The organism is Cupriavidus sp. FW305-26 (genome assembly GCF_058787975.1).
The window spans coordinates 1-56,269 of the sequence record NZ_JBYTAH010000044.1; the positions used below are offsets into that span (position 1 = coordinate 1).

Below are 56,269 nucleotides of genomic sequence, written 5' to 3' on the forward strand. Positions count from 1 at the left end.
GCCCCCACCCCACCCAGCAGGCCGGTGCCCATGCCATCGAGCTCGATGGTGACGGTCATCTCGCGGCCGATCATCGCATCGGGATCGGCCTCGGCAAGATACTGTTCCGCGGCAGGCGAGACCGCGCGCAGGTCTACCTTGTAGGTGAAGAGTTCGCTCAATCCCTCATGACCTGAGAGCTTCACGAACTCCAGCTGGGGCTGCCCCAACAGGTCGGGAATCGCCGCGCTGGAGACGCTGACGGTGCGATTCCGCCCAACGGCCAGGTTTTTCAGATTGTTTAGCGCACTCATGAGGTCATCTCTTTAACGGCCCTCAGAGTCGGGCCGTTGTCGTCCGCATGGATTCCGCATTCGGTCGGTGCCAGACTCCTTGGCCTCGCCAGCTTCAACACTGGTAGCCGGCGAGGCCAACCATGACAGTCAGGCTTCCTTATTGCCCTTGATGTCGTAGCCCGCGGTCACAGCACCACCGCTGCCGCCCTGGGCGTTCTGCACCACATACTCCTGCTTCACCCTGGAGAACGACAGCGCCACCTTCTCGCGCATGCGCACTTCGTCATCCACCGAGCCCTTGGGGCTCACCTTGGTGACGATCACGTCGGTCATGGTGAGCTTCAGGTATTCGAGCGGATTGCCGCCGGCCTTGCGCACCACCAGCACGGCCTCGTTGATGTGCTTGCCGGTCAGGCAGTACTTCATCAGGTTGGGCGAGGCGCGGTCGATGAAGTGCTCGAAGAACAGGTCCGACACGGTCGCCTTGCCGGCGCCGCCGCCGCTGCCCGCGTGCATGGTGGACTGCTGCTCGATGCTCCAGTCCCAGGCCAGCACTTCGACTTCGTTCTTGTGCGACGAATCCTGCGACTCGCCATCGATGCCATTGATCTTCAGGAAAATGTCCTGTGCCATTGCAAAACTCCTTGACGTTAAGACAGGTACTGCAGACAAGAGCCACAGCCAGGGCCGCGCCCCAATCAGGTCAGGGGCGCGATACCTCGGCGTGGAACTACCGGTACGTTTCAACGCCTGAGCGACGCTCAGGCGGCGTCCTTGACCGACGGCAGGCGCGCCACCAGCCGCAGCGAAACGGTCAGGCCCTCGAGCTGGAAGTGCGGACGCAGGAAGAACTTGGCGCTGTAGTAGCCGGGGTTGCCTTCCAGTTCCTCGACGACCACCTCCGCTGCAGCCAGCGGTCGGCGTGCCTTGGTCTCCTGCGACGAGTTGGCCGGGTCGGCATCAACGTAATTCATGATCCATTCGTTGAGCCAGCGCTGCATGTCCTCGCGTTCCTTGAAGGCGCCGATCTTGTCGCGCACGATGCACTTCAGGTAATGGGCAAAGCGCGAGCAGGCGAACAGGTACGGCAGGCGTGCCGAGAGGTTGGCATTGGCGGTCGCATCAGCGTCGTAGTACTCGGCTGGCTTCTGCATCGACTGGGCACCGATAAAAGCTGCGTAGTCGGTGTTCTTGCGGTGCACCAGCGAGATAAAGCCGTTCTTCGACAGTTCGGCTTCACGGCGGTCCGAGATGGCGATTTCGGTCGGGCACTTTATGTCAATGCCGCCATCGTCGGTCGGGAAGGTGTGGCACGGCAGGTTCTCGACCACGCCGCCGCTTTCGACGCCGCGGATCAGCGTGCACCAGCCATAGAGCTTGAACGATCGGTTGATGTTGACCGCCATGGCGTAGGCGGCATTGCTCCACACGTACTTGCGGTGATCCGCACCGTCGGTGTCTTCCTCGAAGTCAAATTCATCGACCGGATTGGTCTTGATGCCGTAGGGAAGGCGCGACAGGAAACGCGGCATGGCGAGGCCGACATAGCGGGCATCTTCCGAGTTGCGCAGGCTGTTCCACGGCGCGTATTCCAGGTTCTGGAATATCTTGGACAGATCGCGCGGATTGGCGAGTTCCTGCCACGAATCCATCTGCAGCACCGACGGCGAGGCGCCTGCAATGAACGGGGCGTGAGCCGCTGCCGAGATCTTGGCAAGCGAGCCAAGGAGTTCGACGTCGGGCGGTGTGTGATCGAAGTAGTAGTCGGCTACCAGGCAGCCGTAGGGTTCACCACCAAGCTGGCCGTACTCTTCTTCATAGATGCGCTTGAAGAACGGGCTTTGGTCCCAGCCGATGCCCTTGTAGCGGCGCAGGGTCCGGCGCAGCTCTTCCTTGGACACATCCATCACGCGGATGCGCAGCTTGTCGTCGGTTTCGGTGTTTGAGACCAGGTGGTGCAGGCCGCGCCAGGCGGACTCCAGCTTCTGGAAGTCCTCATGGTGCAGGATCAGGTTGATCTGCTCGGAGAGCTTCTTGTCGATGGCGCCGATGATGGCTTCGATGCTCTTGTAGGCATCATCGCTCATGGTGAACGAGCTGGCGAGCGCCTGCTCGGCCAGGGTCTTGACGGCGAGGTCGACGGCCTCGCGGGCCTGTTCGGTCTTGGGCGAGAATTCGCGGCTGATCAGCGCGGCGAAGTCGGAATGGTCAGCGCTCGCGAGCGCTTGCTGTTGTGCTGGTTGGGCGGTGGCCATGGAATCCTTGCTTGATGAGGTGGTTCAGGAAGGCAAGTAGCCGATCCATTCAGGACTGCGGCGACTGAGGTTCGTCGTCGCCGGCCCTGGGCTTGGGCGCCTTGGCAAGCGACTGCAGCAGCGCGGGATCCTGCAGCAACTGGTTGATCAGCGATTCGGCGCCGGACTTGCCATCCATGTAGGTCTGCAGGTTGGCGAGCTGGGTGCGGGCTTCGAGCAATTGCCTGAGCGCATCGACCTTGCCGGCTACCGCCGCGGGCGAGAAATCCTCGATGCTCTCGAATGTCATGTCGACCATGAGCTGGCCGTCGCCGGACAGCGTGTTGGGCACCGCAAACGCCACGCGCGGCTTCATGGCCTTCATGCGCTCGTCGAAGTTGTCGATATCGATCTCAAGAAACTTGCGATCGGCAACCGCCGGCAGCGGCTCGGCCGGCCTGCCCGACAGGTCGGCCAGCACGCCCATCACGAAGGGCAGCTCGATACGTTTCTCCGAGCCATAGACTTCGACGTCGTACTCGATCTGCACGCGCGGCGCGCGGTTGCGCGCGATGAATTTCTGCGAACTGTTCACAACAGACATGGATCTCCCCTGCGGGTTACATGGACATGCCGGTCGGCGTCAAGCCGAGCCGGCCTCGGGACACTCCGGCACAACGGCATCGTGGCCAGCGCGGTATTCGGTGTGGTAGGCGAGCCCGGCAGGCGCGCTGTCGGCGACGCGGATCGCGATCACGGCGAGCTCGCGCTTCTCGGACAGGGCCAACAGCCACAGGCGCGCCAGTTGCGGCTGGATGACCTGCTCAATGAAGCCGATCAGCTGCCGGGCGCCGGTCTCGCCGACCGGACAGCGCGCCACGATGAACTCGACCACCGGGTCGTCGTAAGTCAGCACAATGCCGTGCTGATGCTGCATGCGCACCGCCACGCGATCGAGATGCAGGCGCACGATGCGGCCCAGGTTTTCAGCCGCCAGCGGCAGATATGGCACGACTACCAGCCGCCCGAGGAACGCCGCCGGGAACACCTTGCGCAGCTCGGGCATCAGCGCGTCGCGCAGTGCAGCGGGCTCCGGCATCAGCGCCGGGTCTTCACAGAGATTCGCCAGCAGATCGGAGCCGGCATTGCTGGTGAGCAGCAGGATGGTGTTCCTGAAGTCGATATGGCGCCCCTCGCCATCCTCCATGTAGCCCTTGTCGAAGACCTGGTAGAAGACTTCGTGGATATCGGCATGGGCCTTCTCGACCTCGTCGAGCAACACCACGCTGTAGGGCCGGCGGCGCACCGCTTCGGTCAGTACGCCCCCTTCGCCGTAGCCGACATAACCCGGCGGCGCGCCCTTGAGCGTCGAGACGGTATGCGGCTCCTGGAATTCCGAGAGGTTGATGGTGATGAGGTTTTGCTCACCGCCGTACAGGGCGTCGGCCAACGCCAGCGCAGTCTCGGTCTTGCCAACGCCCGACGGGCCTGCCAGCAGGAAGACTCCGACCGGCTTGTTGGGGTCAGTCAGTTGTGCACGGGCGGTCGTGATGCGCTCCCCGAGCTGGATCAGCGCATGGCCTTGCCCGATCACGCGTTCGCCAAGTGTCTGCGGCAGCTGCATCACGGTTGCCACCTCGTCCGCGACCATGCGCCCAACCGGGATACCGGTCCAGTCGGCGACGATTGCGGCGACCACGCGTTCATCCACTTCCGTGTACACAAGCGGCGCATCCGCTTGCGCGGCATGAAGATGGCCCTCGAGCTCATCCAGGGTTCGTCGCGCCGGCGCGGCCACGGTCGATTCATCCGACGCGGACTGCACCAGTGCGTATCGGCGGGCGACCAGGTCGGTCGCCAGACCGCGCACCCGGTCCCAGCGCGCCGAGGCCAAAGCCAGGTCGGCTTCGAACTGCTCGCGCCGAGCCCGTGCGAGCGCAATCCGCGCAGCGTCCGGCCGGCCAAAGCCGGCTTCCCGGGCCAATAGTGCGCACTCGGCGTCGGCCGCGGCGAGTTCGTGGCGCAGATGTTCGACTTCTGCCGGGGGCGCATGCAATGACAGGGCTACGCGCGCACAAGCGGTGTCGAGCAGGCTGATCGCCTTGTCGGGCAACTGCCGCGACGGGATAAAGCGATGCGATAGCCTGACGGCGGCGCGCACCCCCTCGTCGCGGATCAGTACCTGGTGATGCGCCTCGAACGTCCGGACCAGACCCCGCACCATGGCAACCGCCCTGGCTTCGTCCGGTTCCATGACCTGCAGGACCTGGAAGCGGCGGGTGAGCGCCGGGTCCTTCTCGATGTGGCGCTTGTATTCGCTCCAGGTGGTGGCGCCGATCGTGCGCAGTGTCCCACGCGCCAGCGCCGGCTTGAGCAGGTTCGCGGCATCGCCGGTGCCGGCCTGGCCACCGGCGCCAACCAGTGTGTGGACCTCATCGACGAACAGGATCACGGGCGTCGGGGATTTGGCAGCTTCCTCAAGCACGCCCTTCAACCGCGCTTCGAACTCGCCTTTCATGCTGGCGCCCGCCAGCAGCGCACCCACGTCGAGGCTCAGCAGCCTGATGTCCTTCAGGCTGGGCGGCACCTCACCCGCGGCAATGGCCTGTGCCAGCCCCTCGATGACGGCGGTCTTGCCGACACCCGCCTCTCCGGTCAGGAGCGGATTGTTCTGACGGCGGCGCAGCAGGATGTCCGTCATGGTGCGGATCTCATGCTCGCGACCGATCACCGGATCCAGCCGGCCCGCGCGTGCCTCCTCGGTCAGGTCGCGGCAGTACCTGCCCAGGGCGGGCTTGCCGGCACTGGCAGGTGCCGTCGCGCCACTGGCTTCACCCGGTGTGGCCGGCGCCAGGCCACTGCCGTCATAAGCCGCTTCACGGCTCTCAGGCGATTGCGCGATGAGCGCCGGTGCCATTTCCACCAGGTCATCGGGCCGCACCTTCGCGAACTGGCTTGAGATGCCCAGCACCGTACGGCGCAACTCCGGCGTCTTGAGCAGCGCAGCGAGCAGATAAGCGCCGCGCACGTGGTCATCGGAAAAAGCAAGCGTCGCATAGACCCACGCTCGCTCGATCGCCGACTCAAGCTGGAACGAAAAGTCACTGATCGAGGTGGCGCCGGCAGGCAACGCGGCCAGCGCGCGGGTCAGGTCGGCTTCAAGCACGGACAGGTCGGCGCCGGCATGGCGCAGCATCCGCTGCAGGTCGCCATCCGGGGCTTGCAGCAGTTGGTGGAGCCAATGCACAAGCTCCACGTACGGGTTGCCGCGGAGCTTGCAAAAGGCCGTCGCGCTTTCGATCGCCTTGAATAGCGTGAGATTGAGTCGGCCAAATAAGGCCTGACGCGAAATATCCATTCGATTCCTTTGCCGTTCGCCCCTTGGATAAGAGGACTACCATTGCACGGAGATTTTGTTATTTGGCTTTTTTAGGATATGACCAAAACAATACGCTAGCAAATGTCTCGTCCGCGACCAGGCCTCTGGCGCATCGGCACCCAAAATCGATATAACCCATTGATTTTATGTACTTTATTCACTCCATCGCGCGGTTATCACGTTTTCTTCTGGCCGACAATGACCCAACACCGTGTCCCCATGGAATATTACAATTTTTGACAATCCATCCGAGATATACATCATTTTTATCCAATGTCCATAGGATCACCCTTAAATCTCTATGATCACTTTTTAATTCTGATTTTCCGGATATTAAATAGGAAAATTCCATTCCATTTAGAATTTCGTTACGCCAGGATTTGCGATTATCATCAGACGCTTTCGAAAACCAATAACCTCAGGTGGCCGGGCTATGAGCGACTGGCAGAACCGCACTGCGGAAATCCACGCCGTCAACGCCAGACTCGATGGCGACAGCAATGCGCCCTGGCCTTGGGATGCGCTCGGCGGGACGCAGCCAGACGGTGCCGATCCGTTCTCGCTGGTGAAGCCAGCCGGTGGTGCGGGGACAACGGCGGCGGCTGGCCCTGAGCCGGCCGACGTGCTCGATCAGCTCAAACGCGAGGCCGAGGCGGCGCTAAGGGACCCGAACTACGTCAGTGCACATGCCAGCTCCAATGCAGCGTCGACAGCTCCGATCCCGGCGGAGGGCGAACCGAAGCCGCTGCAAACGCTCGCGCGCGAAGCGAACCATGCCGATAGCTTGATGGACATGCTGGACACGGCAGGCCATATTGATTCGCTGATCGGCTCCCGGGAATCCCTGGAAGAGCACGAACTCTTTTCAACCCCGGCTGCGCCGGACGTGCTGTGGCTGTTCGCTGGCGACATTGCGCCCACGCGGCGCCGCGATGTCACGGCCCTGCTTACCCGTCGCGAACACCATCTGGTGTCGATGGACAGCGCCTACCGTCCCGCGCCGGCGCTGCCGCCTGATCCTGGCCATGACGCTTGAAGCGCACACCCCTCGTCAGGCACCCGGCACGGGGCTGTCATCAATCCTTCGCCGAAGCGGCTCGGTCAAAGGCGCGCTGGCCCAGACGGAGGCGCAGGTCCGCGAGGAACCTGGCTCTTTCGCTTTCCGTTGGCAGCTATTCCAGTGGCTCTGCGTGGTCGGTGACTGGTCCAGGGCCCTCAAGCAATTGCAGGTCGCCACGCAGCTTGCGCCCGGCTTCGCGCAAACCGCGCATGTGTACCGCGACCTGATCCGTGCGGAGGTGTTTCGTGGCGAGGTATTCGCCGGCCAGCGCACCCCCGGCTCGCTGCTGCCGGCCCCGGCGTGGGTGGCAAAGCTCCACACGGCTCTGGCGGAAAACAAGGCCGGCGAATGCTCAGCCGCGGACGCCAGCCGGCACCTGGCCCTGTCGCAGGTGCCAGCCTCAGCCGGCGCGCACGACGGCGTGCGCTTTGCCTGGATTACCGACACAGACACACGGCTGGGACCGACCTGCGAGATCGTGACCGCGGGGCGCTACGCCTGGCTGCCCTTTGCGCAGATGCGCAAGATCGAGTTGGGCAAGGCGTCCGGGTTGCTGGATCTGTTATGGCGCCCGGCCACGGTGACACTCGCCGACGGCGTGGTCAGCCGTGGCTTCCTGCCGGTGCGCTACCCAGGCTCCGAACAAGGCAGCGACGGGATTCGGCTGGCTCGCGAAACCAGCTGGAGTGAAGCGGGTGAGACAGGTGTCATCGGTTTCGGCCAGAAGACCTGGATGACAGACACGGGAGATGTCGCCATGCTGGATGTGACAACGCTCACCCTGGACGCGGAGCATGGCTGAACACCGCCCGCCGCGCCGCCCGAATTCGCAACTGCTGCCGACGTTGCTGGACCGGCTGCGCGACGACGCGCCCCAGCGCCAGACGGAAAGCGCGGACGAATACACCGTCACGCGTGCCCAGATGCGCGAGATCATCCAACGCGACCTCACCTATCTGCTCAACACCACCAATCGCGAGGATGAAATCGATCGCAAGCGCTATCCCGCTGCTGCCGCATCGACCATCAACTACGGCGTGTCCCCGGTCGCCGGCAGTTATCTGGCCGAACACAAGTGGAGCGATATCGTCACCATCGTCAGGCGTGCGATCCTGGACTTCGAACCCCGGCTCATCCCCGGCTCGCTGGAAGTGAAGCCGCTACTGAAAGAAGATGCGCCACAACGCTATAACACCCTGGTGTTCGAGATCAAAGGCCTGATCCATATGAACCCGTATCCGATGGCGTTCACTGCCCAAAGCTCGCTCGACCTGGAAACCAGCCGGATGAGTGTCCAATCGATCCACGCCAGCTGACACCATGGATCCGCAACTGCTCGATTACTACAATCGCGAGCTCGTCTATATGCGCGAGCTGGCCGGGGAATTCGCCAAACAGCACCCGAAGGTCGCGAAACGGCTGGGCATGCAGGGCATCGAGGTGGCCGACCCCTACGTCGAGCGCCTGATCGAGGCGTTCTGCTTCCTGTCAGCGCGTACCGAGATCAAGCTGGACGCAGAGTTCCCACGCTTCACCCAGCGGCTGCTGGAGGTGATCTACCCCAACTATGTGGCGCCGACGCCATCGATTGCGGTCGCGCAGTTCCGACCCAGCCAGAACGAGGGCGATTTTGCGCATGGCGTGGAGGTTCCGCGCGGCACGGAGGTCAACGCGGCGGCGGCGCCTGGAGAGAAGACGGCCTGCCAGTTCAGGACCACGCAGCCGTTGACACTGTGGCCGGTTGAGATCACCGAAGCGCGGCTCACTGGCATTCCGCCCGATGTCAGGGGGCCGGAGCGCTATGTGCCCGCCCATGTGACAGTACAGGGTGCACTGCGGTTGCGCCTGCGCTGTACGCGAGGCGCGACCTTCGACCAGCTGCCCGGCCTGGACCACCTGCCGGTCTATCTGCGCGGCGATGACCTGATCGCCTCACAACTGTTCGAACTGTTGCACAGCGCCGGTGTGGCGACGCTGATCGGACACCCCGGGGCCATGAGCGAGCGCCCCTGCGCAGTGGCGCAGGATGCTGTCAGTTACGTGGGAATGGGACCGGGCGAAGGCGCGCTGCCTTTGCAGTGGAACAGCTTCCACGGGCACAACCTGTTGCATGAGTACTTCGCTTGCCCACAGCGCTTCTATTTCTTCGGCCTCAACAAGCTCGCTCAGGGCCTGAGCCGGATCCGCGGCAAGGAAGCCGAGATCGTCGTGCTGCTGTCAAAGCCGCCCCGGGATCTGACCAGCAAGGTCGACCGCGAACAGTTCGCGCTGTTTTGCACACCGGTGGTCAATCTGTTTCCAAAGCGCACCGATCGCATCGAGGTCACGCCGGGCCGCGCCGAGTTTCACCTGGTCGCCGACCGGCAGCATCCGCTTGACTACGAAATCCACACCGTCAGGCAGCTCTGCGCACAAAGGTCCGAGCACAGCGCAGGCATCGACTTCCAGCCGCTCTTTACCACCCTGAATAGTGATGAAGGCAACCACGGCCGCTACTTTTCCCTGCGGCGCGAGCGTCGGCTGATCTCTGAGCAGGCTCGCAAGTACGGCACACGCACGGCATACGTCGGCACCGAGCTGTTCGTGTCGCTGGTGGACCAGAACGAAGCTCCCTACCCGGACGCCTTGCGCTACCTGTCAGTGGAATCGCTGGTTACAAATCGCGATCTGCCCAATCTGGTACCGCGCAATGGCCGGCACGACCTGACCCCGGCAGCTTCCATCCCCGTGGACGGGATCGGCCTGATCCGCGCGCCGTCGGCACCACGGCCGCCCTATGCGGACGGAGAAATGGCCTGGCGCCTGATACGGCTGCTGGGCTTCAACTACTTGTCGCTGACCGACCTGGAGCATCGCTCAGGCGGCCAGGGCCTGCGTGACATGCTGCGGCATTTCGTGGCGAACGACGACCTCGCGCACCAGGGGCAAATCCAGAGCCTGATCGGCGCGAACGTGAAGCCAGTCATGCGCCGGCTGCCAGGCAACGGGCCCTTGATCTACGGCCGCGGCATCCAGTGCCAGCTCACGGTGGACGAAGGCGGCTTCTCCGGCATCAGCCCATACCTGTTCGGCGTGGTGCTGGAGCATTTCCTGGCGCGCCACGTCTCGGTCAATGTCTTCACGCAAACCGAACTGCACTCCATGCAACGCGGCCTGGTGCATCGTTGGCCCGTGCGCATGGGCGGCCGCAGCGCCGTGTAGCCATGTTCAAAGGCAACGACGACAATGTGCCGCCCTCGCCGGCGGCGACGGCCGCGCCCGGAAACTATGCCGGCCAGGCGCCGTGGAAGCTGAGCTTCCTGGGGCTCCTGCGGCATCTGTCCGCCCGGCACCCTGACTTGCCCCCGATCGGGCAGGCAAGCCGGCCACGCGACGAGCCTTTCCGGGCTGGCCAGCAGGCCGCGCTCACCTTCGCGCCCCGGGAGATCGCGCAGGTGCAGCCGCTGGCCGGCCGGCTCAAGGTGCAATTGTTTGGCTTGGGTATGCTGGGGCCGAACGGGGCGCTGCCGATTCACCTGACGGAAGTTGTACGCGAGCGTAGCGAAGCACACCGGGACAACACCACCGCCGACTTCCTGGATCTTTTCCACCATCGCGCCTTCACGCAGTTCTACCGCGCGTGGGCAAGCGCCCAAGCCACCGCGGGCCTCGATCGGCGCGACTGCGAGGTGTTCTCCCGCTATGTCGGCTGGCTGGCGGGCAATGAAGCCGACGAAATCGCGCACAGCACCCTGCCGCCGCACGCCCGGCTCGCTGCGAGTGCGCACCAGGTGCGCGAAGCGCGCGATCCCGACGGCATCGCGGCCACGCTTTCTCACTTCTTTGGTGTGCCCGTCAGGCTTGAAGAGTATGTATTGCACTGGATCGCCGTCGATCCGGCCGAGCGCAGCCGCCTGGGACACCCGGGCGCCCCAGGCGTCATGGGGCAAGGCGCCATGCTTGGCGAAATGGTGCCGGACCGCCAACACAAGTTCCGCCTGGTGATCGGCCCGCTCGGGTTGCAGCAATACTTGAACTTCACGCCGAACGGCAGGGACCTTCCGACGCTCATCGAATGGGTGCGCGCCTTCGTCGGCTTCGAGTTCGTCTGGGAAGCCGAGCTGCAGGTGATCCCGGACTCGGCGCCGCCTGCCATCCTGGGCTCGCAGGAACGCCTGGGCTGGTCCACATGGCTGAGCGAACCGGATCGAAGCCGCGCCATCACCGGCATGGTGTTCGAGCCCGAACACTATGCAACACACTGACCATGAATGCCAAAGCCAAGGCCGTACCGGTGCCAAGACCTGACTTTCCCTTCCCGGAACTGCTGGAACCTGTCGCACCCGACAGGCCATGCGGTGACGACCTGGAGTACGACCCTGAGTTCGTCGTGCTGCTGGCCAAGGCGGCGCCGAAGCCCGACGCGCAGTACGGCAACTTCGTCAGCGAGCCCGAGGCCATCAACTGGGCGGATCTGGAGCGCGACTGCCGGCGCCTGCTGCTGCGCACGCGCGACATCCGCATCCTGGCGCTGCTGCTGCGCTGCCGTACCCGGCTAGGCCAGGCAAGCGGCCTGCGCGACGGACTCGCGGCCATGGCGCGGCTGCTGGCAAAATGGCCCGATGCCATCCATCCGCAGTTATGCGTCGATGGCGAAACCGATCCCGCGATGCGCGCCAATGCGCTCGCCGCGCTGACCGACCCGGAGGGGCTGATGCGGGACGTGCGGGAGTTGACGATCACAGGCAACGCGGCGCTCCGGCTGCAGATCCGGGATGTCGAGCGCTCGCTCGGCGTGCCGCGGCCCGCGGACGCCCTGGCGCCGGAATCGGTGCGGCAGCAAATGCAGGATCTGCGCCAGCAGAACAGCCCCGCCCTCACGGCACTCGACGAGGCCGCAGGCCAGGCAGCGGCCATTGACGGTTGGGCAAAAGCCAACCTCCGGCAGGACAGCCCCGACTTGAGCCCTCTGCTCAAGCTGCTTGGCATGATGACGAGCACTGTCGCGACCGCCCCGGCACCGCCGGTCGCCGCATCCACCGCCGCGCCAGTCGCTTCTCCTTCATGCGGCGATGCTGCCGGCGGTCTTTCCCCTGCCGCAACCGCCGTGCACTCAGGCGCCTGCAAACCGCGGGATCGCGATGCCACCCTGGCCGCCATCCGCACCGCGCGTCAATGGTTCGAGTTCCACGAACCCAGCAGCCCGGTGGCACTGCTGCTCAGGCAAGCCGAGCGGCTGACCGGCAAGCGCTTCGATGAAGTGTTCCAGGCGATCCCTGCGGATCTGGTGGAGCGCTGGGCGCAGGACACATAGCGGCAACCGGCCTGCAAGCTACTCCAGCATCGCCCGATGCCGCCCCAGCGCCTCGCGCACGATGTCCAGCAGCCCGCTCCCTGCCTCGGCATCCACATGCCCCAGCAAGGCCTTGCGCATGCGCGGCTCCCAAAACCGCTTGATATGCCCTGCAATATCAGAGACGGCCTCTTCCCGATCCGGCATGGCCTCGAAGAAGCTGCCGATCTGGTTGGCCATGGTGATGAGGTTGTCGATCTTCATGCCAGGCTCGCTTCGTGCTGCAGGCGTTGGGGATGGGCATAGACCACGTGCGCGCCGGCGCGCACGAAGCCGGCCAGGGTGATGCTGGCTTGTTCGGCAAGCCGCACGGCCAGCGCCGTCGGTGCGGACACTGCGGCGAGCACGCCGGCGCCGATGGCGGCGGTCTTCAGCACCATTTCATAGCTGGCGCGGCTGGTCACCAGCACCGCGCCGCTGGAGATGTCCTCGCCGCTGCTGGCGAGCGCGCCCGCCAGCTTGTCCAGCGCGTTGTGGCGGCCCACGTCTTCACGCACCAGTGATACATGGCCATCGGCACGCAGCCATGCGGCAGCGTGCGTCGCACCCGTGTGTTGCTGCAGATCCTGCCGCAGTTGCAGTTGCACGAACGCGGCCTGGATCACGTCGGTATGGAAGCTGGCATCGCTGCGCACCGGTGCCGGCAGGCGCATCACCTGTTCCAGCGATTCGGTGCCGCACAGCCCGCAGCCGGTGCGCCCGGCCAGCGAGCGGCGGCGGTCCTTGAGCCGCATGAAGGCTTCCGATGCGATCTCCAGCTGCACGGCGATGCCGTGCTCGCGCGTGTCGATCTCGATGTCATAGACGTCGCTGGCACGGGTAACGATGCCTTCGCTCAGGCTGAAGCCGAGTGCGAAGTCCTCCAGGTCGGCCGGCGTCGCCAGCATCACCGCGTGCGAGATGCCGTTGTACACCAGCGCGACCGGCACTTCCTCGGCCACTTCATCGGGGCTCAGCATCAGCTCGCCGCGGCGCCAGCGGCTGACGGCGAAGGTGCTGTGAGTGGGCGGCTCGGCGTCTCTGGCCGCGGCCGGATGCACCTCCGGTGACTGCATGCAGCGCATCATGGTACGGCCCTCCGCTCAGCGTACGGCCTGCGCCGGGTCGGCGCTGGCGGCTTCCAGCAGTTGCAGCTGCTGGGCGTTGAACTCCTGGTACTCCCGCTGCCACGCCGACGGCTGCGCCACCGGCAGCACCTGCACCGCGGTCACCTTGTACTCCGGGCAGTTGGTGGCCCAGTCGGAGTTGTCGGTGGTGATCACGTTGGCGCCGGATTCCGGGAAGTGGAAGGTGGTGTAGACCACGCCCGGCTGCATGCGCTCGCTGACGATCGCGCGCAGCACCGTGTCGCCGGCACGGCTCTGCACCCCGACCCAGTCGCCGTCCTTGATGCCGCGCTCCTCGGCATCGTGCGGATGGATCTCGAGCCGGTCCTCGGCATGCCAGTAGACGTTGTCGGTACGGCGCGTCTGCGCGCCGACGTTGTATTGCGACAGGATGCGGCCGGTGGTCAGGATCAGCGGGAAGGCGCGCGTGATCTTCTCGGTGGTGGGCACGTACTTGGTGATGATGAACTTGCCCTTGCCGCGCACGAAGGTGTCGATATGCATGGTCGGCGTGCCTTCCGGCGCGTCGGCGTTGCACGGCCACTGGATGCTGCCGAGCTGGTCCAGGCGCTTGTAGCTGACACCGGCGAAGGTCGGCGTCAGGCGCGCGATCTCGTCCATGATCTCCGACGGATGCCTGTAGTCCATCGGGTAGCCCAGCGCATTGGCCAGCAGGATGGTGGCTTCCCAGTCGGCATAGCGCGCCTTGGGCGGCATCACCTTGCGCACGCGCGAGATGCGGCGCTCGGCGTTGGTGAAGGTGCCGTCCTTTTCCAGGAAGGACGAGCCCGGCAGGAACACGTGCGCGTACTTGGCGGTCTCGTTCAGGAAGATGTCCTGCACCACGATGCATTCCATCGATGACAGCGCCTCGGACACGTGCTGCGTGTTCGGGTCGGACTGGACAATGTCCTCGCCCTGGCAGTAGAGGCCCTTGAAGCTGCCGGCCAGCGCGGCTTCAAACATATTGGGGATGCGCAGGCCCGGCTCGGGGCTGATCTCGACATTCCACGCGGCTTCGAACAGACCGCGCGTGGTCGAGTCCGACACGTGGCGATAGCCCGGCAGCTCATGCGGGAACGAACCGATGTCGCACGAGCCCTGCACATTGTTCTGGCCGCGCAGCGGGTTCACACCCACGCCTTCGCGGCCGATATTACCGGTGGCCATGGCGAGGTTGGCAATGCCCATCACGGTGGTGGAGCCTTGCGCATGCTCGGTCACGCCCAGGCCGTAGTAGATCGCAGCGTTGCCGCCGGTGGCATACAGGCGTGCGGCACCGCGCAGCTGTTCCGCCGGAATGCCGGTCACGCTTTCCATCGCCTCCGGCGAGTTCTCCGGCAGCGAGACGAAATCGCGCCATTGCTGGAAGGCGCGGTCCTCGCAGCGCTCGGCGATGAAAGCTTCGTTGAGCAGGCCTTCGGTGACGATCACGTGGGCCAGCGAGGTCACCAGCGCCACGTTGGTGCCCGGGCGCAGTTGCAGGTGATAGTCGGCACGGATATGCGGGGAGTCGACCAGGTCGATGCGGCGCGGATCGACCACGATCAGCCTGGCGCCGGCGCGCAGGCGCTTCTTCATGCGCGACGCAAAGACCGGGTGGCCGTCGGTCGGGTTGGCACCGATCACCATGATCACGTCGGCCTTCTCCACCGACTTGAAGGTCTGCGTGCCGGCCGATTCGCCCAGGGTCTGCTTCAGGCCGTAGCCGGTCGGCGAATGGCACACGCGCGCGCAGGTGTCGACGTTGTTGTTGCCGAAGGCTGCGCGCACCAGCTTCTGCACCAGGTAGCCCTCTTCATTGGTGCAGCGCGACGACACGATGCCGCCGATGGAGTCCCTGCCGTGCTCGGCCTGGATACGCTTGAACTGCGACGCGGCATAGTCGATCGCCTCTTCCCACGACACCTCGCGCCACGGATCGGTGATCTTGGCGCGGATCATCGGCTTGAGGATGCGGTCCTTGTGCGTGGCGTAGCCCCAGGCAAAGCGGCCCTTGACGCAGGCGTGGCCTTCATTGGCCTTGCCGTCCTTGTACGGCACCATGCGCACCACTTCATTGCCCTTCATCTCGGCCTTGAACGAACAGCCCACGCCGCAATAGGCACAGGTGGTCACGGTGCTGTGCGAGGGCTGGCCGAACTTGATCACCGAGGTCTCGGTCAGCGTCGCGGTCGGGCACGCCTGCACGCAGGCGCCGCACGAGACGCAGTCCGATTCCATGAACGACTGGCTGGTTCCGGGCGAAACGCGGGAATCGAAGCCGCGGCCGCTGATGGTCAGGGCGAAGGTGCCCTGCGTTTCCTCGCAGGCGCGCACGCAGCGGTTGCAGACGATGCACTTGGAGGGGTCGTAGGTGAAGTAAGGATTGGATTCGTCCTTCTTCATCTGCGTGTGCGTCGCGATCGGCGCAGCTTCCGGGCCGCCGTCGTTGTAGCGCACTTCACGCAGGCCGACCACGCCGGCCATGTCCTGCAGCTCGCAGTTGCCGTTGGTCGGGCAGGTCAGGCAATCGAGCGGGTGGTCGGAGATATACAGCTCCATCACGCCGCGGCGCAGGTCGGCCAGCTTGTCGCTCTGTGTCTTGACCTTCATGCCGGCTTCGACCGGCGTGGTGCACGATGCCGGATAGCCGCGGCGCCCTTCGATCTCGACCAGGCACAGCCGGCACGAGCCGAAGGCTTCGAGGCTGTCGGTGGCGCACAGCTTGGGGACGGCGATCTGCGCTTCCATCGCGGCGCGCATCACCGAGGTGCCGGCGGGCACGGTGACGCTGACGCCATCGACCTCCAGGGTGACCAGTTCGGTGGATGGGCTGGCGGGCGTGCCGAAATCGATCTCGTTGCGGGCGTTCATGGCGGTTTGTCTCCCGTGTCTCTGCTGGACCTGGCTCAGGCGGCCTTGGCTGGGTTGGAGGCGAGGCCGAAGTCCTCGGGGAATTCATTCAGCGCGGACAGCACCGGGTACGGGGTCATGCCGCCCATCGCGCACAGCGAGCCGTTGAGCATGGTGTCGCACAGGTCGCGCACCAGGGCGACGTGCTTGACCGGCTGCTCGCCGGCGATGATGCGGTCCATCACTTCGACGCCGCGGGTCGAGCCGATCCGGCACGGGGTGCACTTGCCGCACGATTCGATCGCGCAGAACTCCATCGCGTAGCGGGCCTGCTTTGCCATGTCGACGGTTTCATCGAACACCACGATGCCGCCGTGGCCGACCACGCCGCCGAACGCGGCATAGGCTTCATAGTCCAGCGGCACGTCGAAGCGCGACTCGGGCAGGTACGCGCCCAGCGGCCCGCCCACCTGCACCGCGCGGATGGCGCGGCCGCTGCGCGTGCCGCCGCCGTAGTCGACCAGCAGCTCGCGCAGCGTCACGCCGAACGCCTTTTCCACCAGTCCGCCCTGCTTGATGTTGCCGGCAAGCTGGAACGGCAGCGTGCCGCGCGAACGGCCCATGCCGTAGTCGCGGTAGTACTGCGCGCCGCGCGCCAGGATCACCGGCACGGTGGCCAGCGAGATCACGTTGTTGATCACCGTGGGCTTGCCGAACAGCCCCTGCAGCGCCGGCAGCGGCGGCTTGGCGCGCACCACGCCGCGCCGTCCTTCCAGGCTTTCCAGCAGCGCGGTTTCCTCGCCGCAGACATAGGCGCCGGCGCCCTTGCGCACTTCGAGGTGGAAGCGCTTGCCGCTGCCGCGGATGTCGTCGCCGAGCCAGCCGGCGGCGTTGGCGATGCCGATCGCGCTTTCCAGCACGGCAATCGCGTGCGGGTATTCGGAACGGCAGTAGATGTAGCCCTGCTCCGCACCCACCGCAAGCGCGGCAATGGTCATGCCTTCGATCAGCATGAACGGGTCGTCTTCCATCACCATGCGATCGGAGAACGTGCCCGAGTCGCCCTCGTCGGCATTGCAGACGATGTACTTGACTGCGGACTGCGCGCCCAGCACGGTCTTCCACTTGATGCCGGTCGGGAACGCCGCGCCGCCGCGGCCGCGCAGGCCGGAGTCGGTGACCTCCTGCACGATCTCGGCGGGCTGCATCGCCAGCGCGCGCTCCAGGCCGGCAAAGCCCTCATGCGCGCGGTAGTCGTCCAGCGACAGCGGATCGGTGATGCCGACGCGGGCGAAGGTCAGGCGCTCCTGCTGCTTCAGGAAGGGGATCTCTTCGGTGACGCCCTGCGACAGCGCGTGCTCGCCGCCTTGCAGCAAGCCGGCGTCGAACAGCCCCGGCACGTCTGCGGCGCTGACCGGGCCATAGGCCACGCGGCCGGCTCCGGTCTGCACCTCGACCAGCGGCTCCAGCCAGAACATGCCGCGCGAGCCATTGCGCACAATGCGCACGTGCTCGTTGCGCGCCGCGGCTTCACGCGCGATGGCGCGGGCCACGTCGTCGGCGCCCAGTGCCAGCGCGGTGGAATCGCGCGGCACGAAGATGGTGGTGATCGTGATCATGCCTGTGCCTCCGCGGCTTCCGTGGTCTTTTCCGCGGACGACTCGCGCAGCGAGTGCACCAGCGCGTCGAAGCGCCTGGCATCGACATAGCCGTGCAGCTGCTCGCCGACCATCACGGCGGGGCCGCAGGCGCACTGGCCCAGGCAATAAACCGGCTCCAGCGTCACCTGCCCGTCCGCGGTGGTTTCATGGAAGCCACAGCCAAGTGCGCGCTGCGCATGCTCGGCCAGCGCTTCGGCGCCGACCGACTGGCAGGCTTCGGCGCGGCAGACCTGCACCACGTGGCGCCCGGCCGGCTGCTGGCGGAAATGGTGGTAGAAGGTGATCACGCCGTGCACCTCGGCGCGCGACAGGTTCAGCGCGCGGGCAATGACGGGCACGGCGGCGTCGGGGATATAGCCCTGTGTGTCCTGGATCTCATGCAGGATCGGCAGCAAGGCGCCCGGCATGTCCTGGCGCGCGGCCACGATGGCGGCGATGCGCGTGGCGTCGGCGGATGCCGGTGCGTGGGGGGAAATATCTGGCATAGCGTCTCCTGTGAGGCGTTGCGCAGATCGGCAGCGCGGCCTCTTATATGCTATTTTTTTCCTATTTACGGGCTGTGACGTCGCCGTTTTTTCCCGTTTGAAGGACTATATGAGAGTGACAGCGGCCCTTCAATAAGCTATTTTCTACATATGATTCGCATCTCGATCCACCCGCACCTGCAGATCCGGGACGACGCCAGCCCCGGTGGCGAGGCCCTGGACGTGTCCCGCCTGGTGGCCCTGCTCGGCCATATCGAGGAATCCGGCAGCATCAGCCACTCGGCGCAGGCGGTATCGCTGTCCTACCGCTACGCCTGGGGCATCCTGCGCGATGCCGAGGCGCTGTTCGGCGGCCCGCTGATCGACAAGACCCGCGGGCGCGGCAGCGCGCTGACGCCGCTGGCGCAGCAGTTGGTGTGGGCCAGCAAGCGGATCGGCGCGCGGCTGTCGCCGACGCTGGACAGCCTGGCGTCCGAGCTGGAGATCGAGTTGAAGAAGCTGATGGACCAGCCCGAAGCCACGGCGCGGCTGCATGCCAGCCACGGCTTCGCGGTGGCGGCGCTGCGCGACTTCCTCGACGAGCAGCAGGTGCGGCACGACCTGAAGTACTGCGGCAGCGTCGAGGCCGTGGCGGCGCTGGCCGAAGGCGCCTGCGATATCGCCGGCTTCCATGTGCCGGTGGGCGAGTTCGAGCACGGCATGTGGCGGCATTTCACCACCTGGCTCAAGCCGGACACCCACTGCCTGGTGCACCTGGCGGTGCGCAGCCAGGGACTGTTCGTGCGGCCGGACAACCCGCTTGGCATCCACACGCTGGAAGACCTGACCCGGCGCGAGGTGCGCTTCGTCAACCGCCAGGTGGGCTCGGGCACGCGCCTGCTGCTGGACCTGATGCTGGCCGCGCGCGGCATCGACACGGCCCGCATCGAGGGCTACAGCAACGGTGAATTCACCCACGCCGCGGTGGCCGCGTATATCGGCAGCGGCATGGCCGACGTGGGCTTTGGCGTGGAAACCGCGGCGCGGCGTTTCGGGCTGGCGTTCGTGCCGGTGATCAAGGAGCGCTACTTCTTTGCGATCGAGCGCGCCAAGCTGCGCAGCGCGGCACTGGCCGGCGCGGTGGACGCGCTTACCAGCGAAGCCTTCCGCCAGCGCGTCAATGCACTGCCCGGCTACGACGGCACGCTGACCGGCACCGTGCTGACGCTGGAAGAAGCGTTCCCGGATTACGCTGAGGCGCGCTAGCGCTCCAGCAACGAGAGGCGGTCAGGATGACCGGCCCATTGCTCATGGCCGGGGATCGGCCCTTTGGCCTTGAGCAACGGCAGCCAGTCAGCGCGCCGCGACAGTTCGGCATTGAGGGCAATGAAATGGCGCTGGTCCTCGGGCAGGTCATGCTCCGAGTAGATCGCGCCGACCGGGCACAGCGGCACGCACATCGAGCAATCGATGCACTGGTCGGGGTCGATGGCGAGGAAGTTGGGCCCTTCGTGGAAGCACGACATCGGGCAGACTTCGACGCAATCGGTATGGCGGCACTGGATGCAGGCATCCGTCACGACAAAGGTCATGGGGCAGTTGCGGTACGGCGGGTGATGACCGCGTGATGGTAACGCCCCGCCCGCGGGCGCGGGACGCGCCGCATTGTGCGACTCCTTCAAATCCGCTGAAGAGCCGCGCCCGGCCTGGCCCGGGCGCAGGCGCGTCAAGCGGTCTCGCGCATCAGTTCTTCCTTGCGCGCCGCCATGGCCTGTGCCACGTCGCGCAGGTTGACCTTTTCCTTGATCGCGTTCTTGAACAGCTCGCCCTCCTCTTCCTCGATATGGTGGGCAACGTATTCTGACAGCACCGTGTAGTTGGCCTCGAGCTTGTCGCCGGCCGGATCCTCCTCGATCGCAGCGATCAGGTCCTTCGCCACCTGGTGCTCGACCTCGGCCTCGTCCAGCAGGTCGTCGATCTCGTCGCTGACGCCGCGCAGCGCCGGATAGAAGATCTCCTCCTCGATGGTGGCGTGCACCGTGAGCTGGTGGCACACGTCCAGCGCGATCGCCTGCTTCTCGTCGCGATCTTCAGTGTCCTTGAACGCCTTGAACTGCTTCTTGACAGCGCGATGGTCGTCCATCAATGCGCCGAGGGCCTGGGCCTGGTCTGCGGGAATCTTCGACTTGTCCACGGCTTTCTCCTGGTGGGATTTGCCGGCGCTCCGGCTTTGCGCTGGGGAGAACGCAGATTCCGTGCCCGCCCCAGCGCAGGCAGCGCACCTGCCAGTCGTTGCAATTCCTGCGCGAAGCCTTGTAATTGTGCCCGCAGCGCCGCGTCGGTCGGACCAGGCTTGCCGCGGCTTCATTTGCCTGCATACCGTGCCTTGGGAGCCCCCTCACCTTTGCCCTGTGCAGGGCAAGCGCGGCATGAAATTTGCGGCGTGGCGCAGTAAGCCGAAACAGGAGTATCCCTGTCCGAAATGCAACCGATACCGGACGGCGCGTCCGCGCCGTTCATCACCACCATGCCGACCTCATTCCTCTACTCCAATTGTGCCGATGGCCAGCCGGCCATGATGGACGAATTACAAGCCGCGCGCGAGGCCGGCTATGGCGTAGATGCGCGCCATGCCTTCTGGGAAGAAGAGCCCGCGTCAGTGCCCGCGCTGCAGCGCCCGCGCCTGCGCGCGCTGCAGCACCAGGTGCAGCCGGCCGACTCGGTCGTGTCACTGCGGCTGTGCAGCCTGGGCTGGAGCGTGCCCGAGGTGCTGGCCACCATCCGGCGCTTCCGCCTGCTGGGGGTGGCGTTGTATTGCGTGCAGCTGTCCCGTGACGACCTGGCCAACACCACGCCGCCGGAGGCGGTCGAGGTGCTGCGTGCGGTCGCCGCGCTGGAAGGCGCCGCCCGCAGCGTGCGCGTGCGCGAGAGCCTGGCCGCGGCCAAGGCCATGGGACGTCAGGTGGGCCGCCCGCCCAAGCACACGCCTGAACAGCGCCATGCGATCCTGAACGCGCTGGCCGCGGGCAATTCAGTGAGCGAGACCGCGCGGCGCTTCAGCACTTCACGCCAGACCGTGCTGCGCATCCGCGCCGCCGAGCCAGGCGCCCAGCCCCATGCGGCATCCGCGGCCATGGCCGACGCTGAAGAATCGGCGACCGAAGCTGCCACCGGATGAGACCGACAGCAGCACAGCGCGCCGTGCCCCCATGCCCGAGCACAGGAAGCTGCCCGTCAGCCGCGATGAACTGAACCAATGCCGGCGTTGCCCGTTGTGGCGCAATGCCACCCAGGGCGTGCCCGGCGCCGGCGCCACCCATGCGCGCATCATGCTGGTTGGCGAGCAACCGGGGGCGCAGGAAGACCTGCAGGGCTCCCCCTTCGTCGGCCCGGCCGGGCACCTCCTGGACGAAGCACTGGCCAGCGCGGGGCTGGACCGCGACAAGCTCTTCATGACCAATGCGGTCAAGCACTTCAAGTTCGAATGGCGCGGCAAGCGCCGGCTGCACAAGTCGCCGGCACAGCAGGAGATCGAGGCCTGCAACCTGTGGCTGGAGCGCGAACTGGAGAAGGTCGGGCCCAGGGTCGTGGTCGCGCTTGGCGCCACCGCGGCTCGTGCGGTGCTGGGCCGCAAGAGCGTGTCCCTGGCTGGAATGATGGAGACGCCAGTCGAGCACGAGGGACGGCTTGTCATCGCCACCTACCACCCGTCTTTCGCCTTGCGCCAGCGCACCGACGACGCGCGAGCCGCCACCTTCGACCGCATCGTGCGCAGCCTGCGCGCCGCCGCGCGGCTGGCGCGCGGCGGCGCGGAAGGCTGAAGCATCAGGCCACTCCCTGAAGGGAGAAGATTCCATCGGCCGGCAGGATACCGTCACGACAAAGTACCGAAGTCTTGCAAGTTCTCGATACCGAAATGTTATCGAGTCGCGAGAAAAATGGTAATGGATTAATCGCTGGGCGCTTCTTAAAGTTGCACGGACAGAAGGCGATCGCCCTCTCGTTCTCCCAACTTCATTGCACCAAGGAATCAGCATGGATCCCACTCCTCAGGAAATGGAAGCCACCCGCATCGCGCGCTGGGGCAAGGTCAAACCTTACGGTGAGACCTTCATCGAAAGCCGCCTGCCCGGCATGAAGAAGAACATCTACAAGATCATGAACCGCGGCGTGCTCGAGAACAAAGGCGTCGAGCCGGCGATTCCGGGTAACCACCGCTTCGGCGTGACCTTTATCGAAATCCCGGTCGGGCAAGGCGCCAGCCTGCACGCGCACAAGACCGAGGAAGTGTTCTGCCCGTTGAATGGCCAGATGGAAGTCATCTGGGGCGAGAAGGGCCAGTACTCGCTGATGCTGAACCAGTGGGATGTGATCTCCTGCCCGATCGGCGTGATGAGAGGGTTCCGCAACCCTAACGACCACGCCCTGGTCGTGTACTCGGTGGTCGGCGGCACCGACGAGGAGTGCGGCCGCATTGCCTGGCACCCGGACGTAGTGAAGGCCGCCGAGGCCACCGGTCTCGTCTACGGCAAGGACGGCTACATCACGGAAACGGAAGCGGACAAGGCGGAACACCGCGCCGCAGACTGAAGACGGCCGCCGGGTCGCTCAGGGTGCTTGCGCCCGGTAGCCTTCGGCGCTGGCCCGGGCTGCCGCAGATTCCGACCTTGGCCGAGTCCGGCTTTGCGGGCTATCGTTCCGAGACCATACAGGCGCTGTTTGCTCCGGCAGGCGCACCCGAGCCGCCACCTGTACGTCCGTCGCATCCTGGCGAGCAGCGAAGTGCGGCAACAGTCGCGCGATCTCGGCTTCGAGGCCGTGGCTGTGCCAGCCCACAGAACTCGCTGCCCGGGTCGCGGAAAATGTCCCGCTCCGGGCCGAAGTCGCGAACAAGGCACGTATCCAGAGCGACTGAGACCGGGCGCCAATGTCCGTCTCCTCGCCAGGCAACATCCACTCTTTCAATCATCAGGAGCCGACCATCATGACATCTGCCTCCGCAGAAAGCGCGCTCGCGCCATCCGCATCGAACGCGCAATCGATTCCAGCCACCCCCGAGGCACTGCTGAAGGCCGTGCTCAAAGCGAATTCCGGGACACACGACCCGCGCACCAGGATCATTCTTGATGCGCTTATCCGGCATGCGCACGCCTTCGCGTCAGAGGTCCAACTGACCTATGAGGAACTCCACCATGGCCTGGACTTCATGGTCCGCATCGGCCAGGCCACCGGACCGAAAAAACACGAGGGCATCTTGCTGGCGGATATTCTCGGGCTTGCCACGCTGGTGCTTCTGATGGATGCCAAGGCCGTGCTTGCAGCCGGCGGCACCGAGCCCGCGCTGATCGGCCCGTTCTGGCGTGCGAACCAGCCGGTTCGCGCCAACGGCGCGCACATCGCAACCCCGGACACCACGGGCGATCCGCTGTTCGTGCAGGGACGCGTCGTGTCGATCGACGGCACGCCGATCGCCGGCGCGCGCGTCGAGACATGGCAGGCGGCGCCAAGCGGCCTGTACGAGAACCAGGACGAACACCAGGAGGACATGAACCTGCGTGGCGCGTTCGAGACCGATGCCGACGGGCGCTTCTGGTTCGAGAGCGTGCGGCCCTCAGGCTATGGCGTCCCGATCGACGGCCCCTGCGGCGACCTCCTGGCCCTGCAGAACCGCGACCACATGCGCCCGGCCCATCTTCACTTCATCGCCATCGCACCAGGGCACAAGGTACTGACCACGCAGATCTTCGATGCCCTGGATCCCTTTGCCTTCAGCGACGCGGCGTTTGGCGCCGTCGGCTCGCTGCTGCGCGATTTTGAGCCGGTCGATGGCGGCGGCTTCCGTCTCGATGTCGAACTGAAACTCGAACCGGGGGAGACGCGCCTGCCCAAGCCGCCCTTGCCCTGAACCTCTTTCGACTCACGGAGATGTTGAACCTGCCCGCCCGGCGCCCTGCAACTTGGCGCCGAAGCCGCGGACCCTGACGTGCTCGCTCCGTAGTTCATTCAGGTCACGCGACCGCCAGCATTGGATGTCCACGCAATCGTGGCAGTGCTGGCGGTCGCCAGTCCGGCGCCATGCGCGGACGCGGCGATCCGGCCGGGCTTGTTCTTCCGGCGTCATGACCAAACGGCATCGCTCGATGCCGCTTGGCAAGAACCCCTGCCGACTCAGGGCACCAGCACGAAACGCTGGCGCGCGCCCCTGGCCTGCGCGGCCCACACTTGCCCGACATCCTCCAGCGGCGCGGAGACGATATCGATTTCCATGCGCCCTGCCGCGGTATGCCGGCATAGCTCGGCATAGGCCTGCGCCTGGACCGCGACGGGCGCGTGGTAGTAGGCAAAGCCCATGATGTCGAAACACGCCTTGCGCGCCGCGGCGCCGGCAAAGGCAATGGTGGGCGCCACCGTGGTGCCGATATGGACCAGCCGCCCGCCGTGGCCAAGCGCCAGCAGCGCGGCCTCTGCCGGCGCGCCGCACAGGTAATCCAGCACGATGTCGACGTTGCCGTCGGCCGCGTTGCGATAGGCATCCAGCAAGTCGCCGGGCTGGTCGAGCGGCACCACCGCATCCGCGCCAAGCCGGCGTGCGCGCTGCAGCGCCTGCACATTGCGCCCTGCCGCGATCACGCGGCCGGCACCCAGCAGCTTTGCCGCGGCCACCGCCAGCAATCCCGAGATACCGGTCGCGCCGAGCACGAGCACGGTCTCGCCCGGCTGCATGCGCGCCCGCCACGACAGCGGCAGCCATGCCGCCAGGCCGGCGTTGCCGAGCGCGGCGGCGCGCTCGTCATCGATGCCGTCCGGCACCGGGAAGGTCAGCGCCGGATCCACCAGCGCGCGCTGCGCCATCGAGCCGAACGGCGCGACCGGTGCGTTGACGTTGAAGTAGACCCGTTGTCCATCCGCAAGCCGCCCCACGCCCTCGCGCCCGACGACAAAGCTGCCCGCCGCCGGCTTGATGTAATGCCGGCCCTCGGCAATGGCCATATCCAGCCGTGACAGCGCCGCGGCGCCTACGTCAACTACCACCTGCCCGCCCGCCGGGGTGGGATCGTCAAACTCCTGGTACACCGGCGCCCTGCCGGCGAGCGAAACCGCTCCTTTCATGTGCTTCTCCTTGTCCTTGATGTCCTTCTGGTCCGGGTCGATCTGCGACTTGGCATCGCCTGGTCAGCAGATTACAATGCAATCGATTGCACAACAAACGCGAAGCTGGCCGGCATCGAGGCCGATTCTAGGAATGGCCGCAGCCCGGCGTCCAATCCACTTTTTGGCGGCATCCCGATAACCAGAAGGTATGGCAAGCAGCCTGCCGCACATGGCACGACAGCGATGAGCAAACCCACCATCAAGCAGATCGCCGAGGCATTGGACGTCCATCCTTCGACCGTGTCGCGCGTGCTCAACCCCGAGACCCGCCACCGCATCGGCGACGAACTGGTGGCGCGCGTGCTCAAGGCGGCACAGGACCTGCACTACTCGCCCAACCGCATCGCGGCGGCACTGCGCACGCGGCGCTCAGGCACCATCGGCGTGGTGGTGCCTGACATCGGCAGCCCGGTGTTCCCGCCGATCGTACTGGGCATCGAGAACGCCCTGTCCCGGCATCGCTATATTCCGATCGTGGCCAATGCCGGCGGCGACAAGGCGCGCCAGACCTTTATCGTCGACCAGCTGCTGGCGCGCCAGGTGGACGGCCTGATCCTGGCCACCGCCGAGCGCAACGACCCCGTGGTGGCGCACTGCCTGGCGCAGGGCGTGCCCATTGTGATGGTCAACCGCAGCGACGATGCGGGGCGCGTGTCGAGCGTGGTCGGCGACAGCCGCCAGGCGATGGCGCTGGCAGTCGGCCACCTGCATGCGCTGGGCCACCGCCGCATCGGGCATGTTGCCGGGCCATCCAGCCTGTCGACCGGGCATGAACGCGAGGCGGGCTTCCTGCAGGCAGTGGCTGACCTGGGCCTGTCCGCGTCCCAATGCCCGGTGGAGCGTGCGCCGGCTTATACGGAAGACGCCGGCCAGGCCGCGTGCGCGCAGCTGCTGTCGCGGCGGCAGCGCATCACCGCGGTCGTGGCCGCCAATGATTTCCTTGCGCTCGGCTGCTATGCGGCCGTGCGCGCGGCGGGCGGCAGCTGTCCGTCGGACCTGTCCGTGGTCGGTCACAACGACATGCTGCTGATGCACGCGGTGTCGCCGGCACTGACCACCATCCGCGTGCCGTTCTACGAGATGGGCACGCGCGCGGCGGCGCTGATGCTGGGCGCGCTCGACGGCAGCATCGCCACCACGGCGCGGACCCTGCTGACTCCCGAGCTGGTGGTGCGGGCATCAACCCGGCCCCTGTAAGGCGGCCGCCATATGGCTCCGCTTCTTTGTGCCTTATCGTGCAATCGATTGCACGATAAGGCACCTACCCTGAGGCATGACGATGGATCTCCGACAGCTTCGCTATTTCAAGGTGCTGGCCACGCTGCAGCACTTCGGCCGCGCCTCGGCTGCGCTGCACATCGCGCAGCCCGCGCTGAGCCGGCAGATCCGGCTGCTCGAGGAAGAGCTGGGCGTGCGGCTGCTGGAACGCCATGTGCGCGGCGCCACGCCCACGCCGGAAGGCCTGGTGTTGCTGGACCGCGCGTCCTTCCTGCTGCGCTATGCCGACCAGGTCAAGGTCGACATCGCCGACCTGGCGGCCTCGCCGCGCGGGCTGGTGGCGCTGGGACTGACCCCGGCGCTGGCGCCGCTGCTGTTCATCCCGCTGGCCGAGGCGCTGCGCCAGCGCTATCCGGAAATCCGGCTGCGACTGGTCGAGAACTTTGCGCCCGCGCTACAGGATGCGTTGCTGCAAGGCACGCTCGACGTCGGGCTGCTGAGCGGGCCGGTGTCGAGCCCCGGGGTCTCGGTAGTGCCGCTGGTTGCCGAAAGCCTGTGCGCGATCGGCCCCTGGGGCGCTGCGTCGCTGGGGGATGGGCCTGTGGACATTGAACAGCTGCAGGGCCTGCCTCTGATCCTGACTGGGGTGTCCAAGTCAGGCGTGCGCCTGGCGCTGGAAGCGCTGGCGGCGCGCCAGCGGGTGGAGCTGCAAGTCACGATGGAGGTCGAATCAATCGAGGTGGCCAGGCGCCTGGTGGTGCGCGGGTTCGGCTGGACCGTGCACTTTGCCGCGGCGATACGCGACGAGCTGCAGGCGCAGCGTCTGCAGGCCTTGCCGATTCGTGGGCTGGAGTTGCATCGGATGATCGGCTATGCGGCCGCGCGGCCGCCGTCGCGGGCGACGCTGGCTGTGATGGAAACGCTCAGGGATGTTGCCAGGGAATTGGCGGTTGATGGGAACTGGCCTAATAGTCGGTTGTTGGGGGAGGTTTTGGATAGTTAGCGGACGCGCTTGGCGGGCGCGGCTGTTGGGCAGTCCACCTCGTCATGCAGCCGCGCTACGGCGCTTGTATTTTGGGGGAACCCGTGGCCACCACGCCATTGTGGTCGGTCATATCGCCCGTTTGGGTGGGCGGCGCGTTGACTCGAAAACGCACGCCTTCCAGTAGCTTGTCCCAAAGGACAATGGCTTCCTCGTCGCTCAGCGATGCCTTGTCCGCAGCGACGACCTCTGTTCGCATATTCGCGTGGATCCAAGCTGGGTGCAGCGTAGAACGTTCCCTACTAAAGTATTGGGCACCACTCCCGAGATTAGCTTCCGCCGGGACCTCCATCGCATAGCGCCCAAAGCAAACCTGCTTGGTCTTGGCAAAGAGGGTCTGCAAGCGCGGTGACATCGCTACGGATTCCAACTTTCCGTTCTCCGGCGCGGCATACGATTGGCCGCCCACCATCAGCAGGGCAGTCATGCTGATGATGGCCAAGGCGCGGTGGATCATTGCTCCTCCCATCTTGTAGTGTTTGTGCGATCTGTCATGTCACCGACCGTGATGATGCGGCGGGGGCTCATGTGCTGGCCTCGCCCATCCACGTCCAGACAACCAGCGCTTCGTCGGATGGTGAAAGCCCGAAGCGGATCATCGGCATCCCTTTTTGCCGCAGGATGCCGGACTTGCTGGCCACCCAATCCGCCTGAGGGTGTCCGGGCGGAAGCGAGGCGCGCCAGATGCCGGACAGCGGGGTGGTTTCGCCCGACCGAACCGTGACCGGATCGCCGGTCTGCGTCGGCGGTGCGTTCACGCGGAAACGCACACCATCCAGCAGCCTGTCCCAGAGGGCTACAGCTTCTTCGTCCGTCAGCGATGCCTGATCCGCAGCGCCGATGCGATTGGCCGCCACCTTGGTGTACATCTTGGCGCCGATCACTGCCGGATGCAGCGTCGTTCGCTCCCTGCCAACAGCTTCCCACTCGAAGTCATGTGTGCCATCCGCACGGCGGACCAGCGATTCTTCCCCTTGCCAGACGCCGACCGTGCGCTTGCCCTCGCGCAGGGTCGTCAATTTCGGGTAGCGGCTACCCAGGTACTTCCTTTGCTCGGCAATCGAAGTCAGCAGACCAGGTTCGCCGTCCACGCTGGCCAGCTTGTTGGAGTCCACGGAAAAGCTCACATCGGGCAGGCTGGGCAGCCGAATGCCTGCGCCAAAGATTTCCTGATAGCTGCCGGACGCGTCCGCGACGAAGCCGTGGTCGATGCAGACGCCGGGGGCCGTGGGGATTTCTGCGTTGTCGCGTGCACGCAGCGCTCGAATCAGTTCGGGGTTCTTTCGTCCGCCCGACCACTCATACAGATGCGGCCCTGCCGTGACAAAGGTGTAGGTCCCTTCGGCCCCATATTGCTTGGCGACATCGCTTGGGAACCAGCGAACTTGTACACTGTGTTCCGTTGGCCCCCGCCCGAAGTAAGTGATTTCAGCCGTCTTGTCTTTTGCGAGTTGCGCCGCGCGATATGTTTCCGCCATTTCCATCAGCCTGCCTGCCGCGCCGACATGGGTCACAATTTCGCCGGGGAAATCCTGGAAGCCCCACAGTAGTTTGGCTTCCGCCGGGACTTCCATCACATAGCGGCCAAAGCACACTGGTTTGGTCTTGGCGAAGAGAGTCTGCAAGCGCGGCGACAGTGCAACGGGTTCCGACATCTTGTTCTCCGGATACGCAAACGATTGGCAACCCGCGAGCAGCAGGCCAGCCAAGATCGTGGTGAAGCCGCAGCGGGTCATATGCCCCACCATGGCGCAGTGTTGGCAATCTTGATGATCGAATACAGCGCGCTCGCCAGCACCTGGTCATTCTGATAGCTGCCCTGATGCTCGTAGCCGGTTTGCCGGAATAGCGTACCGCGCACGGCTTCGGCGGACGCCTTGGCAGGCACCGTCTGGTCCCCGGCATCTGTCGGCGGCTCCAGGCGCAGGGTGAGCGTCTGATTGCCTCTGGTGCGCACCACGATGCGGCCCTCGGCATCCTCGCTCTCGATGGTCCACGTGAGTGGGTCGCCATGCGGTGCCAGATCGGCAGTGTCCGCCCGCCAGGTCACGCTGCCGTAGCATTTCTGCGAACTGTCCTCGCCGTAGCTCGCATAGGTCGTGGGGTGATACAGGTCCTTGATCTTCTTGTGGAATTTCTGCGCTTCGGCGATTTTCCACTTAGCGGCCGTATCTGCATCCATATCGACGTAAGGCTTGTTAGCCGGATTGATCCAATCCGGATTCAGCAGCCGCCACCAGCACTTCGGATTGCGCGTGTAGATGTCGTAGACCGGATCGCCCACCGCCATCGGCGGCGCCGGCTTGTCCACGCCCAGCTTCTGATGCAAGTCCAGATCGCTCAGATACGCCTTCAGCGGTGCATCCGATGCAATCGGCAGCGCCATGGCCTGTCGGTAGTCGCCGGTCTGCAGACGCAACCATCCTCGCGGATAGGAGGCGGTCGGCAGCAGCTCCAGCGGCCCCGAGGCATTGGCAAATACCGCCGTCACTTCCTTGCCTGTTCTGCCCATGACATTGCGGGCAATGTTCCCAACCAGATTGTCCTGCACGTCGGACCCTGTGCGCACGCGCTTGTAGGCCGCCCCGGCGCCGAGCGCAGGCTGGACGCTATGGTAGACGCCGAGAATCTTGTCCTGCGCGTTGCCGTAGTCCGGATGCAGCAGGGCGCGGGCCACCAGGCCACCCATCGAGTGCGTGACGACGATCACCTTTTCGCACTGCCGCCCGTTGGCCTTGTACATCCCGATGATTTCGTCGATGCGCCTGGCCAGCTTCTTTGCGGACGTGCCATTGCTTTCCAGCCAGTTGTAGCCCATCGCGTAGACCGGATACCAGCAGTTCGCCACGCGCAGGACATCGGCCTCGGTCAGCGCATCGCCGGCGCCGCCCCAATAGGCGGGGTTGACGCCCAGCACTTCCACCTTCTTGCCCTTCTTCCAGGCCGGCGAGAGCTCCCCGGCCACCAGCATGTCGTTCAGGTGAGCCTCCATCAGCTTGATCACCTCGCCGTAGGTCTCGAACATGACTTCGCTCCAGCCGCGCCAGCGGGCCTTCTGCGCGGCGGTGGCCTCGTGCTTGCCACGCTTGGCCTTCCACTGCTCGGCGGCAGGCGGCAACGGCGCGCTCATCAGCAAGCCGATATCGGGCAGCCCATCGGGGACGTTGGCGTGCCGCTTGTCGGAATTGACCGTTTCCTCGCCGGTCATGTCGAACTTTCCGGCGTCCTCGGTGATCTCGTAACGGTCCACTTCGGTTTCATCGGGATCGAAGTTCATTTGCCGCCGACCCGGAGAGTCGTTGCGGCGGGCAAGCGTGTCCCCAGTGTCATCCGGCCGCCAGGCAATGTTGTCGTCGCGCTTGAGATCTTCCTGCCGCTTCCGGCTCATGCGAAGGTGGCTCCCCATGATGCCCGGCAGGAAGATGACCGGAATCACCTTGTCAGGCGGCACCGGCAGACTGGCGCGGCGCGTGTCGGTCGAAGGTGTGAGTGCAACGACGGCTCCGGCGTGTCCGCCGATCTCTTCGCCGGTTTTCAGATGGATGCGATCAGTGGCCACTTGCGGACTCCAGAATCTGAATCATGATGTTTTCAGCGCCCTGGCTTTGCTGGAACTTGGTCAGCCCATCGGGGCCGGTGAGGCCCTCGATCACGTTGCCGTCGGATTGCGTCAGCCGGAATTTCCGGTTCCTGGCGGGCGAGCCGTCGGGCAGATGCAAGTACACCTCCTGATCGAAATCGCTCTGTGGTAGCGCCAGGGCGCTGGGGTTCATGCCATCCGGGCCATCGACACTGAAATCGGTCGCGTGAATCTGCCTTACCCCGCCCATGCCCTCGACGATCTGCGAGGGAGTCACGCGCATATAGGTCTGCCCGACCTTGAACAGAATGCCCTGGTCGGCCTCGAAAACGATGTCGCCAAGCGCGCGGAAATGAATGTTGCGTTTGGCGGTGCCCTTGATGTCGCCATCCTGCGCTTCGAGCGCAATGTGGTCCGTGGCGGCCACCAGCCGTATGCCGAGGCTGTGCGCGAACAGCGCAATCCGTCGCGCCGCGCTGGCAAAGATGCCGCCGCTGCTGACGATGGATGCATGCTTGCCAGTCGTGACAGCCAGATGCTCGCCGCTGTGCAATTGGGTGGATTTGGCGGTCGTCGCGGCCAATCCTGCTGCCGACGCAAGGACGAGATGAGGCGCGGTCAACTCGCCATTGACCTCGCCCGAACCGCGGATTTCTTCATCTTGGGCCTTGAGCGCCTTGGCGACGTCCTGCTGTTCCTCATCCTGCGCGTGATGGTGCTGCGCGAGCTGGCCCATGGTGTCGTGGGCATGCTGGGCCTGCTGCAGCCGGTCAACCGTCTCGCCCATGTCCTTATGGTGCGCCCTGGCATCGGGTCGGGGCTCGGTGCTGATCAGCAGGCCATCGCCGCCGCGCACGGCACCGTGCCCATCGGTGCGCAATTCGAAGCCGTTGCCCCGATGATCCTGGCGACCCCGGTTGTCCTCGATGCGGCTCAGGTAGCCCAGGCTCAGTTGCGAGCGCTGGTAGTCCGAGGACAGCTGGGACTGGATTTGCCCCTTGGTATCGTCGAACACCAGATGACCGCTGCTGGAGCCGTCATGCTCACGGCTGCGAATGCCGGTCAGCGCATGCTGATGCGGTAGCTGCCACGGCGGCATGTTGAGGCTGTTCGGCACCGCGCCCATCACGATGGGCTTGTCCGGATCACCGCCGTCCAGGAACATCACCAGCACTTCGCTGCCGATGCGCGGGATGCTGACCTGGCCGTACTGCGAACCCGCCCATGGCGTCGCCACGCGTACCCAGCAGGACATCCTGTTGAAGCGGTCCCACGGAAACTGCACGCGCACGCGCCCGAAGCGGTCGGGCCATACGGTATGGCCTTCGGGGCCAACTACCGTCGCGCTTTGCGGGCCAGTGACCACTGGCCACGGGATGCTCAGTGCCGGACGGAAGACCTCATGGGTGGGGTGACACTCGAATTCCACCCGGCAGTGCCACCGCTGGCCTTCACCAGAGGCTTCGGCCACGTCTTCCAGCCTGAGGCTGGTGTTGAGCACCACGTATTCGCGGTTGGCGGCGTGCTGGGGGTGTCCCTTGACGTGCATGGTGCAGCCGGGCACCACGGCACGCAGGTTGCCGGCGCCAAAGCAGCGCAGGCCGCGCGAACGGATCTCCTCCATGCGGATGCGGGCGATCATGTCGCCTTCGTCCCACGGGCGGTTGTCCGTGGCGGGCTGGGCGTGCTCGCTGGGGAAGTCGTACACCTCCTGATGCAGCGCGCCAGTGTTCAGGCCCGTGTCCCGCGGGTCCGAACTGCTGGCGCTCAGGTTGCCGCGTGGCTGGGTGAAGCTGTAGGCATTGGTCGTGTACTTGCCTGCGACCACGGCATCGACAACCGAGAAGGCATCGAGGTGTTCCTGATCGACCCGGGCGCCAGGCGGATGGATTTCCAGCGCCTGGTACGCCTCGCTCGGCATGCTGAAATAGCCACCGACGTGATCGACCAGAACCAGGCGGTGCTTGCCGTCAGAATGTTCGAAGAACCACGATATGCCCCAGTGCTGCATGAGGCGGGCGATGAAGGTGTAGTCGCTCTCGTCGCACTGGGTGCGGTACACCCGCCTGGGGTATTTCGCCACGTCGAGCCTGCGCTCAACCGGAAAGGAGTACGCAGACAGGACCTCTTCGATGATCTCGATGTCGGTGCGGTTCTCGAAGACGCGGCTGTTCCGGTTCTGCGAGGCGATCCACAGCCAGGGGCGCAGCGTCAGTCCGTAGACGAAGTGCCGCCCTTCGGCGCGCAGGTAGCGGGCACGATCGACAATGCCGCTGATCTCGCGAGTGCCTGCGCCAATGCGTCCCGCCAACCCCGTACCCATGCCGTCGAGTTCGATATGCACGGTCAGCTCGCGCCCGCTCATCTCGCGCAAGTCGAAGTTGCCTTCCGGGCCGTGGAAGTTGTAGGCCTTGTCCGGCGTCTTCAGTTCGATGTCGTATTCGAACAGGCCGCAGACGCCTTCCTTGCCCTCCAGGCGCACGAAGGTGAAGGGGGATTGCCCGAGAATATCCGGCAATGCGGGGCCGGAGACCGTGACGGTGCGGGCGGGAAAAGGCAGGTTGTCGCGAATACCCATGCGAGCGGCCTCCTGAGAGAGGATTACCGCATGGCACCCGTATTACGCGCGAAGCACCTTCTGCGGAGCGCAGGCGATGTTATCCGCAAAACGTGCGTTACACGTGTCAAAGATTGCAACGTTTATCGAAAAGCCAGCAAATTAGGACGATTCCTAGCCATCATGCAGCGCATTCCGCTGCCGCCTTCAGACCTGTCTGCCTCGGCACGACACCCGACCGCATGGCGCCAAGGCAGACAGTCCGCTAAAAGACGTGCTTGACCCCCACCATCGTCCCGAACTGCGACCCACCCGCCCTGGGATTGGACCCCGCCGCCCCGGCACTGACTGACTGGGCAAGCTGCCCACCGTTATCGATGAATCCAGCCGTGGCATAGACCGAAGTCCGCTTGGAAAAGGCATAGGCACCGCGCAGCGCATACAGCATGGCCTTGTTGGCGCTGTCATGGAACTTGAGGTAATAGACCTGCCCGGCCAGCGTGAAGGCCGGCGTGATGTCGTAGGCCATGCCGCCATACCAGAGCTCGCTGCGCGGCGTCGCGCTGCCTTCGTTGTCGCGGCGGATCACGCCCACGCCCAGCTTGGCGCGCGACAGCAGTACATAGCCGCTCAGCGACAGGCGGTCGTCGGTCAGCGACTTGTTGCCAAGCCCGCCGAATGCGCCGGGCCCGCCGCGCAGCGAGTCATAGGCAGCGGTGACGCCCCAGCCCTTGTGCTCATACCGGATCAGCGCCGACCATTCCCGGCAGGCAGACTTGCTGGCAGGGTTCTCGCCCGCGCAATTGGTGCCGGCCGGGCTGGGGCCGGCGTTGATCGCATCGCGCCCGAAGCTGTAGGTGGCACCGACGGTCAGCCCGCCGAAGGTGCCCTTGTAAGCCACCGCATTGTCGGCACGCGTATTCGGCAGGTAGCTGTCGAGCGACGCCGCGCCGTACACGTTGGGGCCGAGGATGTCCGAGTCCAGGTTGGCCCAGAACAGCATGGTGTACTGCCGCCCCAGCGACAGCTGGCCCCACTTGCCACTCAGCCCCACCAGCGCCTGCCGCCCGAACAGCCGTCCGCCCTGGTTGGCACCGCCGGTATCGGGGGCGAAGCCGGACTCCAGCACGAACACGCTCTTGAGCCCGCCGCCCAGGTCCTCGGTGCCGCGCAGGCCCCAGCGCGACGGCACGGTGCCGGTGAGGGTCGGCATGCGCACCAGGCTGTCGCCGCCCGCGCCGACCTTGTTCACGTATTCCACGCCGGTATCGATCACGCCGTACATCGTCACGGACTGCGCCGCGGCCAGCGTCGGGCTAAGCGCAAGCAGCGCGGCCCCCATGGTTCCGATCTTCATTTGCTGTCTCCTCCGTGGGTCTTTCTTGTCGTTGTGGTGGTACGCGGCCGCCGCCCTATGCAGCCGTGGTGTTGTAGCGCTGATGGATGTTGTTGAGGCTCCGGTAGGCACCGGCAAACTCCCGCAGCTCCAGCGACAAGGCCAGGTAGCGGCGCCGGTATGGCTCGGCGAAATGTGCGGTCAAGGTATCGAACAAGGCGCTGACGGTACGGTCGAGCACGTCCTGCGAGCGCCCCCGCGCGACGGCCAGCGTCACGTGCACGAAGGCATCGTCGCTGCTGCCGTCGGCCATGCGGTAGGACTCCAGGCATAGCGCGCGCGCACGGATGCCGCCCACCGGAAACGCGCCGTCCTGCGCGATCAGGACCGCGCTCAGTCCGGCCAGCAAGGCATCGATGCGCACGACCGGCGCGAGGTTGTGGGTGTATTCGACGATCAGGTGCGGCATGGCGTATTCCCTCCTGTGCGCTTGCGGCGCCGATGGCTAGCGCGCCTTGCGCGCGGCAAAGCCGCCGTCGGCATGGACCACCTTGCCGTCGACCATCGTCAGCACCGAGCGGATGCGGTGGATGTCTTCAACGGGGACGGTCAGGTAGGGCTTGTCGAGCACCGCCAGGTCGGCCAGCTTGCCGGCCTCCAGCGTGCCGCGCGAGGCCTCGTCGAATGAAATCCACGCGGCATTGGCGGTGTACAGCCGCAGCGCCTCCAGCCGCGACAGCCGGAAGTCCTCCTTGCGCCTGACTTCCTTGCCGATCGAATAGCCGCCGACGTGGAACTCCAACGCGCGCCAGACGCCGGGGATGCCGATGCGCGTGGCATCCGTGCCGCCCGCCACCTTCAGCCCGTGCCGCAGGGCCAGGCGCACGGGCGGCGCGGCCTCGGCCACATGGTGGTCGTTGGCGTGGCCGATGGCGCCGGCCTCGAAGTACGGCCCCATCTGCACCGTGTAGGAAAGCCCAAGCGCCTTCATGCGCCGGAACGTCTCCGGCTTGCCGGTATTCAGGTGGGCCATGGCCCAGCGCAGCTTGCCCAGGTCATGGCGCTTGCCCACTTCCTCGAAGACATCGAGGATCGCGCTGGCGGCATCGTCGGTATAGGCATGGATCTCGACCGGATAGCCGCGGCTGGCGGCGAACGTTGCCACCTTGAGCAGTTCCTCGCGGTCCTTCGCCGACGGCTGGAAGCCAGGTCCCATCTTCACGCCGTCGTCCATGCCGAACACCAGCATCTCGCCCGGGCCGAGGAAGCGCAGCTTGCCGTCGCCCAGGCGCGGCGGCAGGTAAGCCAGCGTATTGCGGAACCATTCGGCCTCGTTGCCAGCGACCATGGTCGGGATGCGGTAGCCGACCCGCAGCGACAGGCTGTCCTCGCGCCACAACGCGTACAGCGGATCGTAGGCGGGGCCCGGTCCCGCGGTGGGATCGATCAGCGCGGTGACTCCCAGGCTGTTGAGGCGGCTGAAAAAGGACTGCAGGCTGGCCTTGGCGTCGACCTGGCTCTGCGCCAGGATGCGGCCGAACAGCGCCGACAGCGGCCGGATCGCGCCGAAGATCCGGCCGGTGGGGCGCCCTTCGCTGTCGCGCTCCACGCGGATGCCCGGCGGCAGCGCATCCGGCTGGTCGAGCTTGAGCGCTTCGATCGCCCTGGCGTTGACCAGTGCATAGTCGTACAGGTACTGCACATAGGCCGGATTGTCAGGCAGCAGCGCGGTCAGCTCGGCAGGGGTCGGCGCGCGCTTCTCGGTGAACTGGTCGGGGTGCCAGGAACCTGTCACGGCCACCCATTTGCCGGGGCCACGCGACAGCGCGGTCTTGCGCAGCAGCTCCAGCCCCGCGGCCAGGCTGGTAGTCTCGCCTTCATACCAGTAAGTCTCGAAGGCATAGCTCTGGCCGCCGCGAATGGCGTGGATATGGGTGTCGATCAGGCCGGGGATGACCGTGCGCCCGCCCAGGTCGATCACCTCCGTGCGCGGGCCGGCCAGGCGCCGGATGTCCCGGCTGGTCCCCACCGCGGCAATGCGGTCGCCGCGGATGGCCAGGGCCTGCGCCACTGTGTCCGTGGCGTTCATGGTGAGTACCGTGCCATTGACCAGGATCCGGTCGGCATACGCGCCGGCTTGCGCCTGCGCTCCCGAAGCCGCCACCAGGCAGCCGACGGCCATGGCATGCGCCAGGGCCCGTGCAATGCAACGCATATCGATGTTCCCTTCGTGCAGGAGAGGTGGCGCCCGGCCCCCCGGGCGCCGTGGCGGCGTTACTGGCCCGGCTGTGCGCCCGAGCGCTTGACGATGGGCTCGAGCTTGGCGATGTCGGCGGCGATCAGCTTGTCGAAGGCAGCCGGCGTCGAGGGCTTGGCCTCGGCGCCTTGCGCAATCAGCTTCTCCTTGGTCGCCGGCGCGCTGAGCGCTTGCTGCATCGCCGTGTTCAGGCGGGCGACGACATCCTTGGGCGTGCCCGCGGGCGCCAGCACGCCGAACCAGGCATCGAAGACATAGCCCGGCACGCCCGCTTCGGCGATGGTGGGCACGTCCGGCAGCGACGGCACCCGCGCCGCCGTGGCCACGCCCAGGATGCGCAGCTTGCCGTCCTTGACGAACTGCAGCGCAGTGATGGACGGCGCGAAGAACATGTCGACGCGCCCGCTCATCACATCGGTGATCGCCGCCGGCGCGCCCTTGTACGGGATATGCCGGGTCTGCACGCCCGCGGTCACGTTGAACAGCTCGCCGCTCAGGTGCGAAGAGCTGCCGCTGCCCGCCGAGCTGTAGGTGACGGAATCGGGCCTGGCGCGCGCAGCCGCCAGCAGGTCCTTGAGCGTGCGGTAGGGGCTGGAGGCGCTGACCACCAGCAGGTAGGGCATGGTCGCCACCGTGGAGATGCCCTTCAGGTCGCGGGTGGTGTCGTACGGCAGCTTGGGATAGAGCGTGGGATTGACCGCATGCCCGGCGGAGGTCAGCAGCAGCGTGTAGCCGTCCGCGGGCGCCTTGGCCACCACCGCGGTGCCGATGGTCCCACCCGCGCCGGGGCGGTTGTCCACCACGATCTGCATGTTCGAGCTGGTGCCGATCTCGGCGCTGACGATGCGTGCGAGCAGGTCGGTGGCGCTGCCGACAGCAAACGGCACGATCATGCGGATCGGCTTGTCGGGATACGCTTCGGCTTGCGCCGCGCCGTGCAGCAGCGGCAGGCAGAGCGCCGTCGCAAGCGCCGCGCGCAGGATGTTCTGGAATTTCATTGGGGTACTCCTGGAATCGTGGGGGATGGCCTGACGTGCGCCGTGCTCAGAAGACGTGGCGCATGCCCAGCGCAACGGTCTGCGGATCGGCGCCGGCGGAAATGCCCAGCTCATTGATCGCAAAGTCGTAGGTGGCATTCTTCTTGTTGAAGATGCGGCTGTAGAAGCCAAACACCGAGGTGCGCTTGGACAGCGGGTACTCATAGCCCAGGGTGGCCTGGACCGCGCCGGTATCCGCTCCGCTGCGGAAGAAGCCGACAGTCTCGGTGGCGTTGCCACGGCCGTTGCCGGCCACGCCGACGCCGGCGCGCAGGCTGCCCGTCCATAGCTTCTGCACCACAGACGCGTAGTAGGCATCGCGCTTCAGGTCGCCGGTGGCGGTGCGGTAGTGCAGCCGCTCATAGATGGCCGAGACCTTGGTGGTCGGGAACTGGTACGACAGCCCGATCTTCATACCTTCGTCGTCGCGTCCCGCGGTCTGGTAGTTGTTGTGGCGCTCATAGGCCAACACGACATTGAGCGGGCCGTTGTCATAGGCCCCCGCGAACGACCACAGGCTCGGGTTGCGCGGCACCGTAATGCGCTCTTCGTTGATACCCCAGGTCACGCCGCCGCTGAAGCCGTTCCACTTCGGGCTGCGGTAATGGACACTGTTCTTCTGGCGGCGATCGAAGGAGCTGGTGTCCTGGACATTGTCGGAGGTCGGGGTCGAGCCATTGCCGATCAGCGCCATGTAGCCAGCCGTGGTCGGATAGAACGGATCGTAGGACGAGGTGGCTTCCAGGTAGGGCGTGGTCCAGTTGCCCATGAAAAAGCTGCCAGCTGAGCCGGCCAATCCAATGCGGGTGTTGCGGCTGGCCAGTTGTCCGCTGCCCGTATCCAATGAGATATTGCTCTCGATCTGCCAGATCGCCTTGAGGCTGCCATACAGCGATTCCTCGCCGCGCATGCCGAAGACCGAGCGGTTGTTGGTCAGCCGGCCGGTGCCGCCCAGCTTGGTGCCGTCGGAAGCCGTCGACGCATCGGAATACTCCATCGATGTATTCAGCCGGCCATAGAGCGTGACATTGCTCTGTGCGAAGGCGCCGGTGCAGCAGGCCGCAAGCGCCGCAAAGGCGGCACCCGCAAGGGGGTTCTTCATATTGTCTCCAGTGTCTTGCGCCTGTCCGAACCGATACGGGGATGCCTGCCCCGCCCTGTGCACGAAACCGCGGGCAACAACGACCCCTGCCCCATTTACGGCATCAGCATCTGGTGGATTCTTGGTGGCGCTCTTTTAGTGCGGCGGATTTACGCGACCATTCAGCGTGAGGTGATTCTAGAAATGGCGAATCACAGCGTCCATTCGCATTTTCTTTTCGTCACCATACCGATTTGTTATTGGAATACCGGGCCCGCGCCACGCCTTGCCAGTGCCGCAAAAGCCGACGCTGTCGGGCTTGAGCATAGGTACTTGGGGACGTGCCTGGTAGCCGGTGTGGCTGTACCACTGCGTTCCAGGCATAGGACGCTGGACGCCGGAAGCCGTGCGCTATGCCGCGCACTCCCGGGCGCGGCCGCAGGCAGCCATGACCGCTCGTCGCGCTCAATAGCTTGTGGATGTGTCGCATGGCACCCGCCGCATCAGAACGTATAGCCGAGCGCCAGGTAGAGAAAGCGCGTGTTGTGTCCGCCAACGGCTTTCAGCGTGCGGCTCTCATCCACATACACGGCGCCGCCATTGACCAGCACATGCCGGCTCGCCTGCCATGCAACATCCACAGAGAGCTGGCTGCTGCTGTACTGGCCGGAGCGGCCCGCGGTGCCGGGAACCGGGATGCCCGCCGAGGTGTAGACCGCGTCGTGCGTGGTTGCCCGCCAGATGAAGTCACAGGCGAAGGTCAGCTTGATGCCGGCCGCGGGAACCAGCGTCAGCGACGGCTGGATATCCAGCACGTTGGAGGCGCCGATCAGGCCGGCTTGATTGAAGTAGGCCAGCTTGGGAAACAAGCCGTTGTAGGTGCCGATGGTGCCGTCGTGCGGATTGCGGTCACCGCTGCCCATGGTCGCCTTGATGCCTGCGCGCGGGTGCCAGGCCGAAGCTGCAAAGGTGTAACCGGTATCGGTCGAGAAGCCCCATGCGCGGATCTGCTGCGATGCCAGGCTGCCGAACTGGAACAGCGCCTCCCAGTCCCAGTCCCAGCGGCCGTGGCGGCCGGACAGGCGGCCCCCGAGCGAATGCCGCCGCTCCGCGCCGCTGCCATCGCTGAACAGCGCGCGGTCATTCTCGAAACCGAGGTAGTAGAGATCGGCGGAGGTTGCCGGCAGGAAAGCCGCCGGCATCGTCGCATAGACACCCCAGAAGCCCTGTGCCTGGTTGGGCCGGTCGTCGAAGCTGCCGTCCTTGAGCAGCACGGGACGCGTGGCGAAGGCATCCACCCGCGCGCTGCCCAGGCTTGAGCCAAGCCTCAGTCCGTCGAATGCGCGCCGCACATTGGGGGCATCGCGGATCGAAACCAGGCGCTGCGCGCCGAACGCCATTTCCTGCCGGCCCACGCGCACCAGCAGCGGGTCCTGCGCGGGCGCCGGGAGCGGCACGCGCAGGTCGACGAATGCCTGCTGCACATCGAGCTGGTCGACATAGGGCGGCGTGGTGACGTCCTTGCCCATGGCCAGCTGGTTGCCCAGCTGCACGAACGCGCGCAGGGATTCACCGGCATGCAGGTCGGCATGCAGCAGCGCGCGGTGCATCAGGTAGCCATCGCCACGCGGACCCGGCACGCCGAAATTGCTGGCCGAGTAGTCCTCGAAGCGCTCGCGGATCTCTCCGCCGAGGCTGACGAACCAGCCAGGACTGCCGAACGGCACATACTTGGCCGGATCCCAGAAATCCGCGCGCATGGCCGGATCCCGCAGGTAGCGATAGTCCTCGTCATAGCGCAACAGCTTGAACGGGGGCGGCACGCCCGGCGGGGACGGCAGCGGCTGCGCGCTGGCGCCGCCGACGGCGGCGAGCAGCAGGAGTGCGACGGACAGGGCTGCCCAGGGACGGCGCGCGCGACATGCACCAGTGGGGCTGCAAGGGGAACATGTCTTCCATCGGGCCATCGGGCACCTGGCTGCGGGAAATGGCCGGCATACGAAGTACGCGATGGCACGGAGCGCGCGGGGACGCACCGAAAGCTGGCGGCCGGATACGGACCAATATGGACGATCCCGCAGGCAGATTCAAACCCGATCCCGCCCCATGCGCGCCCAAAAACAAAAAAGGGCCGGATGGCCCTTTCTTGCTGCAAGCATGATCCGCGGATCAGCCAGCGAAATTCTTGCCGGCGAAGTCCCAGTTCACGACATTCCAGAATGCCTCGACGTACTTCGGGCGGGCATTGCGGTAGTCGATGTAGTAGGCGTGTTCCCACACGTCGCAGGTCAGCAGCGCCTTGGCGTCGGTGGTCAGCGGGGTGGCGGCGTTGGAGGTCGAGACCAGGTCCAGCGAGCCGTCGGCCTTCTTGACCAGCCAGGCCCAGCCCGAACCGAAGGTGCCCACGGCGGTCTTGGTGAACTCTTCCTTGAACTTGTCGAACGAGCCCCACTTGGCGTTGATGGCATCAGCCAGCGCGCCGGTCGGCTGGCCGCCGCCGTTGGGCTTCATCGAATCCCAGTAGAAGGTGTGGTTCCACACCTGGGCAGCGTTGTTGAAGATACCGCCCGACGACTTCTTGACGATCTCTTCCAGGGTCGAGTTCTCGAACTCGGTGCCCTTGATGAGGTTGTTCAGGTTGGTGACGTAGGTCTGGTGGTGCTTGTCATGATGGAACTCCAGCGTCTCCTTGGAGATATGCGGAGCCAGGGCATCATGCGCGTACGGGAGCGGGGGGAGCTTGTGTTCCATTGTTCTGTCTCTGTGGGTTGGGGTTGTGGGTCCGGAATTGGCGATTGTAGGGGACTTGCAAGACCCGCGCAAACCGCGGGACAAAGCCCCCTGCTCCGATGTTAGTTTGTCCTGGCAGGGGTTTCCGGGGGGATTTCCGCCCGGCTTGCCTGAGCGTTTCGCGCCCGCCGCGGCATCGCGAATGGGAGGCGTTCCCGGGCCGCGCAGGGGCTCAGAAATCCGGCAGCTTGGCCTGCACGCCGGCAATCGCCAGGTCGGCCACTCCCTCGGCCAGGTGCGCTTCGACCACGCTGCCCGCGCGGATCTCGGCGGGCGAGCGCAGCGCGCGTCCGCGCTGGTCCAGCAGCACCGCATAGCCGCGTTCCAGCGTACGCTGCGGCGCCAGCAACTCAAGCGCGCCGGCGCTGCGCGCCAGGCGCTGGCCGGCGCGCTCGTGCTGGCGCACGGCGGCGGCCTGCAGGCGTTGCCACAGGCGGGCCACGTCGGCATGGGCGGCGCTGGCATCGGGACGGCACGCGCTCCAGCGCATCGCCAGCAATTGCTGGCGGTGGCGCTGCGACACCACCGTGTCGCGCAATGCCGAGCGCAAGTGTCGCGCCAGATTGTCGACGCGCGCGCGCCGCTCCTGCAGCTGCGCCTGCGGGCTGCGCACTCGCCGCGCCAGCCAGTCCAGGTGCTGCGCGCGCAGGTCCAGCCCGCGCCGCATGCACTGCGTGAGCGCGTCGCGCGCACGCATCGCCTGTGCCAGCAGGTGCGCGCGATCCGGGCTGACCAGCTCGGCCGCGCCGGTCGGCGTGGGCGCACGCACATCGGCGACAAAGTCGGCGATGGTGAAGTCGGTTTCGTGGCCCACTCCGGAGATGACCGGCAGCGCGCAGCGCGCAATCGCCTGCGCCACCACCTCTTCGTTGAACGACCACAGGTCTTCGATGCTGCCCCCGCCGCGGCACAGGATCAGCACGTCGCACTCGCGCCGCGCGCTGGCCGCATCGAGCATGTCGGCGATCTTCTGCGCCGCCCCCGCGCCCTGCACCGGTACCGGATAGACCAGCACCGGCACATGCGGCGCGCGCCGGCGCAAGGTGGTCAGCACATCGCGCAACGCCGCCGCCTGCAGCGAGGTGACCACGCCGATGGTGCGCGGATGCGCCGGCACCGGGCGCTTGCGCTCCGGCGCGAACAGCCCCGCCTGCGCCAGCTTTTCCTTCAGGCGCAGGAAGGCTTCGTACAGGTTGCCCAGCCCGGCCCGGCGCATTGCCTCCACGCCCAACTGCACCTCGCCGCGCGCCTCATACATGGTGACCACGGCGCGCACCTCCACCGCTTCGCCCTCGCGCGGCTGGAAGTCGACATGCTGGTTGCGCCCGCGGAACATCACGCAGCGGATCTGCGCGCGTGCATCCTTGAGCGAGAAATACCAGTGCCCGCTGGCGGCGCGCGTGAAATTGGAAATCTCGCCGCGCACCCAGGCCAGCGGAAAACTGCGTTCAAGCAGCCTGGCGATTGTGTGGTTCAGCTCACCGACAGGGATGACATCGCGGCCGCCGCGCGGCGCGGTGGAGGAAGGGTCACGCGAAAAATTCGGCAAGTCTGGCATGGCGCACTGGTGGCAAGCGGCGTGAATGGGACATGTCCACAGCATAACCTCTATGTCAAGGGGGTAGCGCTGATGCAGGCGGCCTCCCCCGAAAGGCGCATGGGTTCGTGCAACCCTTTGATTCTTATGAGCTTTACGCGTAAAACAAAAATTAGGCAATATAACCAATTCTCTTTTGCATCAATCACTTACAAAGTGCCCGGCAGGCTTGTTCACAAAGTTATCCACAGCTTCTCTGGATAAAACGGGCCGTAAACCACACTTTTCCAGCACAAGTGGCCCCAACCCCGCTTGCAGTCCCATGGAAAGCGACCAACCCGGCGCGTGGCGTACCGCAGCGTTGCCGGCCGTCCGCGGCGCAGCGTCCATGCTGCATTTGCACAATTTCTGAGCAGGTCCCTGGGAGGCTATAAAAATCAATGGGTTAACCGGCTTCTCCCGGATTTGTCCACAGGCCGTCCACAGTGCTCTCCCTGCGGAATGTGGAAAAATCCGGTTTTTGTCCTGCCTGCCGCCACATCGACCGCGCGCGGTACTGATACACCCGTTTGCCCGTTTTTTAAGCAACCCATGGTGCCACCTTATAAATCAACGACTTAGATGACATCTCAGGCAGCTTTCCACAAGCGCTCCACAATCCTGTCCCGGCGCTGTGTGGAAAGCCGCACCGCAAGGTGCGCCAGCACACCGACGCGCCTCGTCAGGTTGTGGAGAGCGGTGCCTGGCTGCGTGCACCATGCGCCGCAGGGCTTGCGGCGGGCATTTGCACAAAATTTAGGCAGGAACATCTTTGCCCTTATGGATCAATGTGTTAGCACGCTTGTCAGGCGGCTTTCCACAATCGATCCACAACACTGTCCCGCTTTGCTGTGGAAATGGACCGGCACGAGCGATGCGTGGCCGAGACAGCGCCGGGTGCCGTCTTGCCGTGCGACAGGGCGCAGGTTAGAGTGGCGCCTGATTTTTCAGAGCAATGCCGGAGCGCGCGCCGCCAGCGGCCAGACGCGCATCAAGGCATGCCGTCCAGGTGGTTTGGGGTTTTGTTATTCGGTTGTCGATCCCGGGGGTCCAATTGTTTTCCATCATTCAAGCGGCCGGCTGGCCGATCTGGCCGCTGTTGCTCGCCTCGGTCATCGCGCTGGCGCTGATCGTCGAACGTTTTCTTACCCTCAAGCGCAGCAGGGTCCTGCCCGCCAGGCTCTATGAAGAGGCGCTGGCGGCCGCGCAGCAGCGCCGCGCCACGCCGGAAGTGGTCAACACGCTTGAGCAGAACTCGCCGCTGGGCCGGGTGCTGGCCGCCGGGCTGCGCCACGTGGTGCTGCAGCCGCACACCTCGCGCGATGCCGCCAAGGACGTGGTGGAGGAAGCCGGCCGCGTGGTCGCGCATGAGCTCGAGCGCTACCTGAACGCACTCGGCACGATCGCCTCGGTGGCGCCGCTGATGGGCCTGCTGGGCACGGTGATCGGCATGATCGAGATCTTCGGCAGCCAGGGCGGCACCGGCGCCAGCCCTGAACAGCTGGCGCACGGCATCTCGGTGGCGCTGTACAACACCGCCTTCGGCCTGATCGTGGCAATCCCGGCGCTGATCTTCTGGCGCTACTTCCGCCGGCGCGTGGATGACTACGTGGCCGAGCTGGAATTCCGCGCCACGTCGTTCCTCGACGCGATCCTGCCGCAGCGCCGCGCCTGATCGCCGAACGGAACGAACGCCATGCACTTCCGTTCCCGCCAGCGGCGCGAAGAGCCGGAGATCAACCTGATCCCGCTGATCGACGTGCTGCTCGTGATCCTGATCTTCCTGATGATCACGACCACCTACTCGCGCTTTACCGAGCTGCAGATCCAGCTGCCCACCGCCGACGCCGAGCGCGCCCAGCAGCGGCCGCAGGAGATCGTGGTGTCGGTGTCATCGCGCGGGGTCTACTCCGTCAACAGGCAGGTGATGGAGCAGAAGGACGTCACCAGCCTGGCCGACCAGTTGCGCGCCGCCTCGGGCACCAACTCCGGTGGCCAGCCGCCGGTGGTGATCGTCAATGCCGACGCACAGGCCAGCCACCAGGCCGTGATCAACGTGATGGAGGCCGCGCGGCTGGCCGGGCTGTCGCGCCTGACCTTCGCCACGCAGAGCGCGCAGCCGCGCTGACCCCGGGCGCCGTGGCGCATGCGGCCGGCGGGCTTGCCGCATGCGCTGTGCAATGCCCATAATGGTTGAGCCGCCTGCGCCCCCAGGGAGCGAAGCCGCGGGCGCACTACAATCCCATCCCAACCACCGACTCCACCGCCCGCCGCGCCCATGCCCGTTCCCCGACATGCCCTTGCCGACTTCGTGACCGCCCAGTGGCAACGCCGCGGCTGGTTCGCGTGGGCGATGCTGCCGTTCTCGCTGCTGTTCGGGCTGATCGCGCGGGTGCGCCGCCATGGCTACCAGCGCGGCTGGTTCAAGTCGACGCGGCTGCCGATGCCGGTGGTGGTGGTCGGCAACGTGACCGTGGGCGGCACCGGCAAGACGCCGGCGGTGATCGCGCTGGCACAAGCGCTGACCGAGGCGGGACTGCGCCCCGGCGTGGTGTCGCGCGGCTACGGCGTGGAACTCAAGCACCCGCGCCGCGTGAAGCCGACATCAAAGGCGTCCGACGTAGGCGATGAGCCGCTCCTGATTGCGCGCGCCACCGACGTGCCGGTCTGGGTCTTCCCCGACCGCGCGCTGTGCGCGCAGACCATGCTGGTATCGCACCCGGGCGTCAATGTGCTGCTGCTCGACGATGGCCTGCAGCACTACAAGCTGCAGCGCGACTTCGAGATCGTGATGTTCGACTCGCGCATGGGCGGCAACGGCCTGCTGCTGCCGGCCGGCCCGCTGCGCGAGCCGCTTTCGCGCCCGCGCGACGCGACCCTGATCAACGACCCCAACTTCCGCGCCACGCCCGACCGCCCCGGCATGTACGGCATGCGGCTGGAGCTGGACGATGCCTGGCAGCTGGCCGACCCCACCATGGCGCGGCCGGTCAGCGCCTTTGCCGGCCGGCGCGTGCTGGCCGCGGCCGGCATCGGCAACCCCGAGCGCTTCTTCGCCAGCCTGCGCGGCGCGGGCCTGACACCGAAGACGCTGCCGCTGCCGGACCACTATGACTTTGTCGCCGACCCGTTCGTCGACCATCCCGACGCGCTCGACGCCGACGTGATCCTGATCACCGAGAAGGATGCCGTAAAATGCGAGCGCTTCGACGACCCCCGCATCTGGGTCGTCCCCACCAGGCCCGTGATCGATGCCGGCCTGATCGAAAAAATCCGCCGCGCCGTGCTGGCGCAAATCAAACCCGCGCCGACCGCGCCGGCAACCACGCCCGGCGCCGCAGGGCGCAACGAGGAACACCGAGATGGACAACCGGCTGCTTGAAATCCTGGTCTGCCCGCTGTGCAAGGGCAAGCTGGAATACGACCGCGCCGCGCAGGAGCTGATCTGCCATGCCGACAAGCTGGCGTACCCGATCCGCGACGGCATCCCCGTGATGCTGGCCGACGAGGCCCGCCAGTCGGTGCCGGGCCGCGCGGTCAACCCGGACGGCCCTGCCTCCGGCAACTGAGTGCGCGCCATGACCGTCCCGGCGTTCACTGTTGTCATTCCCGCGCGGCTCGCTTCGACGCGCCTGCCTGACAAGCCCCTGGCCGATATCGGCGGGCGTCCGATGATCGTGCGCGTGGCCGAACGCGCGCATGCGTCGTCGGCGCAGCGCACCGTGGTCGCCACCGATGCGCCTGCGGTGGCGCAGGCCTGCGCCGCGCACGGCATCGAAGCCGTGCTGACCCGCGCCGACCACCCTTCCGGCACCGACCGCCTGTCTGAAGTGGCCGCCCAGCTGGGGCTGGCCGACGACGCCATCGTGGTCAATGTGCAGGGCGACGAGCCGCTGATCGAACCGTCGCTGATCGACGAGGTGGCGCTGCACCTGGCGCACCACGCCGACTGCGCCATCGCCACCGCGGCGCATCCGCTGCAGGACATCGCCGAAGTCTTCAATCCCAATGTGGTCAAGGTGGTATGCGACGCCGCCGGCCGCGCACTGTACTTCTCGCGCGCACCGATCCCGTGGGCGCGCGATGCCTGGTCGGGCGTGCCGGCCGTGCCCGCGGCGCTGGCACAAGTGCCGCTGCCCGGCATGCCGGTGCTGCGCCATATCGGGCTGTACGCCTATCGGGCGGGCTTCCTGCGCCGCTTCCCGACGCTGGCGGCGGCGCCGCTGGAGCAGACCGAGGCGCTGGAGCAACTGCGCGCCATGTGGCATGGCGAGCGCATTGCGGTGCTGCAGACCAGCGCCGCGCCGGCCCCCGGGGTCGACACCCCGGCCGACCTGGAACGGGTGCGCGCGCTGTGGGCGCAGTCGATGGCCCAGGAAGGGCCCTGACCAAACCGCCGGAAAGTGACCCGCGCGGGCGCCTGCCCGCTCAGGTTCATACAGCTGCAACCTGAACCAGGGGGCGGATTTCGGGCCGATTTGGCGCCGCCTCATGGCATAATGCTTGCCGATACAGAGCCGCCCGGCCGGCATGCGCAAGCGTGCCTCCGGCCAAGGCTCGGTGGGGAGATAAAGATAGAGCCCGTCCGGTGTGCCGCGCCGCCATCCCCCTGGCAGCCGCCGCCGGCCGTATGCGTGGGTACGCCTGAGCAGTGCCCGCGCTGAACGCAGTCAGAACGCATCAGGACCGCAGTAAGTCCTGCGTCAAGTTACGGCGTTACCCTCCTTCTGATCTCCCGCCATACAGATTAAAAACTCTGAGGACCCGTAAATGCGTTTGATCCTGTTGGGTGCGCCCGGCGCCGGCAAAGGCACGCAAGCCAAGTTCATCTGCGAGAAGTTCGGCATTCCGCAAATCTCCACGGGCGACATGCTGCGCGCCGCGGTAAAGGCCGGCACCCCGCTGGGCGTAGAAGCCAAGAAGGTCATGGACGCGGGCGGACTGGTGTCGGACGACATCATCATCGGCCTGGTGAAAGACCGCCTCAAGGAAGACGACTGCAAGAACGGCTACCTGTTCGACGGCTTCCCGCGCACCATTCCGCAGGCCGAGGCGATGAAGGAAGCGGGCGTGGCAATCGACTACGTGCTGGAAATCGACGTGCCGTTCGACGCCATCATCGAGCGCATGAGCGGCCGCCGCGTGCACGTGGCCTCGGGCCGCACCTACCACGTCAAGTACAACCCGCCCAAGACCGAGGGCGTGGACGACGAGACCGGCGAGGCGCTGATCCAGCGTGACGATGACAAGGAAGAGACGGTCAAGAAGCGTCTTGATGTCTATTCGCAGCAGACGCGTCCGCTGGTGGATTACTACTCGGAGTGGGCTGCCAAGGGAGATGCCTCGGCCAAGGTGGCGCCGCCTCAGTATCGGAAGATCCTGGGGGTGGGTAATGTCGATGAGATTACTGCGCGGGTGTTTGAGGCGTTGAAGTAATCGTTTCGACTGCTCAGTTTTATGCGTCATGAAAGCGGCCTTTGGGCCGCTTTTGTTTTGGCGATTAAATGGGGTCGCGCCTGGCAGGGATGGTTTCTGGCTTGGCGCCTAGCAAACCCACCCCTTGCACATCCCCCACCACCCCGTAAAATACCGCCAACGAATTGACGTTTACGTAAACGGCAACAAATACCCAATCCAAGGAGACAAGCCCAAATGCAAATCCAAGGCAACGTATTCATCGTCACCGGCGGCGCCTCGGGCCTGGGTGCAGGCACCGCCCGCATGCTGGCCGAAGCCGGCGCCAGGGTCGTGATCGCCGACCTGAACGAGTCCGCCGGCCAGGCACTGGCAACTGAACTGGGCGGCCAGTTCGTCCGCTGTGACGTCACCTCCGAAGCCGACGGCCAGGCCGTGGTAGCGGCCGCCCAGGCACTGGGCCGGCTCTCCGGCATCGTCAACTGCGCCGGCATCGCCACCGCCAACAAGACCGTCGGCAAGAACGGCCCGCATCCGCTGGAAGCCTTCGACAAGACCATCCGCATCAACCTGGTCGGCACCTTCAACATGATCCGCCTGGCCGCCGCGGCCATGGTGCAAAACACCCCCGACAGCGAAGGCGAGCGCGGCGTGATCATCAATACTGCCTCGGTGGCGGCCTTTGACGGCCAGATCGGACAGGCCGCCTATGCCGCATCCAAGGGCGGCGTGGTGGCGATGACGCTGGCGATCGCGCGCGACCTGTCGCGCGACGGCGTGCGCTGCATGACCATCGCCCCCGGCATCTTCGAAACGCCGATGCTGCTGGGCATGCCGCAGGAAGTGCAGGATGCGCTCGGCAGGATGGTGCCGTTCCCGCCGCGCCTGGGCCGCCCGGCTGAATACGCCAAGCTGGCCCGCTCGATCATCGAGAACACCATGCTCAATGGCGAAGTAATCCGCCTGGACGGCGCGATCCGGATGCAGCCCAAGTAAAGCCCCGGCGCTGCCCGCTCAGCCGGGCAGCAGCATTACCAGCATCAGACCGGGCGCCGCCGCCGGCACCAGCGTCAGCTGCTCGAACTGCAGCGCGCCCTGCTGCGGATGGTGAAAGCCGCGGCGGCCGCCCTCGCGGTCTTCCACGTCCTGCGACAACCAGGCATCGCGGAATGCCGCGCTCTCAGCCATCAGCCCCTCGATCAACGTACGCGTCGGCGCCTCGTCCGCATGGCGGATGCTGTGCGCGCGGAATTCCGCCACCAGCCGTGCCGCGCGGTGCGGCCAGTCTTCCACCAGCGCCATCAGCCCCGGCGACACGAACATCGCGCGCAGCAGGTTGCGCTCGGCGCTGGCGGCATCGAGCCAGCCGATAAACAGGTCCGCGGCGGCGTCGTTCCAGGCCAGCGCGGTCCATTGCCGGTCGAGCAGGTAGGCCGGCCCGCCGATGGCATGCACGCTGGCCAGCACCACCGGCGGCACGGTTTCGTCCGCGGCCTGCTGCGGGTCGCGGCGGCCCGCCAGTTCGAACAGGTAGGCGCGCTCGGCGCGCGACAGCCGCAGCGCGGCAGCCAGGCTGGCCAGCGCGCGTGCCGACAGCGATACCGGCCGCCCCTGCTCCAGCCACGTCACCCAGGTCGCGCTCAAGCCCGCCAGTTGAGCGACTTCCTCGCGGCGCAGGCCGGGGGTGCGGCGGCGCCGGCCCGGTGCGAGCCCGACATCGGCCGGCGCCAGCCGTTCACGGTGCGCACGCAGGAAAGCGCCCAGCACGGATTCGCGCGACGATGGCGATGCAGACGGGACAACAGCGGGATCGGCAGACAAGGGCATGACAGGCTGGTGCCGCTTATACCAGGATAAATCGGTAACTTGTACCGGGAAAACTGCCCGCCTACAGTATGCCGAACCCGCCTCGCGGGCAAGTCCCCTCCCCCAACAAAGAAGGCCGCCCGCCGACCTGGGCGTGGCCCAAGGAGCCCAGCACCATGCAACAGCAGGAACTCGTCGCCGCCCAGTTCGGCGCCACCGCCAGCGCCTACCTCACCAGCGCCGTCCACGCCAGCGGCGCGGACCTGCAGCAACTGAAAGACGAACTGGCCGCGCTGATCCCCGCAGCCAACCGCCCGCGCAGCCGCGTGCTGGACCTGGGCTGCGGCGCGGGCCATGCCAGCTTCGCCGCGGCAGCGATTGCGGGCGAAGTGACGGCTTACGATCTGTCGGCGGACATGCTGGCCGTGGTCGAGGCCGCGGCGCGCGAGCGCGGGCTGGCCAATATCCGCACGCGCCAGGGCGCTGCCGAGCAGCTGCCGTTCGACGATGCCAGCTTCTGCGCGGTGGTCTCGCGCATGAGCGCGCACCACTGGCGCGACGTCCCGTCGGCACTGGCCGAGATCCGGCGGGTGCTCAAGCCCGGCGGCAAAGTGGTGCTGATCGATATTGCCGGTGCGCCGGATCCGCTGCGCGATACCTGGCTGCAATCGGTGGAACTGCTGCGCGATCCCTCGCACGTGCGCGATTACACGCCGGCGGGGTGGCAGTCGATGTTCGAGGCGGCAGGCTTTGGCGCCGATGGCATCGCCGTATCGGACATCTGGCGCATCGGCATCGAGTTCGACAGCTGGGTCAGGCGCATGCGCACCGCGCCGGTGGCCGTGGAGGCCATCCGCCACCTGTGGCAGATGGCGCCTGCGGAAGTGCGCGCGCACTATCGCGTACAGGCCGACGGCAGCTTTGAACTGGAAGCGGTGATGGTCACCGCGCGTTGACAGAGTGTGACCGGGTCAGGCCGCGGCGCTCATTGCGGGCGCCTCGGCGCGCACGGTCAGGCGGCGCACCAGGTCCCACACCGCCGCCGCGGCCGGCGACAGTGAACGGTCCTCGCGCCGGACCATGACGATGCTGCGCTCCTCGCACGGCACCAGCGGGCGCCACACCAGCGGCGACGCCGCCGGCAGCGGCAGCGAGAACGACGGCAGCACCGATGCGCCGATGCCGGCCTCGACCATGCCGAACACGCTCGCCGAGTGGCCCAGCTCCTGCACCACCAGCGGCACCACGCCATGCCGGCCGAACACGCGGTCGATCAGCGGCCGGCTGCCGGAGGCAAAGTCCAGCAGCACCAGTTGCATCCCATGCAGCGCCGCCCATGGCACCGAAGGCGACTGCGCCAGCGGATGGTCGCGCCGGCAGACAAAGCAGAACGGGTCGGTCGCCACCGGCTCCACCACCAGCCCGTCGCGCACCAGCGGATCGATCAGCACGCCAAAGTCCACGGCGCCGGCGCGCACCTGCTCCAGGCCGTCGGCCTGCACGTTGTCACGCACGGTCAGGCGGATCTCGGGGTACTGGGCGGCGCAGGCGGCCACGTACAGCGGCATCAGCCGGGCCGAGATCGTCGGCGCACCAGCTATCACTACGCGACCGCGATAGCGTTCACCAAGCTGGCGCGTCTCTTCCAGCGTGTCGTCGAGCTGCCCGAGCAGCCGCTCCAGCGCTGGCGCCAGCGCGTGGCCGGCCTCGGTCAGCACCACCTCGCGCGTGGTGCGGTCCAGCAGGCGCACGCCAAGTGCCTCTTCCAGCTCAGCCACGCCGCGGCTGACCGCAGGCTGGGTCAGGCCGACCACATCGGCGGCCCGGCTGAAGCCGCCGGTATTGGCCACGGCCAGGAAGACGCGCAACTGGCGCAGTGTGTAATTCATGCAACGGCCGGATAAATAGATTCTATAAATGAATTTGCATTCTAGACTTGGCTGGCGTCCAATACTAGGCAAAACCCTAACATCGCAGGATCCACCCGCAGTCATGTCTCGCATTGTCCGCAAGCTCAAGAAACTTTATGACCTGATCGACGGCTTCGTTCTCGTCATGTTGACGGCCATCGCCATTGCGCTGGCCGCCCCTGAAATCGGCGCCGGCGACGGCCCGCTGCACCTGGGCGTGGTGACCAGCCTGGGCGTGGCGCTGGTGTTCTTCCTGCACGGCGCGGCGCTCTCGCGCGACAAGCTGGTGTCGGGTGCCAAGCACTGGCGCCTGCATGTGTTCGTGCAGACCTTCACCTACGTGGTGTTCCCGGTGGTGGGCGTGCTGCTGATGCTGTCGCTGCGCAATACGCTGCCGCCGGACCTGCTGCTGGGCGTGTTCTTCCTGTGCGCGCTGCCGTCGACGGTATCGTCGTCGGTGGCCATGACCTCGATGGCGCGCGGCAATGTGTCCGGAGCGATCTTCAACGCCACCATCTCGGGCCTGATCGGCATGCTGGTCACGCCGCTGCTGATGGGGCTGGTGATCAGCGCCAGCGGCGCCTCGATGCCGCTGGGCAAGGCGCTCACCGGCGTGGCGCTGCAACTGCTGCTGCCGTTCGCGCTGGGGCAGATGCTGCGTCCGCTGATCGGCAGCTGGCTGGCGAAAAAGAAGCACATCACCAACAAGATCGACCGCGGCGTGATCGTGCTGATCGTCTATTCCTCATTCTGCGATGCCACCGCCCAGGGCCTGTGGCACCAGTACCAGTGGCAGACCATCGGCGCAGTGATGCTGATCGCCGCGGTGCTGCTGTTCGTGGTGCTGGGCTTTACCACGCTGACCGCGCGCCGCCTTGGCTTCTCTGTCGAGGACGAGATCACGGCGGTGTTCTGCGGCTCCAAGAAGAGCCTGGCCAACGGCATCCCGATGGCCAAGATCCTGTTTGCCGGCCATCCGGCGCTGGGCCTGCTGGTGCTGCCGCTGATGGTCTATCACCAGCTGCAGCTGATCGTGTGCTCGGTGATCGCGTCGCGCTATGCCGACCGCGATGCCTTGCAGGAGGACCAGGCCGCGGCGCGGGCCTGAGGCACGCAGCCATGAAAAAACCGGGGCATGCCCCGGTTTTTTTGTGCCCGCCAGACTCACACTGACGGATTCTTCGACAGCGGCGGATTGCGCGCGAAGTACGACCGGATCCCCTTCAGGATGGCATTGGCCAGCTGCTCCTGGTGCGCGTTATCGTTGAGCTTGCGCTCTTCTTCCGGATTGCTGATAAAGGCCGTCTCGATCAGGATCGACGGGATATCCGGCGCCTTCAGCACCGCAAACCCGGCCTGCTCGACGCTGCCCTTGTGCAGCTTGTTGATGCCGCCGATCTCGCCCAGCACGGCCTTGCCGACCTGCAGGCTGTCATTGATCTGCGCGGTGGTGGACAGGTCCAGCAGCACGCGCGCCACCTGCGCATCCTTGTTGCCCATGTTGGCGCCGCCGATCAGGTCGGAAGCGTTTTCCTTGTTGGCCAGCCAGCGAGCCGCGGTACTGGAGGCGCCGCGCTCGGACAGCGCGAACACTGACGCGCCGCGTGCCTCGGGCGACAGGAAGGCATCGGCGTGGATCGATACGAACAGGTCGGCCTGCACCCGGCGCGCCTTCTGCACGCGCACGTTCAGCGGCACGAAGAAGTCGGCGTCGCGCGTCATCATCGCGCGCATATTGGGCTGGGCATCGATCTTGGCGCGCAGGCGGTGCGCGATCTGCAGCACCACGTCTTTCTCGCGCGAGCCGGCGGCGCCGATCGCGCCCGGGTCTTCGCCGCCGTGGCCGGGATCGATCGCCACGGTCAGCAGGCGGCGCATCTTGAAGGGCCGTTCGGCGGTGGGATTGTCGCGTGCGACCGGCGGCACCACCGGGGCATTGGGGCTCGGCACCGGCGGTGCCGACGGCCTGGGCCGGGCCGAGGCCACCGGCGGCGGCAGCGGCGCGGTGGTGGGCGGCACCTCGCCCTTCTCGTCGAAGCGGCGCACCAGCGCGCCAATCGCGTCTTCCTCGGCACCGGCCGGCGCGCCGGCGATGCCATCGTTGCCCGGCGCCGGGTCCGAGGTGGCGAAGCGGCGCTGCTTTTCCTCGGTGTCGCGCACCAGCTTCCACAGCGGATCGGGCGGATTGACCGGGTACAGGTCGAACACCAGGCGGTTGCGGTAGCTGCCGATCGGCGCCAGCGTGAACACCTGCGGCGCCACGTTTTCCTTCAGGTCGAACACCATGCGGACCACGCGCGGGCGGTTCTGGCCGACGCGCACGGTCTGGATATAGGGGTCGTTCGGGGTGATCTTGGCCACCAGCTCGCGCAGCGTGGGCGACAGGTCCAGGCCGTCGATGTCCACCACCAGCCGGTCGGGGTCGCGGATCATCTGGTGCACGGCGGCCAGCGGGGAATCGGATTCGATGGTGACGCGGGTGTAGTCCTCGGCCGGCCATACGCGCACCGCGACGATGCCGGCGCCAAACGCGATCTGCGGGCCGGCCAGGGTCAGCACGGCCGTGCCCGCGCCCAGCTTCAGTGCCTGCGCCATCCATTTGCGGCGCGCCTGCAGCAGGCCGTCGGGTCCATCGGGGCGGTCGGTGGCAAGTCGCTTGATCAGCATGCGTTCAGCAGGGTAAGTCCAGTGTGAGTATAGGCGCGCATCGTCGCGATCCGCCGCTCGCCGGCATCATCCGCCCCGGCCATGTCCGATTGGAGCAACATATGGAGATCCGGTTCCCCGAGCAGGCGGCCGGCCTTTTCCGGCCACTCGACCAGGTTGAAGGCCGGTTCGGCGAAGCAGTCGCGAAAACCCGCGTCGATCCACTCTTCGGGATCGGCAAAGCGGTACAGGTCGAAGTGGTAGACAGTCAGCGGCGAGCCGTCGGCGCGGGCCACCTCGTAGGGCTCGCACAGCGTGTAGGTGGGGCTGCGGACCTTGCCCGCATGGCCGAGCGCGCGCAGGATCGTGCGCGTCAGCGTGGTCTTGCCGGCGCCCAGGTCGCCGGACAGCTGCACATGCACCGTGCGCGGCGGCATGGCCTGCACGGCGGCGGCCAGCGCGGCGCCCAGGCGCGCGGTGGCGGCTTCGTCGGGCAGCGTCAGGGTGCGTTCTTCGAGCA

Annotated in this window: 50 protein-coding genes and 1 pseudogene (1 of these 51 cut by a window edge); 22 read left to right on the plus strand and 29 right to left on the minus strand. The window is 66.1% G+C overall.

Annotated features, from left to right (window positions below; all coding sequences use genetic code 11):
* The 5 genes and pseudogenes from AC3WQZ_RS22190 to tssH all read right to left on the minus strand — a co-directional run.
* Window positions 1-293, minus strand: a pseudogene (locus AC3WQZ_RS22190) (type VI secretion system Vgr family protein); the annotation flags it as partial.
* Window positions 294-422: 129 nt separating this feature from the next.
* Window positions 423-908 carry an Hcp family type VI secretion system effector gene (locus AC3WQZ_RS22195; RefSeq protein WP_492301265.1) on the minus strand — a complete coding sequence of 162 codons (486 nt, stop codon included), beginning with the start codon at window positions 906-908 and terminating at the stop codon, window positions 423-425.
* A gap of 128 nt (window positions 909-1,036) precedes the next feature.
* Window positions 1,037-2,530 (minus strand): type VI secretion system contractile sheath large subunit, encoded by a 1,494-nt coding sequence (tssC, locus tag AC3WQZ_RS22200; protein WP_439671302.1) that lies wholly within the window; start codon window positions 2,528-2,530, stop codon window positions 1,037-1,039.
* Between the two features lie 49 nt (window positions 2,531-2,579).
* The gene (gene tssB, locus AC3WQZ_RS22205) at window positions 2,580-3,113 is read right to left on the minus strand and encodes a type VI secretion system contractile sheath small subunit (RefSeq protein ID WP_010811254.1); all 534 of its coding nucleotides are present in this window, start codon (window positions 3,111-3,113) and stop codon (window positions 2,580-2,582) included.
* A gap of 39 nt (window positions 3,114-3,152) precedes the next feature.
* Window positions 3,153-5,867, minus strand: coding sequence for a type VI secretion system ATPase TssH (gene tssH, locus AC3WQZ_RS22210; RefSeq protein WP_492301267.1), 2,715 nt, complete (start codon window positions 5,865-5,867; stop codon window positions 3,153-3,155).
* Between the two features lie 454 nt (window positions 5,868-6,321).
* On the opposite strand from tssH, the gene AC3WQZ_RS22215 reads away from it, so the two are divergent.
* The 6 genes from AC3WQZ_RS22215 to tssA are packed head-to-tail and all read left to right on the plus strand — an operon-like array spanning window position 6,322 to window position 12,241.
* Entirely contained in the window at window positions 6,322-6,924 is a 603-nt protein-coding gene (locus AC3WQZ_RS22215; RefSeq protein WP_011614629.1) for a TagK domain-containing protein, read from the plus strand.
* Complete coding sequence (locus AC3WQZ_RS22220; RefSeq protein ID WP_011614628.1) at window positions 6,914-7,750, plus strand: type VI secretion system accessory protein TagJ; 837 nt, start codon at window positions 6,914-6,916, stop codon at window positions 7,748-7,750. The genes AC3WQZ_RS22215 and AC3WQZ_RS22220 overlap by 11 nt, the downstream gene beginning before the upstream one ends.
* Entirely contained in the window at window positions 7,743-8,264 is a 522-nt protein-coding gene (gene tssE, locus AC3WQZ_RS22225; RefSeq protein ID WP_011614627.1) for a type VI secretion system baseplate subunit TssE, read from the plus strand. The genes AC3WQZ_RS22220 and tssE overlap by 8 nt, the downstream gene beginning before the upstream one ends.
* A gap of 4 nt (window positions 8,265-8,268) precedes the next feature.
* Window positions 8,269-10,149: a type VI secretion system baseplate subunit TssF gene (tssF, locus tag AC3WQZ_RS22230; protein WP_492301268.1), complete on the plus strand. Its 1,881-nt coding sequence runs from the start codon at window positions 8,269-8,271 to the stop codon at window positions 10,147-10,149.
* Between the two features lie 2 nt (window positions 10,150-10,151).
* Window positions 10,152-11,192: a type VI secretion system baseplate subunit TssG gene (tssG, locus tag AC3WQZ_RS22235; RefSeq protein ID WP_492298307.1), complete on the plus strand. Its 1,041-nt coding sequence runs from the start codon at window positions 10,152-10,154 to the stop codon at window positions 11,190-11,192.
* Between the two features lie 2 nt (window positions 11,193-11,194).
* Window positions 11,195-12,241, plus strand: a complete 1,047-nt coding sequence (tssA, locus tag AC3WQZ_RS22240) for a type VI secretion system protein TssA (RefSeq protein WP_492301280.1) — start codon at window positions 11,195-11,197, stop codon at window positions 12,239-12,241.
* Between the two features lie 18 nt (window positions 12,242-12,259).
* Here the strand turns inward: tssA and AC3WQZ_RS22245 are convergent, their stop codons facing one another.
* The 5 genes from AC3WQZ_RS22245 to AC3WQZ_RS22265 are packed head-to-tail and all read right to left on the minus strand — an operon-like array spanning window position 12,260 to window position 18,367.
* Window positions 12,260-12,484, minus strand: a complete 225-nt coding sequence (locus tag AC3WQZ_RS22245; protein ID WP_010811246.1) for a formate dehydrogenase subunit delta — start codon at window positions 12,482-12,484, stop codon at window positions 12,260-12,262.
* A complete protein-coding gene (gene fdhD, locus AC3WQZ_RS22250; RefSeq protein ID WP_492298305.1) occupies window positions 12,481-13,347 on the minus strand; it encodes a formate dehydrogenase accessory sulfurtransferase FdhD in 867 nt (288 codons plus the stop codon). The genes AC3WQZ_RS22245 and fdhD overlap by 4 nt, the downstream gene beginning before the upstream one ends.
* A gap of 15 nt (window positions 13,348-13,362) precedes the next feature.
* Window positions 13,363-16,242: a formate dehydrogenase subunit alpha gene (gene fdhF / locus AC3WQZ_RS22255; protein WP_492298304.1), complete on the minus strand. Its 2,880-nt coding sequence runs from the start codon at window positions 16,240-16,242 to the stop codon at window positions 13,363-13,365.
* A 35-nt stretch (window positions 16,243-16,277) separates the two neighbouring features.
* A complete protein-coding gene (locus tag AC3WQZ_RS22260; RefSeq protein ID WP_011614622.1) occupies window positions 16,278-17,840 on the minus strand; it encodes a formate dehydrogenase beta subunit in 1,563 nt (520 codons plus the stop codon).
* Window positions 17,837-18,367: a formate dehydrogenase subunit gamma gene (locus tag AC3WQZ_RS22265; protein ID WP_492301270.1), complete on the minus strand. Its 531-nt coding sequence runs from the start codon at window positions 18,365-18,367 to the stop codon at window positions 17,837-17,839. The genes AC3WQZ_RS22260 and AC3WQZ_RS22265 overlap by 4 nt, the downstream gene beginning before the upstream one ends.
* Window positions 18,368-18,517: 150 nt before the next feature.
* Between AC3WQZ_RS22265 and AC3WQZ_RS22270 the strand changes: the two genes are divergently transcribed.
* Window positions 18,518-19,612, plus strand: coding sequence for a substrate-binding domain-containing protein (locus tag AC3WQZ_RS22270; RefSeq protein WP_010811241.1), 1,095 nt, complete (start codon window positions 18,518-18,520; stop codon window positions 19,610-19,612).
* Here the strand turns inward: AC3WQZ_RS22270 and fdxA are convergent.
* Together fdxA and AC3WQZ_RS22280 are read right to left on the minus strand one after the other, a co-directional pair.
* The gene (fdxA, locus tag AC3WQZ_RS22275; RefSeq protein ID WP_010811240.1) at window positions 19,609-19,938 is read right to left on the minus strand and encodes a ferredoxin FdxA; all 330 of its coding nucleotides are present in this window, start codon (window positions 19,936-19,938) and stop codon (window positions 19,609-19,611) included. The two genes, AC3WQZ_RS22270 and fdxA, sit on opposite strands and share 4 nt — an antisense overlap.
* A gap of 134 nt (window positions 19,939-20,072) precedes the next feature.
* Complete coding sequence (locus AC3WQZ_RS22280; RefSeq protein WP_010811239.1) at window positions 20,073-20,540, minus strand: hemerythrin domain-containing protein; 468 nt, start codon at window positions 20,538-20,540, stop codon at window positions 20,073-20,075.
* Window positions 20,541-20,828: 288 nt separating this feature from the next.
* Between AC3WQZ_RS22280 and AC3WQZ_RS22285 the strand changes: the two genes are divergently transcribed.
* The 4 genes from AC3WQZ_RS22285 to AC3WQZ_RS22300 all read left to right on the plus strand — a co-directional run bounded on the left by AC3WQZ_RS22285 (window position 20,829) and on the right by AC3WQZ_RS22300 (window position 24,251).
* The gene (locus AC3WQZ_RS22285) at window positions 20,829-21,524 is read left to right on the plus strand and encodes a recombinase family protein (RefSeq protein ID WP_010811238.1); all 696 of its coding nucleotides are present in this window, start codon (window positions 20,829-20,831) and stop codon (window positions 21,522-21,524) included.
* Between the two features lie 31 nt (window positions 21,525-21,555).
* The gene (locus AC3WQZ_RS22290) at window positions 21,556-22,167 is read left to right on the plus strand and encodes a UdgX family uracil-DNA binding protein (RefSeq protein WP_010811237.1); all 612 of its coding nucleotides are present in this window, start codon (window positions 21,556-21,558) and stop codon (window positions 22,165-22,167) included.
* Between the two features lie 214 nt (window positions 22,168-22,381).
* Window positions 22,382-22,936 (plus strand): cupin domain-containing protein, encoded by a 555-nt coding sequence (locus AC3WQZ_RS22295; RefSeq protein ID WP_011614618.1) that lies wholly within the window; start codon window positions 22,382-22,384, stop codon window positions 22,934-22,936.
* Between the two features lie 394 nt (window positions 22,937-23,330).
* A complete protein-coding gene (locus AC3WQZ_RS22300) occupies window positions 23,331-24,251 on the plus strand; it encodes a dioxygenase family protein (RefSeq protein ID WP_492301282.1) in 921 nt (306 codons plus the stop codon).
* 263 nt (window positions 24,252-24,514) lie between these two features.
* On the opposite strand, the gene AC3WQZ_RS22305 is transcribed toward AC3WQZ_RS22300, so the two are convergent.
* On the minus strand, window positions 24,515-25,456 hold the full coding sequence (locus AC3WQZ_RS22305; RefSeq protein ID WP_011614616.1) for a zinc-binding dehydrogenase: 942 nt from the start codon (window positions 25,454-25,456) through the stop codon (window positions 24,515-24,517).
* A gap of 225 nt (window positions 25,457-25,681) precedes the next feature.
* Here AC3WQZ_RS22305 and AC3WQZ_RS22310 point away from each other — a divergent pair, with 225 nt between their 5' ends.
* Together AC3WQZ_RS22310 and AC3WQZ_RS22315 are read left to right on the plus strand one after the other, a co-directional pair.
* Window positions 25,682-26,695, plus strand: a complete 1,014-nt coding sequence (locus tag AC3WQZ_RS22310) for a LacI family DNA-binding transcriptional regulator (protein ID WP_010811233.1) — start codon at window positions 25,682-25,684, stop codon at window positions 26,693-26,695.
* Between the two features lie 82 nt (window positions 26,696-26,777).
* Window positions 26,778-27,719 (plus strand): LysR family transcriptional regulator, encoded by a 942-nt coding sequence (locus AC3WQZ_RS22315; RefSeq protein ID WP_037025144.1) that lies wholly within the window; start codon window positions 26,778-26,780, stop codon window positions 27,717-27,719.
* A gap of 55 nt (window positions 27,720-27,774) precedes the next feature.
* On the opposite strand, the gene AC3WQZ_RS22320 is transcribed toward AC3WQZ_RS22315, so the two are convergent.
* The 12 genes from AC3WQZ_RS22320 to xseA form a co-directional block, all read right to left on the minus strand.
* Window positions 27,775-28,215 carry a T6SS immunity protein Tli4 family protein gene (locus tag AC3WQZ_RS22320; protein WP_011614615.1) on the minus strand — a complete coding sequence of 147 codons (441 nt, stop codon included), beginning with the start codon at window positions 28,213-28,215 and terminating at the stop codon, window positions 27,775-27,777.
* Between the two features lie 67 nt (window positions 28,216-28,282).
* Complete coding sequence (locus AC3WQZ_RS22325; protein ID WP_492301272.1) at window positions 28,283-29,494, minus strand: T6SS immunity protein Tli4 family protein; 1,212 nt, start codon at window positions 29,492-29,494, stop codon at window positions 28,283-28,285.
* Window positions 29,491-31,317: an esterase/lipase family protein gene (locus AC3WQZ_RS22330; protein WP_492301273.1), complete on the minus strand. Its 1,827-nt coding sequence runs from the start codon at window positions 31,315-31,317 to the stop codon at window positions 29,491-29,493. Before AC3WQZ_RS22330 ends, AC3WQZ_RS22325 begins: the two co-directional genes overlap by 4 nt.
* Window positions 31,307-33,916: a type VI secretion system Vgr family protein gene (locus tag AC3WQZ_RS22335; protein WP_492301274.1), complete on the minus strand. Its 2,610-nt coding sequence runs from the start codon at window positions 33,914-33,916 to the stop codon at window positions 31,307-31,309. Before AC3WQZ_RS22335 ends, AC3WQZ_RS22330 begins: the two co-directional genes overlap by 11 nt.
* 244 nt (window positions 33,917-34,160) lie before the next feature.
* Window positions 34,161-35,252 (minus strand): porin, encoded by a 1,092-nt coding sequence (locus AC3WQZ_RS22340; RefSeq protein WP_010811227.1) that lies wholly within the window; start codon window positions 35,250-35,252, stop codon window positions 34,161-34,163.
* 55 nt (window positions 35,253-35,307) lie between these two features.
* Entirely contained in the window at window positions 35,308-35,700 is a 393-nt protein-coding gene (locus AC3WQZ_RS22345; RefSeq protein WP_011614610.1) for a 5-carboxymethyl-2-hydroxymuconate Delta-isomerase, read from the minus strand.
* Window positions 35,701-35,736: 36 nt separating this feature from the next.
* On the minus strand, window positions 35,737-37,446 hold the full coding sequence (locus tag AC3WQZ_RS22350) for an amidohydrolase (protein WP_492298296.1): 1,710 nt from the start codon (window positions 37,444-37,446) through the stop codon (window positions 35,737-35,739).
* 59 nt (window positions 37,447-37,505) lie between these two features.
* The gene (locus AC3WQZ_RS22355) at window positions 37,506-38,486 is read right to left on the minus strand and encodes a tripartite tricarboxylate transporter substrate binding protein (protein ID WP_492301275.1); all 981 of its coding nucleotides are present in this window, start codon (window positions 38,484-38,486) and stop codon (window positions 37,506-37,508) included.
* 46 nt (window positions 38,487-38,532) lie between these two features.
* Window positions 38,533-39,627, minus strand: coding sequence for a porin (locus AC3WQZ_RS22360; RefSeq protein WP_011614608.1), 1,095 nt, complete (start codon window positions 39,625-39,627; stop codon window positions 38,533-38,535).
* A 482-nt stretch (window positions 39,628-40,109) separates the two neighbouring features.
* Window positions 40,110-41,429 (minus strand): alginate export family protein, encoded by a 1,320-nt coding sequence (locus AC3WQZ_RS22365; RefSeq protein ID WP_492301276.1) that lies wholly within the window; start codon window positions 41,427-41,429, stop codon window positions 40,110-40,112.
* 346 nt (window positions 41,430-41,775) lie between these two features.
* Window positions 41,776-42,357 (minus strand): superoxide dismutase [Fe], encoded by a 582-nt coding sequence (sodB, locus tag AC3WQZ_RS22370; protein WP_010812260.1) that lies wholly within the window; start codon window positions 42,355-42,357, stop codon window positions 41,776-41,778.
* 211 nt (window positions 42,358-42,568) lie between these two features.
* On the minus strand, window positions 42,569-43,954 hold the full coding sequence (xseA, locus tag AC3WQZ_RS22375; RefSeq protein WP_492301277.1) for an exodeoxyribonuclease VII large subunit: 1,386 nt from the start codon (window positions 43,952-43,954) through the stop codon (window positions 42,569-42,571).
* 1,072 nt (window positions 43,955-45,026) lie between these two features.
* Here xseA and AC3WQZ_RS22380 point away from each other — a divergent pair.
* The 7 genes from AC3WQZ_RS22380 (at window position 45,027) to AC3WQZ_RS22410 (ending at window position 50,383) form a co-directional block, all read left to right on the plus strand.
* Window positions 45,027-45,647: a MotA/TolQ/ExbB proton channel family protein gene (locus AC3WQZ_RS22380; protein ID WP_010812258.1), complete on the plus strand. Its 621-nt coding sequence runs from the start codon at window positions 45,027-45,029 to the stop codon at window positions 45,645-45,647.
* A gap of 21 nt (window positions 45,648-45,668) precedes the next feature.
* A complete protein-coding gene (locus tag AC3WQZ_RS22385) occupies window positions 45,669-46,100 on the plus strand; it encodes an ExbD/TolR family protein (protein ID WP_011614599.1) in 432 nt (143 codons plus the stop codon).
* A 150-nt stretch (window positions 46,101-46,250) separates the two neighbouring features.
* Window positions 46,251-47,354, plus strand: a complete 1,104-nt coding sequence (gene lpxK / locus AC3WQZ_RS22390; protein WP_010812256.1) for a tetraacyldisaccharide 4'-kinase — start codon at window positions 46,251-46,253, stop codon at window positions 47,352-47,354.
* On the plus strand, window positions 47,335-47,541 hold the full coding sequence (locus tag AC3WQZ_RS22395) for a Trm112 family protein (protein ID WP_010812255.1): 207 nt from the start codon (window positions 47,335-47,337) through the stop codon (window positions 47,539-47,541). The genes lpxK and AC3WQZ_RS22395 overlap by 20 nt, the downstream gene beginning before the upstream one ends.
* 9 nt (window positions 47,542-47,550) lie before the next feature.
* Window positions 47,551-48,360 (plus strand): 3-deoxy-manno-octulosonate cytidylyltransferase, encoded by an 810-nt coding sequence (gene kdsB, locus AC3WQZ_RS22400; protein WP_010812254.1) that lies wholly within the window; start codon window positions 47,551-47,553, stop codon window positions 48,358-48,360.
* 382 nt (window positions 48,361-48,742) lie between these two features.
* Window positions 48,743-49,408: an adenylate kinase gene (adk, locus tag AC3WQZ_RS22405; protein ID WP_010812253.1), complete on the plus strand. Its 666-nt coding sequence runs from the start codon at window positions 48,743-48,745 to the stop codon at window positions 49,406-49,408.
* Between the two features lie 216 nt (window positions 49,409-49,624).
* A complete protein-coding gene (locus AC3WQZ_RS22410; RefSeq protein ID WP_011614598.1) occupies window positions 49,625-50,383 on the plus strand; it encodes a 3-hydroxyacyl-CoA dehydrogenase in 759 nt (252 codons plus the stop codon).
* A gap of 18 nt (window positions 50,384-50,401) precedes the next feature.
* On the opposite strand, the gene AC3WQZ_RS22415 is transcribed toward AC3WQZ_RS22410, so the two are convergent.
* Window positions 50,402-51,214 carry an MmyB family transcriptional regulator gene (locus tag AC3WQZ_RS22415; protein ID WP_010812251.1) on the minus strand — a complete coding sequence of 271 codons (813 nt, stop codon included), beginning with the start codon at window positions 51,212-51,214 and terminating at the stop codon, window positions 50,402-50,404.
* A gap of 155 nt (window positions 51,215-51,369) precedes the next feature.
* Between AC3WQZ_RS22415 and AC3WQZ_RS22420 the strand changes: the two genes are divergently transcribed.
* Complete coding sequence (locus AC3WQZ_RS22420; protein ID WP_011614597.1) at window positions 51,370-52,149, plus strand: class I SAM-dependent methyltransferase; 780 nt, start codon at window positions 51,370-51,372, stop codon at window positions 52,147-52,149.
* Between the two features lie 15 nt (window positions 52,150-52,164).
* On the opposite strand, the gene AC3WQZ_RS22425 is transcribed toward AC3WQZ_RS22420, so the two are convergent.
* Window positions 52,165-53,082 carry a LysR family transcriptional regulator gene (locus AC3WQZ_RS22425; protein WP_010812249.1) on the minus strand — a complete coding sequence of 306 codons (918 nt, stop codon included), beginning with the start codon at window positions 53,080-53,082 and terminating at the stop codon, window positions 52,165-52,167.
* A 103-nt stretch (window positions 53,083-53,185) separates the two neighbouring features.
* Here AC3WQZ_RS22425 and AC3WQZ_RS22430 point away from each other — a divergent pair, with 103 nt between their 5' ends.
* The gene (locus AC3WQZ_RS22430) at window positions 53,186-54,211 is read left to right on the plus strand and encodes a bile acid:sodium symporter family protein (RefSeq protein ID WP_010812248.1); all 1,026 of its coding nucleotides are present in this window, start codon (window positions 53,186-53,188) and stop codon (window positions 54,209-54,211) included.
* 56 nt (window positions 54,212-54,267) lie between these two features.
* Here AC3WQZ_RS22430 and AC3WQZ_RS22435 read toward each other — a convergent pair whose 3' ends face one another.
* Window positions 54,268-55,770 carry an N-acetylmuramoyl-L-alanine amidase gene (locus AC3WQZ_RS22435; RefSeq protein ID WP_010812247.1) on the minus strand — a complete coding sequence of 501 codons (1,503 nt, stop codon included), beginning with the start codon at window positions 55,768-55,770 and terminating at the stop codon, window positions 54,268-54,270.
* Window positions 55,764-56,269: the 3' portion of a tRNA (adenosine(37)-N6)-threonylcarbamoyltransferase complex ATPase subunit type 1 TsaE gene (gene tsaE, locus AC3WQZ_RS22440; protein WP_010812246.1), read on the minus strand. 7 nt of this gene lie beyond the right edge of the window; 506 of the gene's 513 nt are visible here — the last part of the coding sequence; the start codon falls outside the window, past its right edge — the gene reads right to left on this strand; it ends in the stop codon at window positions 55,764-55,766. Before tsaE ends, AC3WQZ_RS22435 begins: the two co-directional genes overlap by 7 nt.

Bases quoted from the DNA above. Each gene is read 5' to 3' on its own strand.
- AC3WQZ_RS22195 (WP_492301265.1), bottom strand. From the start codon at position 908: ATGGCACAGGACATTTTCCTGAAGATCAATGGCATCGATGGCGAGTCG.
- tssC (WP_439671302.1), bottom strand. From the start codon at position 2,530: ATGGCCACCGCCCAACCAGCACAACAGCAAGCGCTCGCGAGCGCTGAC.
- tssB (WP_010811254.1), bottom strand. From the start codon at position 3,113: ATGTCTGTTGTGAACAGTTCGCAGAAATTCATCGCGCGCAACCGCGCG.
- tssH (WP_492301267.1), bottom strand. From the start codon at position 5,867: ATGGATATTTCGCGTCAGGCCTTATTTGGCCGACTCAATCTCACGCTA.
- AC3WQZ_RS22215 (WP_011614629.1), top strand. From the start codon at position 6,322: ATGAGCGACTGGCAGAACCGCACTGCGGAAATCCACGCCGTCAACGCC.
- AC3WQZ_RS22220 (WP_011614628.1), top strand. From the start codon at position 6,914: ATGACGCTTGAAGCGCACACCCCTCGTCAGGCACCCGGCACGGGGCTG.
- tssE (WP_011614627.1), top strand. From the start codon at position 7,743: ATGGCTGAACACCGCCCGCCGCGCCGCCCGAATTCGCAACTGCTGCCG.
- tssF (WP_492301268.1), top strand. From the start codon at position 8,269: ATGGATCCGCAACTGCTCGATTACTACAATCGCGAGCTCGTCTATATG.
- tssG (WP_492298307.1), top strand. From the start codon at position 10,152: ATGTTCAAAGGCAACGACGACAATGTGCCGCCCTCGCCGGCGGCGACG.
- tssA (WP_492301280.1), top strand. From the start codon at position 11,195: ATGAATGCCAAAGCCAAGGCCGTACCGGTGCCAAGACCTGACTTTCCC.
- AC3WQZ_RS22245 (WP_010811246.1), bottom strand. From the start codon at position 12,484: ATGAAGATCGACAACCTCATCACCATGGCCAACCAGATCGGCAGCTTC.
- fdhD (WP_492298305.1), bottom strand. From the start codon at position 13,347: ATGATGCGCTGCATGCAGTCACCGGAGGTGCATCCGGCCGCGGCCAGA.
- fdhF (WP_492298304.1), bottom strand. From the start codon at position 16,242: ATGAACGCCCGCAACGAGATCGATTTCGGCACGCCCGCCAGCCCATCC.
- AC3WQZ_RS22260 (WP_011614622.1), bottom strand. From the start codon at position 17,840: ATGATCACGATCACCACCATCTTCGTGCCGCGCGATTCCACCGCGCTG.
- AC3WQZ_RS22265 (WP_492301270.1), bottom strand. From the start codon at position 18,367: ATGCCAGATATTTCCCCCCACGCACCGGCATCCGCCGACGCCACGCGC.
- AC3WQZ_RS22270 (WP_010811241.1), top strand. From the start codon at position 18,518: ATGATTCGCATCTCGATCCACCCGCACCTGCAGATCCGGGACGACGCC.
- fdxA (WP_010811240.1), bottom strand. From the start codon at position 19,938: ATGACCTTTGTCGTGACGGATGCCTGCATCCAGTGCCGCCATACCGAT.
- AC3WQZ_RS22285 (WP_010811238.1), top strand. From the start codon at position 20,829: ATGCAACCGATACCGGACGGCGCGTCCGCGCCGTTCATCACCACCATG.
- AC3WQZ_RS22290 (WP_010811237.1), top strand. From the start codon at position 21,556: ATGCCCGAGCACAGGAAGCTGCCCGTCAGCCGCGATGAACTGAACCAA.
- AC3WQZ_RS22295 (WP_011614618.1), top strand. From the start codon at position 22,382: ATGGATCCCACTCCTCAGGAAATGGAAGCCACCCGCATCGCGCGCTGG.
- AC3WQZ_RS22300 (WP_492301282.1), top strand. From the start codon at position 23,331: ATGACATCTGCCTCCGCAGAAAGCGCGCTCGCGCCATCCGCATCGAAC.
- AC3WQZ_RS22305 (WP_011614616.1), bottom strand. From the start codon at position 25,456: ATGAAAGGAGCGGTTTCGCTCGCCGGCAGGGCGCCGGTGTACCAGGAG.
- AC3WQZ_RS22310 (WP_010811233.1), top strand. From the start codon at position 25,682: ATGAGCAAACCCACCATCAAGCAGATCGCCGAGGCATTGGACGTCCAT.
- AC3WQZ_RS22315 (WP_037025144.1), top strand. From the start codon at position 26,778: ATGGATCTCCGACAGCTTCGCTATTTCAAGGTGCTGGCCACGCTGCAG.
- AC3WQZ_RS22320 (WP_011614615.1), bottom strand. From the start codon at position 28,215: ATGATCCACCGCGCCTTGGCCATCATCAGCATGACTGCCCTGCTGATG.
- AC3WQZ_RS22325 (WP_492301272.1), bottom strand. From the start codon at position 29,494: ATGACCCGCTGCGGCTTCACCACGATCTTGGCTGGCCTGCTGCTCGCG.
- AC3WQZ_RS22335 (WP_492301274.1), bottom strand. From the start codon at position 33,916: ATGGGTATTCGCGACAACCTGCCTTTTCCCGCCCGCACCGTCACGGTC.
- AC3WQZ_RS22340 (WP_010811227.1), bottom strand. From the start codon at position 35,252: ATGAAGATCGGAACCATGGGGGCCGCGCTGCTTGCGCTTAGCCCGACG.
- AC3WQZ_RS22345 (WP_011614610.1), bottom strand. From the start codon at position 35,700: ATGCCGCACCTGATCGTCGAATACACCCACAACCTCGCGCCGGTCGTG.
- AC3WQZ_RS22350 (WP_492298296.1), bottom strand. From the start codon at position 37,446: ATGCGTTGCATTGCACGGGCCCTGGCGCATGCCATGGCCGTCGGCTGC.
- AC3WQZ_RS22355 (WP_492301275.1), bottom strand. From the start codon at position 38,486: ATGAAATTCCAGAACATCCTGCGCGCGGCGCTTGCGACGGCGCTCTGC.
- AC3WQZ_RS22360 (WP_011614608.1), bottom strand. From the start codon at position 39,627: ATGAAGAACCCCCTTGCGGGTGCCGCCTTTGCGGCGCTTGCGGCCTGC.
- sodB (WP_010812260.1), bottom strand. From the start codon at position 42,357: ATGGAACACAAGCTCCCCCCGCTCCCGTACGCGCATGATGCCCTGGCT.
- xseA (WP_492301277.1), bottom strand. From the start codon at position 43,954: ATGCCAGACTTGCCGAATTTTTCGCGTGACCCTTCCTCCACCGCGCCG.
- AC3WQZ_RS22385 (WP_011614599.1), top strand. From the start codon at position 45,669: ATGCACTTCCGTTCCCGCCAGCGGCGCGAAGAGCCGGAGATCAACCTG.
- lpxK (WP_010812256.1), top strand. From the start codon at position 46,251: ATGCCCGTTCCCCGACATGCCCTTGCCGACTTCGTGACCGCCCAGTGG.
- AC3WQZ_RS22395 (WP_010812255.1), top strand. From the start codon at position 47,335: ATGGACAACCGGCTGCTTGAAATCCTGGTCTGCCCGCTGTGCAAGGGC.
- kdsB (WP_010812254.1), top strand. From the start codon at position 47,551: ATGACCGTCCCGGCGTTCACTGTTGTCATTCCCGCGCGGCTCGCTTCG.
- adk (WP_010812253.1), top strand. From the start codon at position 48,743: ATGCGTTTGATCCTGTTGGGTGCGCCCGGCGCCGGCAAAGGCACGCAA.
- AC3WQZ_RS22410 (WP_011614598.1), top strand. From the start codon at position 49,625: ATGCAAATCCAAGGCAACGTATTCATCGTCACCGGCGGCGCCTCGGGC.
- AC3WQZ_RS22415 (WP_010812251.1), bottom strand. From the start codon at position 51,214: ATGCCCTTGTCTGCCGATCCCGCTGTTGTCCCGTCTGCATCGCCATCG.
- AC3WQZ_RS22420 (WP_011614597.1), top strand. From the start codon at position 51,370: ATGCAACAGCAGGAACTCGTCGCCGCCCAGTTCGGCGCCACCGCCAGC.
- AC3WQZ_RS22425 (WP_010812249.1), bottom strand. From the start codon at position 53,082: ATGAATTACACACTGCGCCAGTTGCGCGTCTTCCTGGCCGTGGCCAAT.
- AC3WQZ_RS22430 (WP_010812248.1), top strand. From the start codon at position 53,186: ATGTCTCGCATTGTCCGCAAGCTCAAGAAACTTTATGACCTGATCGAC.
- AC3WQZ_RS22435 (WP_010812247.1), bottom strand. From the start codon at position 55,770: ATGCTGATCAAGCGACTTGCCACCGACCGCCCCGATGGACCCGACGGC.